This window comes from Streptomyces sp. H27-H5 (genome assembly GCF_026627505.1).
Taxonomy (GTDB): Bacteria; Actinomycetota; Actinomycetes; order Streptomycetales; family Streptomycetaceae; genus Streptomyces.
On record NZ_JAPNLK010000044.1, the window covers coordinates 1 to 53,387 of the forward strand.

Sequence of the window (53,387 nt, forward strand, 5' to 3'; positions counted from 1 at the left end):
GCACCCCCGAGGACGCACTCGACACCGCCTGCCACCTCCACCTCACCGGTCTCGACACCTGACACGGGCAAGCGCACGCCAAGCCCGACGTCAACCCCCGAAGGATTTACGACGCAGACCACTAAGCGGCCGCTGCTTCACAGTCAGCCAGCCAGTCATCCAGGTCCGTTCGGCGGACGCGGAGCTGTCCGTTGGGGAGCTTGTAGAGGCGCGGCCCCTGCTTGCGGGCGCGCATCCGGTAGAAGGCAGCTCGGCTCATGCCGAGTTCGGCGAGGACTTCGGCGAGCTTGAGCATCTGCGGGCGGGCCATCGGGCTCCTTCGGCTCGGTCCGGGGCGCGGAAACCCCGGAAAGTACTGACAGAACTGACAGAACCTCGCCATGTGGGCCTTGACCTGCTGGTTTGGCGGGTTCGGCCCGCGTGACAAAACCTCAAAAAACTCTGACAGAACCTCGAAAACCTCGGTTCTGCCAGACCGGACGGCTCACCCTGGGGCGAGGTTTTTTGAGTTCTGTCAGAGTTTTCGGAGGTTTTGTCAGAGCCCCGAAAGTGCTCGTTTCCGCATGTCAGATGCCTAGTCGGGAGGTTCTGTCAGTTCTGTCAGTGGGTTGGGGGGTTTTCAGGCGGCGGGGGTGATGCGGGGGTGGGTCTCGTAGCGGGGGGAGGGTGGCCGGCCGCCGCGCGTGGTGCGGGGCGGCGGGGGCTGCTGGCGGACCCAGCCGTGTTCCTCCAGGAGGTCCAGGGCGGGGTCGAGGTCACCCATGGCGGGGAACTCGCTGCGGGGCATCGCGCGAAAGAGGTCGCGTTTGGTGAAGGCCGCCGTGCGGTTCTCACTCAGGTGGGTCAGGACCGTGTGGGCGGCTTCCTGGGCAGGGTCGGCCTTCATGGCGTTGAAGACGTCGAGGGCATGGGCGGTGAAGTAGTCCCCGAGGCAGGTGGCGGCGGCCATGGTCTCGGCGGCGATCGGCCGGGTCCAGGCGTCCTCGGGGTGGGCGGCGAGGTGGAGAAGCCCAGAGATGCGGGCGACGGCGCCATCGCGCTTGCTGGCCCAGTTCACGATCGGCGCGAGGGTCCCGTCCTTGCGCAGGCGGGATTCCGTGACGCGCTGGTAGGCGAGGAGAACGGCGTCGGCCTCGGGGGTGAGGGTGAGGGTGGCGGTCTCGGTCCAGGCCGCGAGGGTCAGGGCCAGGCTGCCGAGCTTGCGGGCGTAGGTTTCGGCGGTGTCGGGGCTGAGGAGATCGGGCGTGAGGTTGCGGTAGCCGACGAGGGACTGGGGCTTGGAGTAGAGGAACCGGGCGAGCAGGCCGCGGCCGTCGGCACCCTTGATCTGCCCGATGGAATCCAGGACTTCCGGCTGGATGGCCAGGCCCATGGTGATGGCGGGGTTCTCGATGTACTGGGGGTCTCTGGCCTGGCGGTTGACGCGGGCCATGTCGCCTGCGTGGCCCTTGAGGAAGATCCCCATGTTCGGGACGCCGGAGTAGCGTCCGGCGATGATCTCGAAGATCTCGCCCTCGGGCGACAGGATCGAGATCCGCCCGTCCTGCTGGGCGAGCAGGGTCGTCAGGCTTTCGGCGGTGATGTCGTCGGCGACAAGCTGCGGCTCGACGGGAACGACGGCCTTCTCGGCGGCCTCGGAGAGGGAGACGGCCTGGGCGGTCAGGCCGGCCAGCTTGTCGGCTTCGGCGTTGGCGGCCAGCTTCTCGGCCCTTTCCGCGGCGGCCTTCGCGATTCGAGCCGAGGCCGCGGCCTCGGTCCGCTGGGGTGCGGTGAGTTCGATCAGGGCCTTCTCGGCGGCGAGCAGGGGCTTGGTCATGAGCCCGAACACGGCGCTCTTGCGGTTGCCGGGCGGAAGAGCGACGGCGGTGTAGAGGTTGACCGGTTCGCTCCACTGCCCGCGCACGTTCACGGTGAGGCGTCCGCCGGCGGCGGTGCCGATGACGGCCAGAGCGAGGCACCCGGCGAGGTCGACGGGTGTCTGCGTCTCCTCCGCGACACCGGCTGTCATGGCGGCGAGCCAGTCAGGCAGGGCGTCCCGGGGGAACGCGGGGAGCTGCCCGCGGGGGTTGAGAGGTACAGGTTCGTCCCACCCGGGACAACCGGTGATGTCCTCCGGGGTCATCTCGTCGAACCCGGCCCACAGCTCAGGGTCGTGCGGACTCATGCGGCTTCCTTTCCCTCAGCGAGCAGCGGGCACTGGGCGCGGTGCCGGTCGTGGTCCTTGATCAGGGCGAGCGCGCGTCGTTCTCCGGCGGCGAACAGGTCCCGTCCGCACGAGCACCAGGACCGGACGGTCGGGGTGGTGCCGCGGCCGGGGGCGACGGTGTGAATCCAGGCGATCGGCCGGCGCCCGTCGTCCCGGCTCGGGTCAGGGAGAACAGCAGTAGGGACGCCTTCGGCGACGACCTTCGCCGCACCACGTTCGTCCGGGGCGGGGGCCGGTTCGGCGGGGCTGATCCCGGCAGGAGTGGCGGTAGGGCTGTTAGCAGGGAGGTGCTGGCGGGCGCTCATGCCGTCTGCCGGGTGGTGGGGTTGTTGCGGATGGACCAGTTGAGGGCGCTGGTGATCGCGGAGCGGTACTCGTAAGGCTTGAGTCCGGCCGATTCAGCCCCCCTGCTAAGAGCCTCTTCCACCTCCGTCCGGTCGAGGTCGCCGGATGCGATCAGCCGTCCCAGGGCGCGGGCGGCCTTGACGAGCACCTGGTTCCGCTGCCCCTCCGGCGCGCCCGCCACTGCGCTCTCCTCGTTGCGCAGGGCCGCGTCCACGTATGCGGCCCGGCGGCCGGAGCCGGTGCGCGGGGCGGCGGAGAGGAGCGGTCGGGCGGTGATCCGGGGTGGTTCGGTGAGCTTGACCTGAAGCCAGCCCGGAAGCGCGGCCAACGGCCGGTCGTCGGTGACGGTGTAGGTGCCGGCGGGGGTGGTGCTGCCGGGGGCGACGACGTATCCGCCCCAGGCCCGGGTGTCGATGTGCCGGCCCAGGATGTCCTGCGTACAGCGCATCCTGGCCCCGGCCGGCGCGGCGAAGTACAGGTGCACCCCGCCGGAGGGTGTGGTCACGGTGTAGGTGGGCGGGAGTTCCTCGCCGGTGACGCGGCAAAGGCCGTCGAGGATTTGTGCACCGCTGAGGGTGCCGGGCGGGTCGGAGGGCTTGGGCGGGTCGAGGTCGATGACGACGAGCCCGGCCGGGCCGGTCGCCAGCCCCACGTTGTACCGCCCGTCGGCCCACGCGGTCCGGATGCGGTCGGGGTCGGTGGTGGCGCGTTGCTCGGGCTTGGCGTGCCCGCCGGCGCAGGCCCCGGTGCGGGGGCACTTCGTTTCCCCGTGCAGGGCGGAGACCTTCGAGGCGGGCCAAAGCGGGAACACCGGCCAGCCCCGCGCAGCCATCGCGAGGGCGGCGTTCAGCAGGTCGCTCATGCCGCCACCGCCCCCACCTGGTTGCGGGCGAGGAACGCACGCCCGAGCCACTCGGCATAGGCAGGCGGGATGGCTTCGGTGAGTTCCTCCCGGACGTCGGTCCACGTGATGCCCATCGCGGCCTGCATCTCCGGGACGGTGGCCTTGCCGCCACCCTTGCCGTAGGCGGCGACGTAGGGGCCGTCGCGCCAGATGCCGTGGCGGTGGCCGCGGACGTACCCGCGGTGCTTGACGTGCTTGCGCCGCTTGGCAGTCCAGGCGCCGAGTTCGAAGTTGCGGTGGCGGAGCACTCCGAGGCCGAACATTTCGCCGCACAGGGTGATGTCCTTGCGGATGTCGGCCTTTCCGTCGGGCTGCTCGATCACGTAAGGGAGCCCGGAGGCGTCGAGGAGTTCGCGGGTGGGGGCGACCAGGTCGAGGTGGGTGCCGCCCCAGCCGCGGGAGCGGTTGGTTCCGATGGTGAGGGCGCACCGCTTCTGGCACGGCGGGGAGGCGTGGACGGCGCTGAAGCGTCGGATCTCGCCGGATGCGATCAGGTCGGCGAGGACGGCCAGGGCGTTCCCCTGGATGAAGCTGAAGGGGTAGTTGGGGCGGGGGCGGATGTCGATGCCGGTGACGTCGAATCCGGCGCGGTGGTAGCCCATGGCCGCGCCGCCGGCGCAGCAGAACAGATCCAGTAAGGCCGGTCGGCCGTGGTCTCGCGCGATGACGGTGGGTTGCGTCATGCTGGATGTCTCCAGTTCTTGAGAGTGCTGGGAGACGAGAGCGGCCCGACTTTTGCCGAGACGGGGCCGCTCTCGTCATGTCAGTGGCGGTTGTTGGGGGTGCTGGTCTGCCTGCGGACGTCGTCGACGAGGCGGAGGATCTCGTGGGCCATGTCGGTGATCGCCTGGAGCTGCTCGTCCAGGTCCGCCGGGTGCGGCCTGGTGAAGGAGAACGGGCGTTCGTTGCGCGGCTGCTTGGTGAATGAGAACGACACGGGGCTCCTGTCGGGTCAGATGTTCAGGTGATGGGCGCGTTGGATGGCGGCCTCCCAGACGCCGCGTACCTCGCCGCCGCTGTGGGAGTCGTTCCAGGAGGGGATCGACTCCCACTGCTTGCCGTGCTGGCGGCGAGCCTCGTCCAGGAGCAGGTTCCCCGCGTCCCGGTAGGCGCCGTTGCGCGCTCCGGCCGCGGCTCGGAGCGCGCCGATCGAGCAGCGGGCGCCTTCGGGGTGGATGAGCCGATGCTTGGCCCACCCGTGGGTGTCGAGGAAGGCGAGAGCGTCGGTCAGGGTCTTCTCGACGGCCCCGGCCTGGTGCACGGCCGGCGCGGCGAGGATGACGGACACCGGTGCGGGAGCAACCGGTGCCGCGGACGTGACCGGTTCCGTTGCGGGGTCGAGGAGTTGGAACGCCTTCGCGTACAGGCCGCGGTCGACGGGGGTGAAGTGGGTGTCCGTGGTCGTGTTCATGCTGACCTCCACAGGTTGTTCTCGTTGATGACCTCGTCGCGCTTCTTCAGCTCGGACAGGCGCGGCCTGACGTTCCTCACGGGCGTGCCGAGCTTTCGGGCGATGGTTTCGGCGGTCATGGGCATGGATTCCTGTTGCAGGAGTTCGAGGATTCGCGGCTTGATCAGCTCCTGTCCGCCCGAGGAATCGGCCGGCGCGGCGGCGCCGGTCTGGGCCCGCTGCTGAGGCACAGGCGTTCCGTGCTGGGCTTTGGTGAGGAGGTCGGTGAGGCTGCCGACCAGGTTCTTTCCGCGCTGGTCGACCATCGGGGTCCGCGTGATCGCGTCCCGGTGGCGCCAGGCTTCGCAGTCCTCCACAGCGACGGGAGACAAACCCGCAGCGAGGGAGGCGGGCGGCACGTCCAGGTACAGGGAGCGGAACTGGACGGCCTGGGAGCCGGGGGTGAGGAGGTATCCGAGGCCGAACGTGCCGTCCTCGGGATTGGCGACGGCCGTAGTGTCGAGGCCGCTCATGTCCCGGTTGGCGACCTTTCGGGCCTGGCCGGGCCAGGAGTCGGGGATCATCGACAGGTCGATGCCCTCCGCGCCCTGGACCGCGTTCGCGCCGACCAGGGAGCCCTGGCCCCGGGCGCAGCGCAGGAACACCGCGCCGCCGCCGATCAGGAGCTGGGAGCGGATGATCGAGGAGTTCCCGACGTCTTCGGCGAGCGGGGTCTGGGTGGCCAGGACCACGCCGATACCCCGCTTGAGGGAGCGGCGGGTCATCTGCTCGACGATCGCCTTGGCCTCCAAGTGGTACGGGGAGGAGGCCGACAGCAGCATGTGTGCTTCGTCGATGACGATCAGGACCAGCGGATCCGTGAACGGGAAGGACGGGGAGCGGTAGCGGGCTTCGCGGTCGAGCATCATCGCGTAGGCCAGCCGCAGCGCGCCCATGGCCTCGTCCAGGCCGTCCCCGCAGTACGCGGCCAGGGGCGCTCCGGCGATGGTGCCGGCCTGCGGGGAAGCCAGGATCACCGCGATACCGGACTTGTGGGCGGAGAGCAGGATCTGTTCCAGGACCCCGGACTTCCCGGAGCGAGACCCGCCGACGAGGTAGAGGTGACGGGCCCCGGAACCAGGCTGGGCCAGGGGGACCAGGGCGGCGGTGGCGTCGATGTAGGTGCCCAGGCGGACGTAGCCGCGGGAGTCCATGGCCAGTTCGTCCGCCACCGTGGAGAGCATCGTGCCGTGCATGAGCGCGTGTTCCTTCATCACGCGCACCCCCACCTGCGAGGGCATGTCGGTGGGGCTCAGAGCGACCTGGATCGTCGATAGGTGGAGGTTGCCCGCGAGGTCCTGGATGTTGACGGCCCCGATCGCTTTCCGCTCTCGGGTGGCGACTCCTTCCCAGTCCAGGGGCCCGCTGTAGCGGGTCAGTGCCAGGGTGGTGCCGGGCATCGCGCCGTCCGCGATGGCGACGTGCGCGGCCCACACCTCCGCCGGAGTCGTCGGAGCACCCCCGACGATCTGCGGTGCTGCCGTCGGCTTCCTGAGGTGGACGGTGATCGGCAGCGCGTTCGGGGCGAAGTGCTTAGGGTCGCCCATCTCCACGTGGGAGACGGGGACCTTGTAGACGGAGGCGACATCGGCGGCCTTCACCCGGACTTGCTGGCCCTGGGGCAGCGTGATGATTCCGGTGAACGACGCGTGGTCGTCCCCGGCGTCGATGGCGAGCTGGGCGAGGACGGCGCCGGCCTGGATGAGCTTGCGGTCCTCGGTCTGGGTGGGGCCGGAGATGAACTCCGTCCACCAAGCGGTGATCAGTTGTGCCTGAGACGTCTGCCCCGCCGTGGTCGTGGCGGGGAGCGCGGGTACCTCGCCGGCGGTGTTGCGGTGGTGAGCCAGGGCGGCGGCGCCGGCGGGGACGGCGAGTCCGAGGGCGAACAGGGGGTCCATGCCGGAGGCGAGGATTTGGTGTGCGGCGATGCCGGACCCGGTGGCGGTGATCCCGCAGGCGATCAGGGAGCGCAGGGCGGGAGCGGAGGCGTGGATGGCCCATGCCCCCGCTCCGGCCGCTCCGGCGAGCAGGGCGGACCAGGGGCCGGCGGCGAGGGAGGTCACCGCGAGAGCGGCGGGCGCGTACTGGACGAACTGTGCTCGGGTCGGCCCCATGATCCGGACCCCCTTACTGCTGGGAGTAGAAGGAGGCTTCGGCCATCTCGACCGGTGAGGAGTCCACCGCGTCGGCGATACCCCCGTGCTCGGACTCGACGGTGCTCTTCGCGTCGTCAGCCGCGGCGGCCGCGCTGTCGGCGGCGGCGGTGTAAGCGCCTGCCGCGTCCTTGGCGCCGGTCATGGTCAGGGCCGCGTCCGCGAACTCGGCGGTGGTGGCGCCGTCTACGGCGAGCGCCTTCATGGTCTCGGCGGCGTCCTGCATCTGTTCGGCCGTGTCGTCGACGGTGGTGGCGAGGGTGGTGACGGTCTCGCCGTGCTCGTGGACCTTGTGACTGAGCCAGGCGAGCTTGACGCGCAACGCGGCGTAGTTCGCGGCGTCTTTGAAGGATTCGGTGACAGACATGCGGGGTCTCTCCTCGTCTATCGGGCGTTGTAGAAGTCGCGTTCGGCGGGCTTGGTCAGCGGGGAGTCGGCGACTGCGCGGAAGATGCCGCCGTGCCGGACCTCGGCGTTCGCTGAGGCGGTGCGGCAGGCTTCCTCGCCGCCCTGGATCTGGTCGTGGAGCTTCCTGGCGGCGGCGGCCTGGAGCTGAAGTTGCTCCTTGAGCAGCTCGCACTTGCCGATGAGGCCCTCTCCGACCCCCTTCTCCGTGATGTCGGCGATGAGGACGTCGCAGTCCGCGGCGAGCTGTGCGGACTCGTCCACGAGTTCCAGGCAGGTTTCCGTGCTGGACTGGCACAGGGTGGCCGCGCCTTCGGCGAGGTCGATGACCTGCGTGAGGGTCATTACCTCGCCGCCGCTGTAGGTGCGGGACTTCCCGGCGGCGGTGGTGACGTGGACGCCCTTGTCGTCGACAGTCGCGGTGTGCGGAACGGGCGGGTTGGGCTGCATCGCGGGGTCCTTCCTGATCTGAGCGGGAAGCGTGACGGCCGGAGGCGGGGGAATGGTGCCGGGCGGCGGGATCGTCGGCGCCGGCGGCGTGGGAGGCGCGGCGGGAGGCGGCGGAGTGGTGGGCGGCGGTGTGGTCGGCGGTGTCGGGGCCGCGGTGGGCTTCGGAGGCGCGGTCGGCATCGGCGGCACGGTCACCCCGGGGGCGGTCGCGGACGGCCCCGAAGGAGGCGTTGCGGCAGGGGAACCGGAAGGCTTGGCCTTCGGTTTCTTCAGGTAGGCGGAACGCCACCCGTCCCGCAATCCGCCGGCCATGTGTGCGCCCGCGAGGAGCCCGTAATGCGCTTTTGCCGCCGCGTTGTAGGAGGCGTTCCGGAAAGTGTCCGGCGCCTTGGTCGGCGACCATTTGGTTTTCGGTTTCGACGGGGGCTTCTTGATTCCCGCCTCCTCGTATTTGCCGTGTGTGTTGTCGACTCCGACGAGGTAGGTGATGGCGAGGAGAATGAGGAGTTCCACGAGCCTCCTTCCGTGACACTGTGTAGTTTCAGGGGGTTACCGGTTACCGGTTACAGGCCCTGTGAGCGCCGGTTCGGGGCTACCGAGGCGGGGTTCGGCCGCGTCTGGGCCTGTAACCGGTAACCTGTAACCGGCGCGAACGGTCGCTCAGCGTGACGAGCCGATGTCGGCGACTGTGTCGTTCGCGGTCTGGAAGACCGATTCGAGAGTGCCGCGAATCTCTTCGCTGAACGGCGTGTACGGGAGGAAGATCCCGGAGGCGATCAGCATCAGGCTGATTGCCATCTGCTTTCCCTTGGTCTTCTTGAACGTGAAATACAGGGCCCAGCAGAACAGAATGAGGGCGAAGAACTGGAGCGTCATTTCAGGCACCCTTCTCGAAGGTGAATCCCTTGTTGTTCACGGGGACGGCCGCACTGGAACCCGAAGACGCGGGCGCGGAGAGCTTCTTGTAGGCGATCAGTCCGCCGCCGCCGATGAGCGCCACCCACAGCCAGGGGCTGGACGCGATGTCGCCGCCGGCGCCGGCGGACTCCTTGGCCTTGGGGGCCGAGGTTCCGCCGAGGGTCGGGGCGTCGCAGGCGGGGATCCTCGCGACGTCGTAGGAGGCGGCCTTGGCGACGGCCGCCGCCCGGATCTTGCTGCACTCCAGGTAGACGGCCATCTCCCGCTCGTAGAGCGTCTTGGCCGCAGCTTCCATCGTCTGGGCCCGCTGCTTGTCGGCCTCGACCTCGACCAGAGCATGCGCGGCCTTCTCCTGGGCGCGGGCACGGTCCTGGGCGGCCTGTTCGCCCTGCATGCTGGTGACGGCCACGACCGTGCCGCACACCGCGAGGACCGCGATCGTGCCGGACACGGCGAGAGCGGCCGTGTTGCGGCGGACCCCGCCGAGCTTGCCGATCGTGGTCGAGAACTTGGACGACGTGCTGGGCTTGGCCGGGGCCTCGGGGTTCAGGCGAGTGAACTCCTCGTCCCAGTCGATTCCGGACATGGCGGTTCCCTCCTTCCAGTGCTGGGGCCGTACAAGGTCAGAGCCGGTTGGACTCCAGGGCGAAGAACAAGGTGGTCGCGCGCTCCATCTCCGGGTGATCGGCGATCACGTACCGGCGAAGCGCCTGGAAGGCGTCGTAGCGAGTCGTCCCGGGCGGCGGGGTGTAGGTGCCGCTCTGCGTCATCGACGCCCGGCCGGGCAGCTCCAAGGTCAGCGTCCAGAAGTGCGAACCCTGTGCGGCGGGGGTCGGGGTGGTGGTCTGTGCGTGGGGCGTGGTCACGTGAATCTCCTGATCGGGTCGGGGTGGTCAGGCGGCGGCGCGCTGTTCGGGGAGGTCGTGGCAGGCCACGCACATGCCGAGCGAGGCCGGGATGACGTAGGGGAGGTGGTCGCGGCATACGGGGCACCGGCGGCGGGCCGCGTTCGCCTTCTCCAGGGCCACCCAGCGATCGGGGGTCATGGGCCGGACTGGCTTCGCGAGGTCGATCCGGTAGAGGTAGGCGACCAGCGGGCCCCGCCGTCGGCGGGGCCGCTCGACCTGGGCGGCGACGTCCTGGCCGCCGGGTCGGAGCCCGGCGGCGCGGAGTTGGCGGCGGGTGGCCAGCCCGTCCGGCGCGAGGCGCCAGGAGTAGCGGGGGGTCATCGGGGGCTTTCTTCCTGGGCCATGAGGGTGGCCCAGGCGCCCCGGATTCGGGATTCGCCGCCGGTGAATCCGGACTCGCGAAACGCCGTGACGGTCTGCCGGTAGGACAGGGGCGGGTCGTCGGAGTAGCGCACGTGCCGCAGGACGACCACGATCTGTTCGTCGGTCAGGGGCTCGCCGATCAGCGGTGTGGGGACTCCGGCGATGGCGGCGACCTGGTGGAGCGTCACGGGTGTGACGGCGGGCGTGACGCCCTCCCCTTGCGGGAGGCTCGGCGGGTCGTTGACCTGCGTGTCTTCCCCGTCACGCCCACCCGTGACGGCCGCCTCCGCAGGGGCCCGTTCGGGCGCCGGCGGGAGGGCGGGAGTCACGGCCGCCGTGACGGCGTCACGGCCACCCGTGACGGGCTCGGCGGGGGGTGTGACGGTGATCGCGAACATGTCGCCGAGGGCGACGTCCGCGCCGGTGGTGATCCGTTCCCGCTGGACGTCCAGCAGCCGCGCGCCGAGGGTGACGTCCGCGGTGCCGACCTTGCGGGCCAGGCGCCACGACGTCCGGTCCGACCGCTTCCGAATCTTCTTGTCGGGGTGGTTGGCGGCGCGGGCCCGGTGGTAGGCCAGGGCCTGGACCACGGCCGCCGCCCGGGCTTCGGCCTCGGCATCGCGTCCGTCGATGTGGACCACGATCCGGCGGGCCAGGAAGGCCATGCCCTCGGCCGACACGGACATGCCGAGCGGGGTGATCGCGTAGATGATCGTGCGGGGCCCATCCGGGGCGGCGACGGCGGACATGACCGACGCGGCCGCCGGCAGTGCCCACAGCCCGGCGCGGACCACGGCCGGGGACGACTGCCCCAGCATCGTCAGCCCCAGCAGGACCAAGGCCAGAACGGCGGTCGCGCCTTCACCCGCGGCGACGGCGCCGAGGGCGGTGCCGGAGTTGTAGACGCCCCTGATGTTCGAGTAGGTGCCGTATCCGCCGGCCGCGCCCGTGGCGAGCATCGGGGCGAACGCGACGCCGAGGACGACCTTCTGGGCTCCCGTCAGCGGGCGGCCGGTCACCGGCCTTCCCCGTTCACGGGCAGGCGCTTGAACGGGGTGTAGGTGATCGGGTAGCCGGCGGAGCGCTCGCGGATCTGACTCGCGGCGAGCCACGGGTCACGACTGTGCTTGAGGTTGGCCTGCACGGTGCTCCGCACGATTCCGGCGCGGTGTTCGAGCAGCTGCCGGTAGGCGTCCTCGTCGGCCGCCGCGAGCGACGGCAACGGCACGTCCAGCGCGTCCGCGACCGCCGCGAGGAGATCCGCGTAACCGGCCCTCAAGGTGCTCTCTTTCATGCCGCGTCACCCGCGACCTGCGTACCGGAGGAGCGGTTGGCCGCGTCCCGGCGGGCGGTCATCACCCGGTGGTGAGCCCGGCGGATCCGGCGGCCGTCGAACGCCGACGCCGGGCGGTCCAGCAGGACGATCAACGCGTCCAGCAACTCGACCTCGGCCAGCACGATGGGCATCTCGGCTTCGATCGCGTTCAGCTCCGAATCCGACGGCTCAAGGCCGTCCGACCACGGGGTAACGACGCTCTGAAGTGCAACGATGGACTTCATGGGTCTTGCTCCTTCTGTGGAGGAACGGGACTCGGCAGCCCTCGGCGCGGGAACGCCGGGGGCTGCGCTGCGTTGGGGGTGGAGCGGGATGGATCTCGGCTCCCCGCAACCCAGCCCGTACGGCGCGGAAGCGCCGGACGGTCGGAGGAGGCAGCCGACCGGGGGCGCCATGGCGCCCCCGGAAGGGAAGGGCTGTGCGAGCGGGGTCGGGCGATGAAGCCCCGGGGTCGCTCACACGGCGGTCGATCGGTGACGCGAGGGGCGCGGCCGGCCATACCGGTCCAGTACGGCGGGCGCCCGCGGATGTCGGTGGAGCACAGCAGCCTCCACAGCGGAGGGGCAAGGCTTCTGCCGGCGTGCCGTTGCCACGGCGTCCAGCCCCGAGCCTGGGAAGTCGGGTGCGTCATCGTCACTGCTCTGACGCCAGCAGGGCGGCCGTGGTCAGGTGGCACCCGCACGGCTGACCCCCCGAAAAGGGAGGGATGATCCGTGCGGATGTTCTCCAGAGCTGCACACGAGCAAGGTGCCGCCAGGGCGGCCCTTACCCGGCCGCCGCAGGAGCGAGGACTCTCACCCCGCCAAATCGCACTCTGTTGAGTTCTCAAGGAAAAGCCAGTGGCTCTCCGACGGGTGCGGTAACCCCGAAGGGCTCCTCGTGAGAACGGGACACGCCGGACACCAAATGCGGTACTGCGGGCACATCGGATCTAGGCCCTCGCGGGCCATCTGGTGCGCACCAGAAGCATTGCATTTGGTGCGCACCAGATGCAAGCCCCTGAAACGTTCGGGGCTTGCCGGTGTCGTTCCGGTGTGACTTCAGGAAACGGCTCAGACGGGGGGTCTCGGTAGCCAACAGGGGTTAACCTCAAGGGTGTTAACCCGCTCCCACCTGCGGTGATTTGATTAAGCCCTCCGCAGGTGGCACGGCCGTCGGAGGCGATCCACGTGGGCAAGGGATTACGAGCAGTTCGTACCGCGCGGGGGTGGTCGCAAGAGCGGCTGATCTTCGAGATGGAGCGCTACGCGCGGCAGCACATGTTGAACGTCGCTTCGAGCGCGAGCCTGAAGACGTACGTGTCGGAGTGGGAGAACGGCCGGCGGGCAATCACGGAGCGGTACGCCGTGATTCTTCGACCGTTGCTCGGGGTAACGGACGCTGAACTGGGCGGCGAGCCTGCACGTTCAATCCCCCAGCAAGCAGATGGCTACGAAGACTTGTTGAGCCGGATTGACGCGGCGCGGAGCCTCAGTGACTCCATGGTGAGCACGTTCATGGACCAGACCGAGCTATTCCGGACCGTGGACCGGGAGATGGGCGCATCGGGCCTTGTAGACCAGATGGGCGACCACCTGACGAGGATGAAAGACGCGCTCACTTTCGCCGTCCTGCCAGGAGCACGCCGTCCCATCGCGACGGCATTGGCCGGGGCGGCGACGCTGGCGGCCTGGCAGGCGCTGGATGCTGGTTCCGTGGAGCGCGCCTGGCGGCACTACGAGCTGGCGAAGAGAGCCGCGCAGGACGCCGACGCGCCCCAGTACCTGGCACACGCTATGGGCGAGCAGGCATACGTCCTAGGTGATGCGGGCCGCCCCGAGATGGCTGTAGAGCTGATTCGTGACGCGCAGCGCACTCACGCAGAGCGGCAGTCGCCTCGCCTTAGGGCTTGGCTGAGCGCGGCTGAAGCCGAGCTGTGCGCTGCCGCTGGTATGCACGACGATTCAAGGCATGCGCTTGACCGGGCGGCTGCCTCGCTGCCGCAGGGTGCGGACGCCCGCGACTCCGACATGCTGAGCATCTTCCTGAACGCGGACCACTTGGCGCGCTGGCGGGGGAACGTACTGGCGCTCTTGGGGGACGGCTCGGCTATGGACGACCTATACGCGTCGCTCCAGGCGACGGACCCCACGTTCGTCCGCGCCAAGGCAGGTCTGCACAGCGACTTGACGCAGGCCCACCTTGCCCGCGGCGAATTCGACGAAGCCCGCTCGAACCTCCAGCAGGCGCGACTGCTGGCGAACCGCACGGGATCCGTGCGGCATCGCCGACGCGTGGAGTTGCTTACGGGGCGGCTGTAGCCCGCGATGCGAGGACGTGCAGCAGGGCGACCAGAGTTCCTGACCCCATGAGTTTCCCTTCGGCCATAAGGCCGGGGATGTCGGTCAGGGGCACCCAGGCAATCTGCCCAGCCTCCTCGATGTCCGTGGGTTCGCCCACCTTCACCGCGCCCCGCGCGACGAAGATCTCGTGAGGCGAATCAACCATGCCGATCATGGGCTGATAGGTCACGACGTGCTCGACCTCCGTCGGGCGCCAACCTGTCTCTTCCTCGGTCTCCCGCGCCGCCGTGGTTGCCGCATCCTCGCCGACATCCACGATCCCGCCGGGAAGTTCCCACCCCCACTGCTGCGGGACGAAGCGGTAGCGCCACAGCATCAGGACACGCTGCTGCTCATCGATCACAGCCGTGATCGCCACATGATGGAGACGCACCACGTGGTGCTCGAACCGCTCGACCCCGGGCGGCTCGACGTCGACCAGGTCGAGGTTCACCCACCGATTCTCGTAAACCGTCCTGCTGCCATGGATGGTCCAGGGCTCCAGCTCTGCCGGTGTGGCGACGGTCTCGCCACCCACAACGCGGTACGAACTGCGGTCGTACGCCTTGATGAGCCGCTCGCTCGCCAGCCGCGCGAGCACCTGGCGCAGGGCTGTGCGGCCGATCTCCAGCTCGGCGCTCATGGCTCGCTCGGAGGGAAGCTTCTCGCCGGGGCCGTACTTCCCCGAGTCGATCCACGACCGGATCGTCTGGTAGACCCTCGTCGACTTCGGTCCCATCCTCAGAGCACTCTCCCCGTTCGTCGCCTGGTGGTGACCAGCGTAGTCGGGGGGAATCACGGAGGGCTCAGCCATGCTCATCTCTCTCCTGATCTGACGTGAGGGCATCGCAAGGGCGGGCACCTCCGAGAATGCCCAGGGCTGATGATGGACATGCCGACTGGACGTGGCTGTAGCCAATCCCCTGGCCAGCAGGGCCCCCCGACTGTCGGGCCACGGGCCCAGAGAGTCAGATGAAGGCGCAGGCACGCGATCGGTCTGTTAGCCGCCGCACGTAATGCTGACCTTGTGCACAAATGCCGGAATCTTTGAAAGTGATGCAAAAAGGCAGTCGGGCCGGATATCGTCCCAGCTCAGAAAGCCTGCTCCCCGCACCCGCGGGGATGACCCCGTGGCAAGTACGACCCACCAGCAGGCATCCCCCTGCTCCCCGCACCCGCGGGGATGACCCCAAGAAGCCGGTTTCACTTAGTCAGTGGCGCGTCTGCTCCCCGCACCCGCGGGGATGACCCCGCGACCTGGGCAGACGTCCTCGCCAAGTACGCCTGCTCCCCGCACCCGCGGGGATGACCCCTGTGGGCTCGCCGCGCCGCGGTTGCGGTACTCCTGCTCCCCGCACCCGCGGGGATGACCCCGAAACTTGGAGATGTGTCAGTGCAGTGCCGACCTGCTCCCCGCACCCGCGGGGATGACCCCAGGACCACCGGGATGAGGGCGCGGTGGGGGATCTGCTCCCCGCACCCGCGGGGATGACCCACCGCACCACCCCGGGCGTCCCGGCAGTGGCCACTGCTCCCCGCACCCGCGGGGATGACCCCTCGTGTGGCTGACTGGCTTGGCTGGAGTGTGGCTGCTCCCCGCACCCGCGGGGATGACCCCCGGCAGTACGCCGGCATCCCGGACACCGGCCCCTGCTCCCCGCACCCGCGGGGATGACCCCGGGAAGTCGGCCTTTCTTGACGCGCTTATCCACTGCTCCCCGCACCCGCGGGGATGACCCCGGCCAAGGCCTACTGGACCCGCTGATCCCGGACTGCTCCCCGCACCCGCGGGGATGACCCCCCACCCCCTTCTACGGAGACGCCAACAGCCCCCTGCTCCCCGCACCTGCGGGGATGACCCCGCACAGGCCCTGCGCGAGGCGCTGGAGGTGGTCTGCTTCCCGCACCCGCGGGGATGACCCCTGCGCGTTCATAGCCACGATCGGAAGGCCGCCCTGCTCCCCGCACCCGCGGGGATGACCCCAGGTGCTCAAGCGTGGCGATCGTCAACACGGTCTGCTCCCCGCACCCGCGGGGATGACCCCTGGACCACGCCATCGCCGCGACGCCGGGCGGTCTGCTCCCCGCACCCGCGGGGATGACCCCGCCACCCTGAAGTGGGTCGCGGAGACCAACTGCTGCTCCCCGCACCCGCGGGGATGACCCCGTGTGGCCCGGGACACCGGACTACCCCTGACTCTGCTCCCCCCACCCGCGGGGATGGCCCCGGCTCCCAGCTTGTGGTGCTCGACTTCAAGCGCTGCTCCCCGCACCCGCGGGGATGCCCCCCAGCCGACCCGCCAACCGAAAGGCCGCCCGATCTGCTCCCCGCACCCGCGGGGATGAAGCCGAATACTCGTGGCTGTGGCCAACCTCCGGCCAGCATGACTGCCAAAGAGCAGGTGTGAGAGCCAAAGACCCAGGTGAGAGCAGGGAGCAGTTACGCCACGCGAACGGTCTTGAAAACCGTCGTGGCAGCGATGTCACCGTGGGTTCAAATCCCACACCCACCGCAGCAGGTCAGACAGCGTTCTGATCAGAAGGGGCGCCCCTTGTCAGGGGCGCCCCTTCGGCGTCCACCCGCTATCACGGAAGGCGGGAGCGCGCTCGACCACGGCCGGGTGGAAGCCGTCGAGGCGAGCGGCGCGGAGGCTGTCGCGCGCCGGCCAATTGACCTTTCTTCCGCCCGTCCTGCCCTTCCGGCGGTTGTGACGTGCCGTCGCTCCGGGGCCTCCACCAGTGCGTTTCGCGGGCCTGAAAGGGCGCTTTGGGCCTTCTGAGTGGTGTTTGTCGGAAGATCGGCGCGCGTGGTGGAGGTGTTCCGGTTGCGCCCACATCATGGCGAATGTATTCAGATCGGCCCGTCGGAACATCGCGAAATGAGGCAACCCGTCATGGCACACCGCAGCAGCGTCACATCCATCTGGACCGCCGTCCTCGCCGCACTCGTGGCACTCTTCGCCGCCCTCGGCCTCGGCGCCAAGGCGGCCCCGGCCGCCGCCGCCCCCTTCTCCGCTCCGGTGGTTCCGACCGCCACGGTGCGCCGGCCGGCCGTGATGGCCCGGCGGACGTGGCGGGCGATGATGCGGGGAGGCTCGCTCCCGCCCACCATCAAGCAGCGGATCCGGGCCGAGGCCCACGGCAAGACCCCGTCCGTCCGTCGCTCGACCACTGCCCTTGCCGCCGGGAACGCCGGGACCGCCGTCAGCCCGGTCGACGGTGCCACCCCGATCGCCCCTCTCGCCCCTGCCGCATCCGTCGCCACGGTCGCCGCGACCACCTCGGCCGGAACCGCCGCACGAGGCATGGCGCTCGCCGCGTAGCCATCGCCGTGCGCCACTTGTGCTCGCGCAATCGCCTGGCCCTGGTAGGGGCCGTGAACGTCGTGGGTACGGAACGGTGGGTACGGAGCAGCACCGCCCGGACGGGCAGGCGTACGCGCCTACGCCGGGCAGACGGATCAAGCGCAGCGGTACGGCGATACGGCAGCGCAGGAACGCAGCAGCGCAGCAACCCAGCAGCGCAATAACGCGGCAACCCAGAGCAGCAAAGCAACGCAGAGCAGAGCAACGCAGACGTAGAGCAGCAGAGCAGAGCAGCACGGCGTTACGGCAGTACGGCGATACGGAAGCGCGGCCAGTCGGCGAGACGTCGAGAGTCCGGGACAGCAGTCCGTGAAGCCGGCAGTACGGACAAGGGCCGCCAGGGCAGTACGGCGGCAGCGCGCCGACGTCGTAAGACAGCGGAGCGGTACGACGAGCAGGGCACCGGTTTCGTGCGGGCGGCAAGGCGGCGCGGCCACGTAGGTCGAGCGGCAGGACGCACCACACGGCGAACGGCAAGACGAACGGCAAGACGAACGGCAAGGCCAGCGACAAGGCGAGTGACAAGGCGAACGACAAGACGAACGACACGGTGAACGCCGGTACAACGGCGCGACGGAACGTCCACGCGGTGGCGCAAGGCGCCGCCCGCACGACAGCATCCGGCGCGGTGGTACGGCGGCAGTACATGGAGCGGTAGGCGCTGGAGCCCGGTCGCACGCGACCGTGGATCGCGCCACGACGTGCCCCGGAGCGTGGGCATGGACCGTTCACCCCGGCGGGCGCCGGGGGCGTGCAGGGGGCGCGAAGCGTGACGTCCCAAGGTGACGCAGGGTCGCAGGTCCCGGAGGGCGCGACCCTTTTTGGCATGTCCGGGGTGCGGTGATTTGGCGGAACGATTCCGCACTGGTGTCGCAGGGGTTTCGGAGCCTGGGGAGGCGCTGACCTGGGGCGCTCGGGGCACGAATGGGGTTTATCCGATGTTGCTCATGCTTGCGGTGGAATCAGCGGCTCCGGGGTGGTTCGCCGGGGATTCGGTGGGCAACTCTGATGTCGCGACGTCGTCACCACACGTAATGACCGGGTCGGTCGGCCAACTGCCCGGGTGTGAAGTCCACTTCGGTTTTCTGGAGGATAAAGACATGGCAAGCATCCGTACCGCCCGCGTCATCGCCGCCGTCGCCGCTCTTCCGCTCGCCGTCGCCTTGTTCGGCGGTGTGGCCACGGCCGACAACGGCTCGTTCGCGAACGACGGATCGAATGCGAGCGGCGCGAGCATCGTCGGCAGTGGCGTGGGTGGCAACAACAACGGCAACTCCTCCACGTCGCAGCAGGTCGCCACCGGCTCCGGTGCGTCCAACCAGAACAACACCGCGCAGGTCAACGGCTCGGCCTTCACCGCGATCCAGCAGCACAACCCGAACGTGGCGGTGAACTTCTTCCCCTTGTTCTGATCGTTCCGCATGCGGCCTGAGTCGCGATGAGTGTGGGGGGCGTCTGTGTGACCGGACCGGCTGGGGTCCGGTAGCGCAGGCGCCCTCCGGCGTTTCCCGGTCCGGACCGCCGGCCGTGCGCGTCCTGCCGCGACGGGCCGCGGTCGCCGTCCCACTGCGACGGCGCCTCGGTGGACCTTGACATCCACAGCCAATCTGACGGACAGTCAGGTCTCCGTTGATGTGATGCCGGGAGGCCCGCGCCGTGCACCTCGCCCCGACCGAAGGACAGTTGCGGCTCCGCGCCGAGCTGAGGGAGTACTTCGGGACCCTGATGCCGGACGGGCCTCCCGAGGAACCGACCGCACAACGTGCCCTGTTGCGCCGCATAGGCGCCGACGGGCTGCTCGGCCTCGGCTGGCCCGTCGAGTACGGAGGTCAAGGCAGGGGCTCCGACGAGCAGTTCGTCTTCTTCGACGAGGCCTACCGGGCCGGCGCGCCCGTCTCCATGGTCACGCTCAACACCGTCGGCCCGACCCTGATGAAGTACGGGACCCGGGAGCAGAAGGACTACTTCCTGCCCCGGATCCTCGCCGGGGAGATCGTCTTCGCCATCGGCTACTCGGAGCCCGAAGCCGGCACCGACCTGGCCTCGCTCCGCACCCGCGCCGTACGCGCCGTAGGCCACGAAGGCGCCGACCCGGGAGCCCCAGCAGCCCCAGCAGACTCAGGAGCCCCAGCAAAGCCGGCAGAAGCCGCCCGGGGCGATGACGCCGACTGGATCATCGACGGCCAGAAGATCTTCACGTCCAACGCCCAGAACGCCGACTGGATCTGGCTCGCCTGCCGCACCGACCCCGAGGCCCCCAAACACAAGGGCATCTCCATCATCCTGGTCCCCACCGACGCCCCCGGCTTCGCCTGGACCCCCATCGACACCGTCGGTGGCCTCACCACCACCGCCACCTACTACGACTCCATCCGCGTCCCCGCCGGCAACCTGGTCGGCCCCGAGCACGGCGGCTGGGGGCTGATCACGAACCAGCTCAACCACGAACGCGTGGCCCTCGCCGCCATCGGCATGCAGGCGGAGGACTTCTACGACCGCGCCCTCGCGCACGCCCGGACCCCCGACCCGGTCACCGGCGAACGGCCCGCCGACCGTCCCTGGGTACGGTCCCGGCTCGCCGAGGCACATGCCCGACTGGCTGCCGTACGCCTTCTCAACTGGCGCCTGGTCCAGGACGTGGGCAGCGGAGCCCTGGCCCCGGGCGACGCGAGCGGGGTGAAGTTCCTCGGTACCGAGTCCACCGTGGAGGTGTACCGAATGTGCCAGGAGGTCGTCGGCGAGGAGGCGCTGATCCGGGGCCCTTCGGCCTCCGCCGGAGGCGAGCTGGAGCGCCTGAACCGGGCCGCCCAGATCAACACCTTCGGCGGCGGGGTCAGCGAGGTCCAGCGGGAGATCGTCGCCATGATGCGGCTCGGCATGAAGGGGAGGAAGCGATGACGGCCGACGGAGCCGAAGGCGCGGCGGTGGGCACGCCCCCGCACGCCTCCACACGGGCAGCGGCGGGTACGCCCCCGCACGCATCGACAGAGGCAGCGCCGGATGCCGCGGCAGCGGAGGCCCGGTTCCACGCCCGGCTGACGGCCTTCGAGGGGAAGCCCGCCGCCACCGGGGGGCGGGCCAAGGACGCGGTCAACGCGCCGATGATCCGCCACTGGTGCGAGGCGATGGGGGACACCAACCCCGCCTACGCCGGCCCGGACGCCATCGCCCCGCCCACCATGCTCCAGGCCTGGACGATGGGCGGGCTCTCCGGGCACACCGACCGTTCCTCCGCCTACGACGAACTCCTCCTGCTCCTCGACGGCGCGGGCTGTACCTCCGTGGTGGCGACCGACTGCGAGCAGGAGTACCTCCGTCCGCTGCGCCCCGGCGACCGCGTCACCTTCGACGCCGTCATCGAGTCGGTGTCGGCGCGCAAGACGACCAAGCTGGGTGCCGGGTACTTCGTGACGACCCGGATGGACGTCCACGCGAACGGCGAACTCGCCGGCACCCACCGCTTCCGCATCCTCAAGTACGCGCCCGCCCCGAACCGGACCCGGCAGCCGAAGCAACCCGCCCGGCCGCGCCAGGAAGGCCACTCCCCCCGACCCGCCCGCCCCCGTCCCGTGATCAACCGCGACAACCAGGGTTTCTGGGACGGCGTCCGCGACCACACTCTGCTGATCCAGCGCTGCACGGCCTGCTCGACGCTCCGCTTCCCCTGGCTCCCCGGCTGCAACGCCTGCGCCTCCCCCGACTGGGACACGGTCCCGGCGAGCGGCGCCGGCACGGTCTTCTCGTACGTGGTCATGCACCACCCGCCGTTCCCGGCCTTCGACCCCCCGTACGCGGTCGCGCTCGTCGAACTCGCCGAGGGGGTCCGGATGATCAGCAACATCACCGGCGTCCCGTACGACAAGGTCCGCATCGGTCTGCCGGTCCAGTTGGAGTTCCTGCGCGTCGACGACACGCTCGAACTCCCCGTCTTTCGGGCGGAGGCGGGCTGACATGGACTTCCACCCCACCGAGGAGCAGGCCGCCGCGGTCGGTCTCGCCGCGCGGATCTTCCGGGACCTCGCCACCCACGAACGCCTCGCCGCCGCCGGCACCGGCAGTGACGCCGAGCTCTGGAAGGCCCTGACCGCTGCCGGGCTGATCGCCGCCGTGGAGGAGGTCGGGCTGCTCGGCCTGGTGCTGCTGCTGGAGGAGCAGGGCCGCACCACCGCGCAGGTTCCGTACGCGGCCACCTGCGCGTACGGAGTCCTCCCCGTGGCCCGCCACGGCAGTCCCGCGCAACGTGCCCGTCTGCTGCCCGCCCTGGGCACCGGCGAGGTGGTGGCCACCGGCGCTTTTCCGGCGCGCGGCCGGATCACCGCCGACCCCGACGGCCGGCTCACCGGTACCGCGCCGGCCGTGCCCTGGCTGCGCGACGCCACGCACGTCCTGGTGCCGGACGCGGCCGGGGCGCTGTGGTTCGTGGCGACGGACGCGCCCGGTGTGCGGATCTCGGCGGTGGAGACGACCGCGCCGTGGGCGGCCGGCGCGCTGTCCCTGGCCGGGGCGCGGGGCGAACGGCTCGGCGGTCCGCGGGCCCACGACGAGGTGCTGTCCGCCGCCCGCACCGCCTTCGCGGGCCTCCAGGCGGGCGTCTGCGCCGGGTCGTTGGCCCGCGCCGTGGAGTACACCTCCACCCGCGAACAGTTCGGCCGGCCGCTCTCCACCAACCAGGGGGTGATGCTGCGCGCCGCCGACGCGTACATGGACACCGAGGCGATCCGCGTCACCGCGTACGAGGCGGCATGGCGGATCGACACGGGCCTGCCGGCGCGCGAGCACGCGCTCACGGCGGCCTGGTGGGCCTCGGAGGCGGGCAAGCGGGTCGTTCACGCGGGCCAGCACCTGCACGGCGGCATGGGCGCCGACCTGGACCATCCCGTACACCGGCACTTCCTGTGGGGACGCCAACTGGACGCGTACCTGGGCTGCGGCAGTGAACTGCTCGCCGAGCTGGGCGCGCTCGTTTCGGACCCGGTGCCCGCCGGCGCCGCGACACCCGAGGAGGACGACGCATGAACGTCGGCGACACGCTGCCGCCGCTGGAGATCCCGGTCACCCGCACGCTGATCGTCGCCGGTGCGATCGCCTCCCGCGACTACCAGGACGTGCACCACGACGCGGAGCTCGCGCGGGAGAAGGGCTCCCCGGACATCTTCATGAACATCCTGACGACCAACGGTCTGGTCGGCCGGTACGTCACCGACCACCTCGGACCGTCCGCGGTGCTGCGCAAGGTGGCCATCCGCCTCGGCGCCCCCAACCACCCCGGCGACACCATGACCCTCACCGCGACCGTCGTCGCCCGCGACGGGGACACCGCGGAGATCCGTGTCGTCGGCGCCAACGGCGTCGGCCTGCACGTCACGGGAACCGTCACCGTCACCCTGGGGGACACGGCATGAGCGTCCGCACCCGCGACGGTCTCGGCGGCCGCGCCGCCATCGTCGGCATCGGCGCGACCGAGTTCTCCAAGGACTCCGGCCGCAGCGAACTGAAGCTGGCCGTGGAGGCCGTCCACGCCGCCTTGGACGACGCCGGACTGAGCCCCGCCGACGTCGACGGCATGGTCACCTTCACCATGGACACCAGCCCCGAGATCACCGTCGCGCAGGCGGCCGGCATCGGGGACCTCTCCTTCTTCTCGCGTATCCACTACGGGGGCGGAGCGGCCTGCGCCACCGTCCAGCAGGCCGCCCTCGCCGTCGCCACCGGCGTCGCCGAGGTGGTGGTCTGCTACCGCGCCTTCAACGAGCGCTCCGGCCGCCGCTTCGGCTCCGGCGTCCAGCAGCGCGAGCCCTCGGCGGAGGGGGCGGCACTGGGCTGGTCCCTGCCGTGGGGACTGCTGACCCCGGCCTCCTGGGTGGCGATGGCCGCCCAGCGCTACCTGCACAGCTACAACCTGACCCCCGAGGCCTTCGGCCATGTCGCGGTCACCGACCGGCGGCACGCCGCCAGCAATCCCGCCGCGTACTTCCACGGCAAGCCCATCACCCTCGCCGATCACGCGGCCTCGCGGTGGATCGTCGAACCGCTGCGGCTGCTGGACTGCTGTCAGGAGACGGACGGCGGACAGGCGATCGTCGTCACCACCACCGAGCGGGCCCGTCACCTGCGCCGGAAACCCGCCGTGATCACCGCCGCCGCCCAGGGCGCCGGTCGTCGCCAGGAGGCCATGACCTCCTTCCACCGCGACGACCTCACCGGTCTCCCCGAGATGAACGTGGTCGCCCGCCAACTGTGGCGGACCAGCGGGTTGCGCGCCTCGGACATCGACGTCGGCATCCTCTACGACCACTTCACCCCGTTCGTGCTCATGCAACTGGAGGAGTTCGGCTTCTGCGCACCCGGCGAGGCCGCCGATTTCGTCGCCGCCGACGCCCTGCCGTTGAACACCCACGGTGGCCAGCTCGGCGAGGCGTACCTGCACGGCATGAACGGCATCGCGGAGGCCGTCCGCCAGCTGCGGGGCACCTCCGTCAACCAGGTTCCGGGCGCCGCGCACACCCTGGTCACCGCCGGCACCGGGGTCCCGACCTCGGCCCTGATCCTCGGCGCCGACGACTGACGGGGCGGCTGACGGACGGCCGACGGCGGCCGAGCGGCCATCGAGCGACGGTCGGGGCGGGGAGTCGACCAAGGCCCGGGAACGGGCGGGCGCGGGCCGCCTCCTCCACCTTCAGGAGGTGGGGCACGGCCCGGCCCTACAACCTGAGACGGACCCCGCTTCGGCACCTGCGGCCGATCCGGTGGGCCCGCTCCGCTCCTAGCGTGGAGCCATGACCACGCCTGTGTGCACACTCGCCTCGAATCCGACGACGTACCCGTCGTTCTCGGCGTACGTCCGGACCCGCGGCTCGGTCCTGATGCGCACCGCGCGCTCCCTCACCGCCAACCCCTGCGACGCCGAGGACCTGCTGCAGACGGCCCTGGCCAAGACGTACGTGGCCTGGGACCGCATCGAGGACCACCGGGCCCTCGACGGCTACGTGCGGCGGGCGCTGGTCAACACCCGCACTTCGCAGTGGCGCAAGCGCAAGGTGGACGAGTTCGTCTGCGACGAGCTTCCGGAGAGCGAGGAGCCGCCGGCCACCGACCCCGCGGAGGCGCAGGCGCTGCGCGACGCCATGTGGCGCGCGGTGACCCGGCTGCCCGACCGGCAACGGGCGATGGTGGTGCTCCGCTACTACGAGGACCTGAGCGAGGCGCAGACCGCCGAGCTGCTCGGGGTATCGGTGGGCACGGTCAAGAGCGCGGTCTCCCGCGCCCTGGTCAAGCTGCGCGAGGACCCGGAACTCACCGTCGTCCGATGAGGACGCGTGTCACCGTGTTTCACGTGAAACAACAGGACGCCCGTCACCGTGCGCCGTTTCACGTGAAACATCGCCAGGGTTTCCACCCGTGAGGTAGTGACATGCCGACCGGTACGTGCGCAGAATCGGCAGCATCCGTAGCCGCCGCAGCGCCGCAGCGCTCACCGGGAGGACGCTTTGCTGAGCACGATGCAGGACGTACCGCTCCTCGTCACCCGCATACTCCAGCACGGGATGACGATCCACGGGAAGTCCCAGGTCACGACCTGGACCGGGGAGGCCGAGCCGCATCGTCGCAGCTTCGCCGAGATCGGTACCCGCGCCACCCGCCTCGCCAACGCCCTGCGCGACGAACTCGGCGTCCGGCAGGACGACCGGGTCGCGACCCTCATGTGGAACAACGCCGAACACGTGGAGGCGTACTTCGCGATTCCCTCCATGGGCGCCGTTCTGCACACGCTGAACCTGCGACTGCCTCCCGAGCAGCTGGTCTTCATCGTCAACCACGCGGCCGACCGGGTCGTGCTGGTCAACGGCACCCTGCTCCCGCTCCTGGTCCCGCTGCTGCCGCACCTGCCCACCATCGAGCACGTGGTCGTCGCGGGCGTCGGGGACCGCTCCGGGCTCGAAGGCCTCGACGTGCGCGTGCACGAGTACGAGGAACTCCTGGCGGGGCGCCCGGACACCTATGCCTGGCCCGAGCTGGACGAGCGCCAGGCCGCGGCCATGTGCTACACCTCCGGCACCACCGGCGACCCCAAGGGCGTCATCTACTCGCACCGCTCCGTCTACCTGCACTCGATGCAGGTGAACATGGCCGAGTCGATGGGTCTGACGGACCGGGACACCACGCTCGTCGTCGTTCCGCAGTTCCACGTCTGTGGGCCTAAAGGGGCATCAGGGCGGCGAGGCCGGTTGACCTGCTCACCGCATAGGCCACGGGGGAAAGTGACGCACCGCGCGGCCTGTGGCAACAGCGGTGCCGGTCGCGTGCTCGCGGGAGGCCGCCATGTTTAGCACCATGCAGGACGCCCCGTTGACTGTGAGCCGCATCCTGCGGCACGGCGTACGGGTCCACGGTTCGTCGTCGGTCATCACCTGGACGGGGTCGGGCGCGGCGCGACGGCGCAGCTTCGCCGAGGTGGGCGCGCGTGCCGCGCAGCTGGCTCACGCGCTCCGTGAGCTGGGTGTCGGCGAGGGTGACGTTACGGGAACCTTGATGTGGAACAACTCTGAGCATGTGGAGGCGTACTTTGCTGTGCCGTCCATGGGCGCAGTGCTCCATACCCTGAATCTGCGGCTTCCGGCGGACCAGCTGAGTTACATCGCGCGCCACGCGGGCGACAAGGTGATCTTGGTCAATGGCTCGTTGGTCGGGTTGCTGCTCCCGATCCTTCCGAACTTGCCACGGCTTGAGCACGTGGTCGTGTCCGGCGCGGTGGCGGACGATGCCCGTGCGGCGTTGGCCGCGGCTACCGGCGTGCACGTGCACGAGTACGAGGAACTGCTCGCGGGGCACCCCACGGCCTATGACTGGCCAGAGCTGGACGAGCGGCGGGCGGCCTCGCTCTGCTACACGTCCGGGACGACCGGCGAGCCGAAGGGGGTCGCGTACTCGCATCGGTCCATCTATCTGCACTCCATGCAAGTCAACATGGCCGAGTCGATGGGGCTCACTGACGCGGATCTTTCGCTTGTGATCGTCCCGCAATTTCACTGCAATTCGTGGGGTTTGCCTCACGCGGCGTTCATGACCGGCGTGAACATGCTGATGCCCGATCGGTTCTTGCAGCCCGGCCCGATCGCCGAAATGATCGAGCGCGAGCGACCGACGCACGCCGCGGCTGTGCCCACCATTTGGCAAGGATTGCTTGCTGAGTTGACCGCGAAACCGCGTGATGTCAGCACCCTGACTCAGGTTACGATCGGCGGCTCGGCCTGCCCCCCTGCCCTGATGAAGGCATTCGACGATATCGGAATGCGGGTCTTCCACGCCTGGGGCATGACCGAGACATCGCCGCTGGGCACGGTAGCGAGGCCGCCGGCCAAGGTGGCGCCCGGCTCCGAGGAAGAGTTCGCCTATCGGCTCACTCAGGGCCGTTTTCCGGCGGGCGTCGAGGGGCGCCTCATTGGTCCGGGCGGCGAAGAACTTCCGTGGGATGGCGCGTCGGCCGGTGAGTTGGAAGTGCGCGGGCCGTGGATCGCCGGCGCGTACTTCGGCGGGATCGAGGGCGAGGCCACGCGTCCGGCTGACAAGTTCAGCGAGGACGGATGGTTGAAGACCGGCGATGTCGGGACGATCAGCGCAGACGGATACCTGACCCTCACTGACCGGGCAAAGGACGTGATCAAGTCGGGCGGCGAGTGGATTTCGTCGGTCGAACTTGAGAACGTCCTCATGTCCCACCCCGACGTTGCCGAGGCCGCCGTCGTGGCCGTCCCGGATGAGAAGTGGGGAGAGCGGCCGTTGGCAACCGTGGTGCTCCGGGAGGGTGCCGCGGCTGACTGGTCCGCCCTGCGGGAACACCTTGCCTCCAACGGGATCGCACGGTGGCAGCTGCCGGAACGGTGGGCCCTGGTGGCTGAGGTGCCCAAGACGAGCGTTGGGAAGTTCGACAAGAAGGTGTTGCGCGGACGCTACGCGGACGGCGAGTTGCAGGTCGCGCGGGTCTGACAGCCAACGGCCCCATGCCGAGCAGGACGCGGCCCCGGTACCTCACCAGGTACCGGGGCCGTTCCGTCCGGCCCGCCGCGCCGCGCGGGGGAAACAGCGACGGCGGGCCTCCCCGCTACCGTCTCACTGGGGTGGGTAGCGGGGGGCGTCGGACGCGCGCCACGGGACGCGCGCCGCAGGTGGCTGAACCCCTGTGGGGGGCCGGGTGCTGCCTTGTACGCTCGGCGCGTGGGTCGGCCCGGGGTATGCATCACTCCGGGGCGGCCCCATTTGCGAGCCGGTCACACGTGGTACGTCGTGCCCCACCGCATCGTGCTGCGTTCGAAGGACCCGCGTGCGTGCGCGCCGATCTCCTCTTGACTGGCCCCGGCGTCGAGCGGGTCGAGCAGGACGCAGATGCGCAGTGGCTTGCCGGTGGCGACCAGGCGTGCCCATGACGGAGCCGCGGGCACGCAGAGCCGGTACGTGTCGTCGCCGTAGTCGAGCCACGGTTTACCGCGCCGTATGCGGATGCGGTGCCCGATGTGCGGCGGGTGTGCGTCGCTCGGGCCGAGGCGCAGCGCGTCGGCGAACGACCGCATTCCCTCGGCGATGCGCTCGGCGCTCTCGTGCGCGAGACGGGGCGGCACGTGGTAGGCAATCAGCTGGGCGAGGGTGAACGCCCCGGTTCTGTGGATGCCGGTCGCGAGGTGGATACCGGAGACGAACCCGGGGCCGGGTGGGGCCATGGTCTCGGGCGTGGTCATGATCCCTTCACCTCCGCCCACACCGACTTGCCCATCGGGATGTCGTCGACTCCCCATGAGCCGGGGCATAGGGCGTTGAGGATGATCAACCCTCGCCCGCGGTCGCGGTGCTCGGACTCGGGGCGGGGCCGGGGCTGTCGGCGCACGGGGTCGTGTACCTCGATGCGTGTCCGGCTGTCGTCGGCGTCGAGCACGACGCGTACGGAGTCCTCGGGTTCGGTGCCGTAGCGAATCGAGTTGGTGACCAGCTCGCACGTGACCAGTACCGCCGTGTCGAGGTAGTCCTCGGACGCGCCCGGAACGTGGTACGTGACGAACTCGCGTACGAACTCGCGCGCCGCTTTGGCGGATTGGGGTTCGCCAGGCAGTAAGAGAATCGGCGGCGGGCCGACAGGTGGTGTGCAGCAGGCGGGCAGACCGGCCCGCTGTAGTTCGATCATGCTTGTCCCCTCACGGGTGAGCGCCAGAGCGCGCAGGTATTTCGTAGCACGCTCCGGGCAGCTTTGACCTTTCGTCACAACAGATTGCTCCCTCAACTCTCCGTAGTGCAAGCCCTATCGTGACATCGTAGAAATCTGCATATGCCGGTAGGAGGGGAGCGCAGTGTGTTAAGTACGCAGGTGACAGCCGATGACGGGTGCGGGCAGACTGTCGAGCAAGTCACCGAAGGGGAGGGGAAGAACGTGAGTGCGCCTACAGTGCGCCGTCGGCGCCTCGGTGCGAAGCTGCGAGCGCTGCGCGCCGAACTCACCCTCGAAGAGGTCGCCGAGCGTTCCGATGGCCTGTTCGTGTACTCCAAGCTGTCGAGGATCGAGACGGCGAAGAGTCCGGCCAAGGCAAAGGACATCGACGCCCTGCTCGACCTGTACGTCACGTTGGGCCGGGAGGTAAGCGACGAACTGCGCGCCGCGCTGCTCACGCTCACCAAGGAAGGCGCGCAGCGCGGTTGGTGGCACTCGTACCGGGGCGTCCTCACGCCCGTGTATGAGGATCTGATCAGCCTTGAGGCCGAGGCCGAATCGGTGTCGTCGTGGCAGCTGGGTGTGATCCCCGGCCTGCTCCAAACCGGCGAGTACGCCCGTGAGATCATCCGGGCAACGGCCATGTCTGAGGCAGTCGAGGCGCGTGTCGATGCCTTGGTCGAGGTGCGCCTCGCGCGGCAAGCTGTGCTGACCCGCGAGGACCCGCTCGCCCTGTGGGCGATCGTCGCCGAGCAGGCCCTACGCTCAACGTCCGAGGGCGACGGCGTGATGCATGAGCAGCTTGGCCGGTTGCTGGCCATGGGGAAGCGGCCGAACGTGAACGTACAGGTGTTGCCTGCCAACGCGCCGTTGCATGTCGGGCAGCTGGGCAGCTTCACCGTTCTGGGCTTCGGCCCCCATGCTGACCTCGACGTGGTTCACACGGAGGGGTTGACCTCGGCTCTGTACGTCGAGGAACGCGAGCAGGTCGCCGCTCACCGGGATGCCTGGCAACGGCTTACCTCCGCCGCGCTCTCGGTCGAGGCTTCGGCGGAACTGATTACCGAGATAAGGAAGAACGCATGACACATGTTGACGACGCCTCCACCCTGCCCGTGACGTGGTGGAAGTCCACGTACAGCGACAGCGGGGCACAGTGCGTCGAGTGCGGGATCGTAAGTGCCGAGACGGTGGCCGTTCGGGACAGCAAGGACCCGCACGGGCCCGCGCTGCTGTTCGGCCGCGCCGCGCTGTCGTCCTTCGCCGCGGCGGCGGCGGCCGGAGAGTTCAGCCAGAGGTAAGGGAGCCACGTACGCAACGACGGCCCGCCCCCGCGGCATTCGGGGGCGGGCCGTCCGTCGTGCGGGCCCTGGGCGCGAGCCTACGGCGAGCAGGCCGCCGGGGGAACAAGACAACGCCCCCCGTACGGCCACAGACGGCCGTACGGGGGGCGTTGCTCATGTACGGGTGGCGAGCTGCCACAGGGTGAGTGCGAGGCCGACCAGGCCGACCAGGGCGGCAATGCTCGGCAGGGGCCACCGGGCGCGTTCGAGGGCGTCGAGCCGGGCTATGTCCCGCTTCTGGCGCTCGGTCTCGCCGCGCTCGACGATGTCGAGGCGTACGTCGTGGTCGTCGAGTCGCCGGGTGTGGTCCTTGATCTGCTCGTCGGTGTGGTCGTGGCGCTGCATGAGCAGTGCGAGGGCGCCGTCGGTGCGGGTGAACCCGACCTCGATCGTGCGCCTGATCCTCTCCAACTCAACGGCGACCGCTGCGGGGTCGGACGGTGAGGGGCTGGTCACTTCGGGGTGCCCCCGGCGTCCGGCGCGGTGTCGACCAGGCCGAGGCCGAACCGGTCGAGCAGGGCCTCGATGCTCGGCAGGGCCATGATGCGGGCGAGGCCGCCGGCTGCGGCGAGACCGGCGGCGACCCACGGCAGGGACTCGGGCACGCCGGACGCGTCCACGATGGCGGGCAGGGCGACGGCGAACCCGACGATGCCCTGTATGACGGTCCGTACGGTGCGCTTGTTGGCGTCGGTCATGCGGTGGTGCTCCTGTTCTGGGTGGGCCCGCCCCGGCGAACCTCGCGGGGCGGGCGGGTAGGGGGAAGGCGTGGTCACGCGGTGACGGTGAACCCGCGCTTCCGCGCGAGGGCGTCGAGGGAGGCGCGGCCGGGGATGCCGTCGGCGGCGGCGCCGCTGTACCCGCATCGCTGCTGCCACTTGCGGTATGCGGCGACGGTCGTCGAGCCGAAATGCCCATCGACGTACTTCCGGGCGAGCAGTCCCTCGGCGGCGAGGGCGTCCTCGACGATCCGGGCGCCCGCGTACGCCACGGGAGTACCGGACTTGGCCGGGTCGCGCCGGGCGGCGGTGATCAGCTGCGAGAGGTCGACGACCTTCGCGGCCGGCTTGCTCGGCTGCGAGGGGGTGCTCGGCTTGCTCGGCGCGGTGTCGTCGTCGAGCAGATGGGCGACGCGCGCCCGGATCTTGTCCATGGTGAGGGCGGGCCCGCCCTTCTTGCCGATCGGGCCGCGCGGGTCGATCTTGCCCGGCTGCCACTCCGAGTGTCCGATCACGGACTCGGCGCCCCACCCGTGCGCGCGGCAGATACCGGCGGCGGCGCGGGCGATGCCCTCGACCTGGTCCTCGGGCCACGGGTCGACGTTGTCGCCGAGGTTGATCGCCTCGAACCCGTAGAACGCGCTGTTCCCGTCGGTGTTCGCCTCGTTGTCGGCGGGGAGCGGCGACCGCTCGGCGATCACGGCGTCGAGTACGTCGTCGTCGCCGCTGCCCGCGTGGTTGGCGCGGCCGTAGCCGACCAGGTGCACAGTGCCGGTCTTGTCGATGACGCCATGGCACAGGGGGCCGGGCAGGGTGCTGTGTCCGTCGCGGCACAGGGCGACGCTGTGCGCGGTGCCTGTGGTCACGGTGTGGTGGATCATCACGCCGCGCAGCGGGCCCCACGCGCCCTTGTGGTTGCGGTTGTGGGTGCGCCACGAACCGACCTTGACGACGCTCACGCCCTCGCGCTTGATGGCGTCGCGGAACGCGGTCGCGGACAGGGGGGATGCCATAGGGGGTGTCTCCAGACATGAAAAAACGCCCTCGGCGCGGTGCCGGGGCGTACGGGTCGAGCGGGGTGCGATCAGGCGGCGAGGGCCACGATCGGGATGTCGTGGTCAGAGAGCGCGGTCGCGGCCGTCGGGCTCACCGTGGTGGGGAGCGTGCTTTGTGCCGCGACGTACCACGCGCGCGGGAACGGGGTCGTGGTCATGAAGAAGTTGGCGGCGGCGACGGGCGCCTCGTTCTGCACGTGGAAGAACGCGAAATCGGCCGTGCCGCCCACGGTCATGAGCCACGCCACCCAGTACCGGCCGGGGGCGAGCGTGGTCGAGGTGAACGACAGGGGCACGGCGCCGATGTGGTTCGCGTCCATGGCGGGGAGCGTGCCGGTTTCCTGACCGGCCATGGTGAGCGCGACGGCGCTCGACGCGACGACGCGCGTCCCGTCCTCGCGGTAGATGCCGGCCATGTAGCGGTTGGTCGTCACGCCCCCGTACCCGCGGGCGAACATCACGGCCTTGGTGACCGTGGTCGGCTCCGTGATGTTTACGCCGGTCAGGTAGAGGCGCTGCGGGGCGAGGTACTTCGCGGCGGGGTTGGCCACGCCGTACGGGTCGCACGCCCACGCCTGAAAACCGAGGGCCTGCGGGGTCCATACGTTCTTGGGGACGGCGGTCGGTACCTGTGCGATCGGGAGCCGGGTCGAGGCGTCGAGGGAAGCGACGCCGTTCGCCGCGGCGCGCGCGGTCGTGGCGAGGGCTCCCACGGCGGCGGCCGTGTGCGTGTGCCCGGCGGTCGCCGCTCCCACGTCGGCGGCGGCGAGGACTACGTCGCCGGTCTGGGTGTTGACCGAGGACACAGCACCCCCGCCGCTGCTGGTCGGCAGCTGGGCGGCGGGTACCTTCCCGTCCGTGCCCAGCTGCGCGACGCCGTTCGCGGCACCGGCGGCGGTCGCTGGGATGGCGCCCACGTCGGCGGCGGTGAGGACGACCGCGGCGACGGACTGCCCGTTGACGGACTGCACGACGCCCGGCGCTCCCGGCGTGCCGGCCGCTCCGGGCGTACCGGTCGCACCCGTGTTGCCCGTGCTTCCCTTGGCGCCGACCAGGGACGCGAGCCACTGGGCGCGGGTGCCGCTGTAGCCGGCGGCGACGGCGACCGCGTACGCGTCGGCGCCCGCCGGTCCGGTGCTGCCGATGTTGCCCTTGACGCCCTGAGCGCCGACCAGGGACGCGAGCCACTGGGCGACGGTCCCAGCGAACCCCTGCTCGACGGCGACCTCGTACGCGCTGTCGCCGCGTACGGCGACGTAGGACGGTGTCGAGGGGTCGGTCGGCGCGATGTCGGCGAGGTCGACCGCGGGCGACTCGGCGGGCAAGAGGATCTGATAGACGCGGTTCACGGCGACGCCCGCGAGCTGTTCGGCGACCTGGTACGACCAGTCGCTCGGGTTCATGCCGGGTGCGTCGGTCGCCGGTAGGACGACCTCGAACGCCCCTGTGGAGTCGAGCGGCGCGGTAACGGGCCCGCCGAGGATCACGTCGTATGCGCCGAACGTGACCAGGGACGGGGCCCGCAACACGACCTGTCCCGTGAGTGGGCGGCCGTCAGGGGTGAGGAACCGGCCCGTCAACTGGACTGTCGGTATCCCCTCGGGGAGCGGCATCGGGGGTTTCCTCCATGGTCGGCGGTGCGTAGGTGTGGGGGTCGTTGCCTGGTTCGGGCATCGCGCCGCTGCTTGCGGCGTCCGGGGCGGGATCGGGCGCGGGCGTGGTCACGGGGCCTCCGCTGCGGTGAACGCGTTCCGGGTGTAGACGCCGAGGCAGTTCGTCTGTATCGGGCCGTTGCCGGTCCGTACGGAGTGCTTCAACCGGTAGTTGACGTGGTCCATGAAGGTCTGTCGGACCGGCTTGGTGATCTGCCGGAAGGTCCAGCCGTTCGAGGTGTTCGCGACCCACGACTCGATCACGCCGTCGCTGTCCTCGAACTGCACGTCGGCCGTGGTCCCGGCGGGTGTGTAGGTCTCGAACGCTGCGTACAGAACGGAGTTCATGAGCCTGCTCGCGCCGGTCCATGCGGTTGTGGTGTTGGTGTTGGCGGTCTGCTGCCCAGCCGTCGACTGCATCGGGATGGGCATCGACGGGCGGCCGAGGAATCCGTCGGCGTACGCGTCATCCATGACGATGACCTCGCCGTCGCGCGACCACATGCGGATCATCTGCGCGTCGGCGCTGTTCACGTCGTCGCCGACGGTCAGGGCGGCGGTGCCGCTTTCGCGGCCGAGGCCGACACCCCAATCGCCCTGCGGGGTCTGACCGACGATGAACGTCCGCTGTCCGCCGGGGGTCTGGGCGATCAGCTGCCCGCCCTCGCCGATCACTACGTCGCCGGCCATTACCTGATTGAGGGCGGGGCGCATCTGTGCGCGTCCGCGCAGCTGCCGTACCTCGCGTTCGAGGGCAGCGATCCGGTCGAGTACGTCCTGTGGGACGAACGGCATTACGGGGCCTCCAAGTAGAGCTGCGCGGTTTCGGAGCGCCCGCGCTCGGGCGGACTCACGCTGATGCCGATCACGCGGTACCGGGCGTCGAGCGCGGTCGGGTGCCACAGGTCGCGGATGCGGAGACGGATGGTCGAGCCGACCAGGCCGGGCGTGATCGCGCCGCCGAGCCGGACCGTGATTTCCGGGATGGTCACGGGGTTGCGGGCGGCGGTCCAGTCGGCGCGGGCGTAGGCGTCGAGGGTGCTTTGTCGCTCGACGGTCGTGTAATCGCTCGATCCGTCGAGGCGCGGCCACCCGGCGGCGAGGTCGTCGTCGGCGAGCAGGACCGGCGAGGTAAGCGGGTAGCTGTCGGCGGCCTGGTTGTCGTTGATGCTGGCGCCGCGCGTCTGCCACGCGTTCGCCTTGCGGGTGGCGTCGACTGGCCACGTGTAGGACAGGACCGGCCCCGGATGGTCGAGGACGACCTCGGACGCGCCCGTACGGATCGTCGGGTGTCCCAGCTGCAACCGCTTGATCCGGCGGCCGTCGCTGTCGCGGAAGCTCGCGATGCGCCACTCGAACCCGTTCTCGACGGCGGCGAGGTCGTCGAGCAGGTCGCCGATGCTGGGCAGGTCGTACCGTAGGTACGTGCGGTCGCGCGCGACGCCGGACGGGTCCGTGTCGTACGTGATGCCGATGTCGCCGCCGGTCGCGTTCTGCGCGTAGTCCACCAGGCCGCGAGCGATGTCGAATTGATCGACGGCCTCGGCGATCTGCGTGTCGTACAGCAACCGCCGGTAGAGGTAGCTTTCCCACCCGCCGGCCTGGATCTGGGCGCCGAGGTAACCGCGGCTGTCCGAGGCGAGGGAGAGTGTCCACAGGACGCCGCCCCACCACAGGTCGCGCCCGCGCTCGACCCATATCCCGGTTCGGCCGGGCAGGATCGCGCGGCGGGCCCGCTCGGCCATGGCGCGGTTCGGGATCGGCACGGTGCCGGTGAACCGGCCGGTCTTACCTATGTAGTCGTCCAGGGCGACGCCCTGTACGGGCAGGGCGTCGAGCAGCTGGTCGGTTCGCAGGTCGCAGAACAGGACCCGGTACGGGGGCGCGGCGCGCACGACACCCCCCGTCACGGCAGCAGGTAGGTGCTCGACACCCTGATACTCCGGTCGTTGCGCAGTGCGCCGTTTCCGGTCCAGGTGCGCAGCGTGATGACTCCGCCGGTTGACAGGCGCGCGGTGCCCTCGCCGTATCCGTCGGACACGGATATGTCGGCGTCGATGATCGGGCGCCACCCGCTCGGCAGGGTGCCCATCGTCTCGTCGTTGATGTTGCCGGCGGCCGGTACGTCCAGCTGCGCGCCCTTGCGGCTGATCTCGGCCACGAACGAGCAGACGCCCGCGTCCGGGTTGCGGCGGGCGGCGAAGCTGCTCAGCGTGTACGTGGACGCGATGACGAATCCGGTCGTGGTCGACTCGGTCCGGCGCGGTGCGCGGTAGACCTGCCACTCAGCGGCCGTCGCGTTCCAGCGTTCCAGCACGCTGCCGTTGTCCCGGTACTGGCCGTCGTACGAGCCGTTGAATCCGAGTCCCCACCCGCGCGGGATGATGCCCCCGGCGGCCGTGGTGTAGCGGCGGCGGTCGCCGAGGGCGGAACCCCAGTTGATGCCGCCCACGCCCGCCGAGGCGCCCGCGGGTACGGCCACGTCCCACAGGCGCAGACTCGCCGGTTCCAGGGTGGGCGGGACCGGCGTCGCGGACGGTGCGCCGACCACGACCTCGATTCGGGCGAGGTTCTGCCCTTCCTGGTCGAACAGGGCGTCGAGCACGCGCACGGCGACGGTGTCGATACGGCCGAACTGCGCGTCGCCGTCGGTGAATGTGAGGGTGACCGGTCCGTCGTTGGCGATCGGGTACGCGCCCTGGGCGTCGGTGCCCTGCACGTACGCGCGCCCGGCGCCGATCTGGAGTTGCATTGCGGCGACGCCGGTCGCGGCGAACGGGTCGCCGCCCGGTAGGACGCCGTCGCGGACCCTGATCGGCGACTCGTGGGCGACCGGCGATACGGGGGCGAGGCGGGTGTCTTCACGGGTCTGCGCCTTGGGCAGCAGCCATGCGGAACGCACGGTCACAGGGGGTGTCTCCTTACCAGAATGCCGGGCGGTAGCGCACGGTCGCGGTCGCGGTGGGGGCGCCGGATGCGGCGCGGAAGTGCAGCTGTGAGGGGCCGGGCGGAAGCGTCCATGTCTGCTCTGGCACCGAGCGCGAGGTCGCGGTGTAGATGCGCGAGGCGGTCGCGTTGAGCGTGACCGTGCCCGCCGCGGTGTCGACGGTGAGCACGTCCTCGGCGGCGAGGGGGATGTCGTACTCGATCACGTCGCCTGTATCCACATTGGTGAGCGAGGGGCGTTCCACCGGGCCCCGGAACTCGATCACGGGATGGGTGGCGGCGTCGCCGTCGTTGACGACCGACAACGTGCCGGTACTGCCGGGCGTGCCGAAGTCGAGCGGCCACGACAGGCCGCCGGACGGCGAGCCGATCAGCAGCGACGACGTGCCGACCGGGACGGGCGCGGCGAGGGCGGCCGGGAGCAGTACGACCGGCTGCACCCATGCGGCCCCGGCGGGCGTAGGCGCGGTGAACGAACCGTCGCCCGCGTCGCCGGTCGAGTCGGCGAAGTACGCGCCGGCCGCAGTCCACCACCGGAGGATGATCGTCGCGCCCTGGGCGGCGGCGAGTGCCGATGTGAACGCGACCTCGGCGCCCACGGACACCGGCCACCCGTAGTTGCCGTGGGGCGAGGTCCACACCAGTTCGCCGCCGGGGGTGAGCGGTTGCACGCTCACCGTGCCGACGTTGTCGCCGGCGAGGACGGGGTCGCCGTTCGTCCACCAGCGCCAGACCCCGCCGACGCCGGCGGCCTGCTCGGCTTCGAGGACCTGCTCGGGGTCGGTGTCCCAGACCAGGCCGCTTTCCGGGGTGGGCAGGGTCGCGGGTGCGACCTGCTCGACCAGGCCGTACCGGCGCGGGTCGGTCGCGACGAATTCCAGCGCGCCGCCCGTGATCGTGCCGAGCCGGTAACCGAGGCTCGCCGGTATCGCCCGGCGGGTCGCCCGCGCGTACGCGAGCAGGGGCCCGCGCTCGTCGAGCCACGCGACGAGCGGTAGTTCGTCCTCGACCGGCACCGTGCCCCGGTTGAGGGCGGCGACGACCGCGCCGACGGACGCCCGCGGGGCCCGGATGACCAGCCCTTCAAGGCCGATCGTCCGGGCCTGTGCGAGCAGGCCGCCGGGGAACGCGCCGTGCGCGTCGCTGCGCGGCACGGTCCCGGAATCCAGCGGGGGAAGTTCCTCCCACCCTGTGATGCCGCGCCACCGGTACGCGGTGCCCGCGCCGAGCAGCAGGTCGCCGTACTGCACCTGTCCGGGCCGGGTGACCTGGTCGCCGACAGCCATCGTCACCCCCTTGCCTTTGCGAGCCATGCGAGGGCTTTCGCGTTGTCGTCGGGGGTGCCGTTCTCGGCGGCGTGCCAGTGCTCGACGTGAACGGTCGCGCCGGACGCCGAGGCGGCGAACGGGTTCCCGAACGCGCCCGCGCCCGCCATGGCGGGCGAGAACGACGGGACCGCGGGCGGGGTCACCAGGTTGCGCATGGTGCGATCGAGCGCGCCCGCGCCGCCCTCAATCCCCTTCACCAGACCGGCAGGAATCCACCGGCCGACCTGCCGGGCCATCACCTTGGACGGCGACGCGATTCCGAGCGCTTTCGCGATCGGGCCGGGGATCATGTTTTTCGCGAAGCTGATCAGCTGGGATTTCAGCCAACTGCCCATGCTTTTAACGCCGTTGAGCAGACCGCGAACGATGTCCTTGCCCTTGTCGACCAGCAGGCTTCCGAGGTTTCCGATCGCCGAGCCGATGCGGCCGGGCAGTCCTCGGGCCCACGCGATGGCCTCACCGGCCTTTGTGATGATCGTTTCTTTGAACCGGGACAGGGCCGACCGTGCGCGCTCCGCGAGCTGTAGCGCGAGGGGGCCGAGGGCCGAGGCCGCGCGGCCGGGCAGTCCCTTGATCCAGTCGACGGCGGCGGATATGCCCTTGCCGACCCATTCGCCGATCTTGGTCGCGGCCTGCCCGATCAGCTTCCCGGCGTTGGATACGGCCGTCTTGGCCAACTCCCACGCCTTGCCGAAGTCGCCGGACAGCAGCGCCACGATGGCGGTGATGATCGGTACGACCACCTGTTCGATCACGGCGGCGAGGCCGTTCGCGAAGATGGATGCGAGCTGTCCCACCAGGCCGATCAACGGCTCGATGATCGGCATCAAGGCGTTGAGGGCGCCGATCAGCAGCTCGCCGACGGCGGGCAGCAGCGGGGCGAGGGCGACCAGGATTTGCCCGAACGCCTCGCCGATCGTGGCGAGGGCCGGGGACAGGGCGACGATCAGCCGAGCGAGGATCGGCAGGACCGTTTCCGCAAGATCGCCGAGGACGGTCGCGAACGGGGCGACCAGGCCCGGCAGCTGCGCCAGGATCGGCCGCAGCGCGCCCGCGAGGGCGTTCGCCAGTAGCAGGACTACCGGCGCGGCCTGGGCGATTACATCCCCGACCGCCGTCAGCAGCGGCGTAAGGGCGGGGAGCAGGGACGCGATCAGCTGCCCGACGATGGGCAGGACCGGCGACAGGGCGTCGATCAGGACGCCGAACGCGTCCGCCGCGGCGGCGAGAACGGGGCCGAGCGCGTCGACGATCGGCTGTAGGCCCTCGCCCAGTGCCGTGACCAGCCGCGCGAGCGGCGGGCCGAGCGACGCGAGCGCGGGGCCGAGGGCGTCCGCGAGGGACGACACCAGGGGGCCGAGCGCGCCCGCGAGAGCGGACAGGACCGGCCCGCCCGCCTCGGCGAGGGCACCGATCAGGCCGCCGAGCGCGGGCAGGATCTCGCCCACCGCGCCGAGCAGGCCGCCCAGTCCCTCGGCCGCGCCGCCCGCGCCCGCGGCGACGCCCTCGAAGAACCCGCCGATGCCCTCGCCGACCGCGCCGAGGCCGGTCGACAGCGCGTCGATGACGGGCCCGGCGGCCTCGACGGCGGCGACCAGACCGGGCATCGCGCCCTTGGCCAGTGCGCCGATGCCCTCGACCAGCGGCCCGACCAGCGGGGCGACGCCCTCGAACAGGGCGCCGATCTGCGGGGCGAGAGCGTCGAAGATGCCGCCCAGCTGGTCCGCAGCGGCAACGAAGGGTTTGACCAGGGGCTCGGCAAGCTCCTGCATCTTGCCCTTGACGTGCTCGGACAGGTCGGTAAAAGCGCCCTTGACCTGCTCGTTCTCGGCGAGGACTTTCGCGCCGAGGCCGATCACTGCGAGCGGGACGGCGGCGAGCGCGCCCGCCGCGACCAGGGCGCCGCCGGCGAGCAGTTTCGTGCTGGTCGCCGCGACGCCGAGCAGGGGGCCGATACCGGCGAGGCCGCGCCCCGCTGCCTCGGCGCCCCCGCCGATGCCGTCGCCGAGGGCGCCGCCCATCTCCGCACCGGCCGCGATGAACCGGCCGCGCATGTCGCGCAACCGGCCGTCCGCGTCCCGCTGGAGACCGGCGAGAGCGGCCTCGGTCCGGTCGACTCCCTGCTGTGCCCCGGAGTCGTCGAGGTCGATGTATCCGACCAGTTCGCCGATGGTGAGGGACAAGGTTCACCCCCCACCGCGCGCGCGGCGCGCTATTCAGTTGTTGTGCCGGTCACCGCCCTGTGAGCCGGGCGATTTCGTCGGGGTCCGACACCACGCGGGGCGTGCTGCGCCACGCGTGAGCGAACCGGGATTCGGAGGGAAGGCCCGACAGGCGGACCAGGAACGCGCGCGTGGACAGGCGCGCGATGTCCTCGGCCGACAGGCCGTAGGTCTGGGCGAGGTCGGACTCGACCGCGCCCCAGTTGGTCAGGACTGCTTGCCAGAACTCCGCGGCTTGGCCTTGCCCTTGGGCTTGGGCTTGGTCTTGGGCCGGGGCTTGGCCGGGGCCCGCCGCGGTGCCGCTTTTCCCTTGGTGGCCTCGCGCTCGTCGTACAGCTGCGCGGCGCGTTCCATGGAGACGACGCCAGCCTCGGCGACGTTGGCGGTCGCCCACAGCAGGACGATGCCGAGGTGACGGTCGGACATGCCCGCCTCGGTCCAGTGGTCGACCGCGTCCGGGCCGAACATCGAGCCGAGCAGCCGGCGGATGTCCTCGGGCCGGGCGGAGTGCTGCACGCGGTGCAGCTGGAGAGTGAACAGGGCGGGCAGGGTCGGGGGCAGGGTGTACGTGCGCCCGTACAGCCTGAGCGGTACGCCCTTGGGCTCGGGCTCGGACTGCTCGGCGAAGAACGCGTCAAAGTCGGCGACCTCGACGCCGTCCTCGGTCGGCTCGATCGGCTGCTCGGTCACGGGTTCGTCACCACCGCGGCGGTAGTCGGTGCGCCGCACCGGGTGAACGTCGCACCCCATGAGGTCTTGGCGTTGGTCTCGCCGCCCTGCTCGCCGGGCGTGACCGTGCATTCCCACACGGTCCATGCGGTCTGCGACACGTGCCGGTACCGCAGCGTCCCGCGCGACTCCTCGCCGAACCGGAACGCCCACGTCTTGTCGATGTAGTCCTGTCCGGCGTCGGGGGTGCCGGACAGGGCCGCGTACAGGCCGCTGACCTCGATCGTCGCGCCCCGCTGCATCACGTCTTGCTCGTAAAATCCCTCGCTGTCGAAAGTCGTCGTGTCGGCTGTCTCTTCGTTCTCGCCCGGGTTGTGGGTCCAGGAAGTCAGCTTGCCGAGGCGTACGAAGGTGTCCGCCGTCGCGGTCTCGACCTCGAATTCCCAGCCTCGGGCGTCGATGGGCCTGCCCATACGGGGGCCTCCTATTCGGTGCGGTGGTCGGTGGGGGCCGACACGTCGAGGTCGAAATTCACGACGTGCTCGTGTCGGCCGGAGGAATCGGGGCCCATCGGGGCCGGGGTGGCTCGCGCGGCGGCGAGCACAAGCCATGTGCCGTCGGGCAGTTCCACGCCCGCGAGGCCGTGCAACGCGCTGTAGATCCGCCAGCAGCGACGGCGCGATATGCGCGGGTCCGGCCCGCCGCGTACGCGCACCTGCAACCGGGGCCGGTCATAGGCGTTGAGGGTGTCGGGGGCCTCGCCGTCGTACAGCCACAGGGCGACCGCGGCATCGGGGGCGGGCGGCATCGTCTCGACGAACAGATCGCCGGTCGTGCCGTCCGGGTCGTAGGTGACCAGGCCGCGCGCGGCGAGCAGGCGCGCGACGCCGTCGAGCGGGTCGAGGTCAGCCACGGAGCGACCTCCGCAGCTGCGCCGCGATGATCTCGGCGACCGTGTCGACCTGCTCTGTGAGGGGGCGTTCGAGGTACTTCGCCGTCCGGCCCGCGTCGTGCCGGTAGTTCATCTCTTCGTGCTGCCTGATCGCGTACGGGGTGTCGTAGGAAACGGCGGCCGTGAGGCGGCTCTCGTCGACCGTGGCGACCCCGGAGCGTTCGAGGGTGGCCTCTTCGATCGGGACGACCTTCCGCGACTCGGTAAGGACGTGCTCGGCGGCGATCCGCAGACCTCGCACGGCCCCGGCGCGGGTGCCGCGCATAGCGGCGGCCCCGTTCCATCTGAGGCGGGAGCGTTGCGTCACTCGGCGCTCACCTCCGTGCACTGCGGCACCGGCAGGCCCGGCGCGGTGTGGTGGGCGACACTGATCGCCTTGGTGATCCGGCCGTCGGGAAGGGTGATCCGCGACTCGGCCGGGCAGTCGAGGCCGGGCTCGGCGATGATCTGCGCGGTGCTCGTGACCTGTCGGCCCTCGCGGTCGCGGACAAGCCGGATGGTTTCTCCGACCAGGGCGGGCACGTCCTCGACCGGCGGCCCGTACTTCTGCCCGTACGCACTGTCGCCGAGGTACGGCTCGACCGTGATCCGGTGGCGCAGCAGGTACCGGGGGACGATCACCAGATCACCCCCGGCAGCAGTCCCGCGCGCGTGAGGGCGCGGTGTGCGCGCGGCGCGAGGTCCACGTCGCCCGCTGCCTGTGCGCTGTCGCGCCGGTCGCCGAGCGACACGGGGCCGATGGAGACGCTTCCCCACCGGCCCGCCGCGCCCGTGCCGTCGTCGCCCGTGGCGAGCTGGTACTCAACCTGGGCGCACGTGGCGTCGGCGAGGACGCCCACGACGCCCGGATCGGTCGGCAGGCCGATGCCGTCGACCGCGTACACGCTGCTGAGTAGGGCGTCGTCGATGTCCTCCGACGCCCGCGCGAGCAGCCGCTCGGCGGCCGGTGGGGCCGGGGTGCCGGTCCACGCGGCCAACTGCTCGGGGGTGGCGTAGACGCGGCCCACCGGTCACCCCCCGTCGCTCGTGCCCTGCTCGGCCTTGCGGCGCGGCGCGGGGCGCGGCTTGCGCTTGGGTGCCTCGACCGGCTCGGCCGCGATGCCCGGGGCGACGGACTCGGGCCCGTGCGGGTTGACCTCGCCGGCCCCGGACGGTGCGCTCTGGTCGCTCGGCAGTGGGTCGACCGCTGCATCGCGCAGCGCGGTACCGACCTGCTCGACCTCGACCTCGCGCGGGTCGACCGGCTCGACCGGCTCGGACCGGTCCGGCGCGGACTGGCCGACGCCGTACCCCCGGCGGCGCGCGTACGCGATGACCGCCGGATCGTCCGTGGTGGCCTTGCCGTTGCGGAACTTGAGCCCGGCGGGGCCGTCGCCTGTGAACCCCTCCACGGGGCTGTGAAGGGTCGTCATCACGCCACCTTCACGCCGCGCAGAACCGCGGCGGCCTTGGTCGCCTTGAGGGCGACGCCCACCGGTCCCATCTCGACCTCACCAGTCTTGACGGCGCCCGCGCTGGAGAAGTCGGGGAGCCACTGACGGACCAGGGCGCCGCCCGTGGTGCTGATGCCGTGGAAACCGTCGAGGCCGATCCGCACCGCGTAGATGTCGGTCGTACCGGCGGTGCCGTCGGTCGGGATCACGGGGTCGTTGCTGCCCGCCTTGGCGCCGAGGTCGACCAGCGGCACGCCGCGCCACGTGGTGATGGTGCGGCCGAACGCGTCGAGGGTGCCCAGCTGCGACACGAAGTCGCCGATGGTCTCCAGCGCCGCGAGGGCGTCGGCGTTCATCAGGAGTGCGGTCGGGGCGCCGTCCAGCTTGGCGTACAGCCGGCGAAGGTGCTTGAGCGCGGAAATGCCGGTCACCTGGGAGTTGACGGCCGACCAGTCGTAGCCGGTCGCAGTGCCGAGGGTGAGTTCGGTCGTGCTGCCGGTGAGGGCCTTGTCGAGGCCGTCGAACGAATCGGCGTCGACCGCCGAATCGCCGTTGACCACGGCGTCGCTGAAAGTCGCGTTCGCCGCCTTGATCTTCTGCGACATCTGAAGGCTGACTTCACCGGACGCGGCCGGGCCCATGTTGGCGAGCACGCGGTCGATCTGGAACGCGCCGCCCAGAACCTTGAGATCCGTGGTGTACCGCTGGCGCGTAACCTCGGTCTTCTCGTACTCGCTGTTGATCGCGCGGAAACCGGCGGTCGGCTGAGTGATCAGCCGGGTGTACCCGTAGGTGAGCGTCGCGCCGCCCCCCGCCGGGTTGACCACGTCGTCGAACGGAAGGGCGTCGAGCAGCCACGACGACTTGCGAAATTCGTCGATGACCATCAGGTCGACGTCATCCTGTGTGTTGAGCTTCGCCTGAGCGAGGGTCACGGCCATGTGCGGTTACTCCTGGGGTCTCAGCCGCCCAGACGGGCGGCGATAGCGTCGGTGAGGGTGGCGGGCTTGCGGTCGCCTGCCGGTGCGCCCTGGAACTCGGCGCCGCCGCGCGACGGCCCGGCGGGCGCGGCGCGGTACAGGTCGGGGTCGGTGGCGACCTCGTCCGTGATCGCCTTCTTCAGCTGCTCGGCGAACCCCTCGGCCGTCGGGTCGAGGGCGGCGAGCTTGTCGACGAACGACCGGCTGTTCAGCAGGCGCGAGGCGTTGGCGCCCTCGGTCCCGGCGCTGCGGTACGCGGCGAGTTCCGAGCGGGCGGCGCGCAGCTGTCCGGAGAGGTCGGCGACCTGCTCGGTCAGCTTCGCGGGGTCCGGCGGGCCGTCGTCCTGGACGATGCCGAGGGCCTTCCCGATCTGCTGGGCGATCTCGGCGCGGGCGTCGTCGGCGGCCTTCTGCTTCGCCGTGATGCGGCCCTTACCGGCCTCGGCGCGGGCGTCCGTGAGTGCCTTCTGTGCCCACGGGGGGAGGGTCGTTTCGTCGCCCTCGGCGGGCTGCTGCTGCGGCGGCGCGGCGGGCTTCTGCTGGGGCGGGACCTGCCCGCCCTGCTGGCCGTTCGGGTCGCCCTGCTGGCCGGTGCCGCCGTCGCCCTGTCCGCCGTCGCCGCCCCCGCCGTCGCCCTGTCCGCCGTCGGCGTACAGGACCGGAGAGAACGGGTTCAGCGGGTACGGGTGGGCCCATCCGGCGCCGTCAAGGCGTCGGCGGGCGAGGGTGCGCGTGTTCAAGGGGTGCACTCCTGGTGCGTCGGGCCCGCTCCTGGCGGGCGCGTTCGGACATGCGAAAGGGGCCCGCACCTGGCGGGCCCCTCGGTCGTGCTGTCGGTGGTGTGTGCTAGTCGGCGGCGCTGCTCTCGCGCGCGCGGCGGGCGGGCGCGTAGCCCTTGACCCACGCCGTACGGAGGATCGAGTCACGCGGGTACGGGCAGGCTGTCGGCTCCTGGCCGGTCTCGCCTGCTGTCCGCCCCTTGAGGATCGCCTCGGCGATCTCTTCGCGCGTGCCCACGCTGCCCCCTACCGTCGTTGCTGCTCCTTGGACTCATTGAACCGGGCGGCGGTGGCCCAGCGCTGCGGTTTGCCGGTCGCCTGCTCGACGAACTCGGCTTGCGTCATGCGCCCGTTGGCGGCCCACCACTCCTTGAGTTCGTCCGAGGCGTGCGCGTGCGCGATGCGTGCGGGCCCCTGGAACAGGGCGGCGGGATCGCGTTTCTCGGCGGTGGCCTTCTTGTTGAGCAGGTAACCGCGGCAGTCCTCTTCTGCCTTGAGGTACTGGAGATACACGTAATCGTCGTACAGCTCCCGTGCCTGTCGGCGGGTGATCCGCGGCTCGTCGTCGTGCTCCTGATCCGGCGCGGTGCCGCCCTGGTCGTCGCCCACGGCGGCGGCCCATACGGCGTCGTCGGCGAGGGCTCCCCACCCGTCGGGGTTCGGGGCGGGGGCGAGGGCGTCGGCGAGGGCGTTCCGGTCGGCGAGCAGGTCCTCGACCGCGTCGCCGGTCGCCGCCGGCTGCGGCATGTCGACGGCGTCGCGCCGGTCCATCTCGGCCGCGATCCTGAGTAGTTCCTCGTTGGTCGCGTACGACATGCACCAGGCGAGTTCGTCGTCGCCCACGCCGGACAGGTCGCCGAGCAGCTGCCCGCCGGGGAACAGACGGCCGAGCAGGTCGCGGCGGGCGGCCTCGGCGGCGATCAGGGCGAGCGTGTCCGGATCGGCCCCCCGCGCGCGGGCGGCGAGGTCGTGGTCGGACAGGCCGACCAGGCCGGGAGACACCCCCGGCAGACGGCCCGCGAGGTCGCGCCGGTCCATCTCGGCCATGACGCGCAGTGCGTCGCCGTCGTCGAGGTGGGGGAAGGCGCGGGCGAGTTCCTGGTCGCCGAACCCGGTCAGGTCGTCGGCGAGGGTGCCGCCCGGCGCGATGCGGCCGAGCAGGTCGTCGAGGTCGCGGCGGTCTGCCTCGGCCTCGATCCTGGCGCGGGCGCGGTCGTCGAGCAGGTTCGAGCGCATGGCGGCGGCGAGCTGATCGTCGCTCATCTCGCGCGGGGTCTGCTCGTCGCCCGACCACACGCGCGCGGCGTCGACCTGCTCGGGCGTCGCCTCGGTCCTCTTCTTGGGCAGGTTCGAGGCGCCCGGCTGCTCGCGGGCGCGGTTGCGCCGTAGGTCGGGGTGGGCGGCGAGGTGCGTCCTCATGGCGCCCTGCCACTGCCTGACCTTGAGCCGGGCGGCGCGCTGCGCCTCGGGCGTGACGGCGGCGGCCTCGCGCTTGCGGTGCTTCCTGATGTTCCGCTCGATCGCGCGCTGTCGCTGCCCGGCCTCGTATCCGTCGGGGTCGCTCTTGGCCTGCTCGATCGTTGTCAGACCTGGGGTGTAGGCGGATACGGAGTGCCTACAGTTCGGGTGCTGGAATCCCGCGAGGCGTGCCTCGTTGAGCGTTCCGGCGACCCGTACGGGGATCATGTGCCCGTCCTCGATCGCGTGCTCGACCTCGACCGTGCGCTCGCCGGTCGGGCCGTCGATGGCCAGTACGCGGCCCTCCCACGGGCGGCAGAGCGGGCACTCGCGCGGCGCGTCGGACACGTACACCAGGTCGATACCGGCGTCGGACAGGGTGCGCATGTGCGCTTCCGTCGCGGCGCGGGCAACGCTGGTGCGCACGGCCATTTCCGCGTAGCTGGTGAGCTGCCATCGGCGACCGGCGCGGTCGACGAACGACCGTATGCCCTCGTCGGCGAACCGGCGCATGGCGTCCTGTGTGGCCTGTCGGCGGGTGCCGGTGCCCAGTAGGGGCGTTGCGGTGACCTCGGCGACGATCGCCCGGAAGCGGTCGACCACGGCGCGCAGAATCGAGCGGTGCGTCGAGGTGACCAGGTCGACGGTTTCCTGTGCGAGCCGGTCGACCGACTGCGCGTTCGGGGTCACGTCGTCGACCAGGGCCCGCGCGTCGTCGGACAGTGCGCCGATCTCGGCAACCGCGGCGCGGTGTCCCTCGTTGTACGCCTCGGCGACCGCGTCGAAAACCTCAAGGGTCACGGCCTTGCCCAGCTCATCGACGACGCCCTGTGAGGCGCGGCGTAGCTGCTGGACGGCGGCGAGTTTCCGCTCGGCCCACCCTGGGGCGTCGAGGCCGGCGGCGAGCTGCCGGGCGACGATGCCGAGTAGGCGTTCCTCGGCCCCCGCGTACAGGTCGCGGGTGCGCTCGGCGAGGGGTTCGACCATGCCCGGGTGGATGGGCACCGGCTCACCCCCCGTCGGTCACGCGGCCATGGGGAAGCTGCCGACGGGGTCCGGTGCGGCTGCTCCGGTCTCGGCGAGGATCGCCGTTACCTCGGCCTTTACCGCGGTGTCGTCCCACGTCGGGTTGAGGATCTTCACCTTCGTTGCGGTCGACACTGCGCCCGCGCGGGCGAGCAGGTCGAGCGTGGTCGCGGTCGCCTGCTCGCTCTCGGCGACGCCGTCGCCGAACTCCACCCGCGGGCGGGCGGGCGTGATGCGGCTCCCGAACAGCTTCGCGTCGAGCTGCAACATGACGTGGCTCATGTCGGCGACGCCGTGTCGCCAGTACCCGGCCTTTTTCCGCCGGGTGACCATGCTTCGGGCGTCGCGGCTGTCGACCTCGGTCGCGGTGACCGGCTGTCCCTCGCCGTCGAGGCCGAACGACTGGGGCGAGTAACCGGCGGCCTGGGCGGCCTGTCGCATGATCGCTTCCGCGCTGCCTCGGTGCTCCTCGACCCTGATATCGAACTGAGCGAGGGTGATCCCGGCACCCTCGTTGGGCGGCATCTTGAGGCTGTGCCAGACCTCGCGGTCGTCGTCGAACGACGCACCCCGGCCCGGTCCCTCGTTGCGCATGTACCCGTCCGGGATGATCAGCCGCGCGCGGGCGAGGCGGATGTCGCGCATCCACGATGTCCACACTTCGTCGAGGCTGTCGAACATGTCGTAGATCGGCGCGGCGTAGTCCGAGCGTCCGATCGGGGAACCGCGGTGCAGCCGGTTGGGCAGCATGTTGGGCACGTACGCGGCGGTCAGGTCGCGGATGCCGGTCGCGATGCTGTCGCCCTCGCCGTCGAGGTCGAGGGAGTCGACCAGGTCGGCCGTGTCGGGGTGCTCGGTGAGCGGCACCCGGCGGCCGACGCGGTCGCCGCTCCCCTCGTACAGGGCGTGGACGATGCGGCCGGGTTCGTGGCGCTCGAAGTGCCGCCACACGGTCGACTCGGTCGAGCCGTCCAGCTCGCGCCAGAAGTTCACGGCGCGCAGCATCCCGAACCGGAACTAGGGTACGGCGCCGTCGGGCTGCATGACGGTGAGCAGGGGGCGCGATGCTAGGTCGCGGTCCCACGTCACCCGGAGGAACACCCCGGACAGGGCGGCGGCCTGCTCGGCGGCGCCGAGGAACGCCTGTTGCGCGCGGCCCTCGTCGAGCAGTACGTCGAGGCGGTCCTGTGTGGTCGTGTCCTCGACCTTGATCGTCGGCATGTCGGCGAACAGCAGGTCGGCCGAGGTCGACGCGATGTCGCCGGCGAGGGGAACGTGTAGGCGGTTGTCGCGCCGGTCGGGCCGGTTCTCGAACGGCTTTCGCCCCCACAGGCGGCGGCGCTCGGTCGGTCGCTTGTGGTTGCCGTAGACGCGCGCGAGACGCTGCCGGTCGCCGCTGTACCACGCGTCGTCGAGGCGCATCGCGTCGTACAGCGGGGCCCACGCCGGAGGCGGCCACGCTGCGCCCTGGTCAGGGAGTGCCATCGTCGCCCCCTTCCTCGCCGGTCTCGATCGCGTCGGCGGCCTCGCGGAACAGTGCGGCGAGGGCGGGGCGCAGCTGCTCGCCGGGGGCGAGGGTGAGGTCGCCTACCTCGACGGTGTGCTCGCCAACGCTGAAACGTACGGGCAGGGTGAACGATCCGATCATGGGGCGGCGGTCTCCTTCGGCGCGGTGAGCAGGTGCCGCCACTCGTGCGCCGTCGAGTGGACGGCGTAGCGCAGTGCGTCGGCTGAGTGGTCGTCCACCTTCAACGGGGCGTCCTCGCCGCGCTCGGTGGCCTTGGGGTCCCAGCTGTAGCCGGGCAGTTCGCCGAGCAGTCCCTCGCACGACTCGTGTACGAGCAGCCGGTCGGCGGCGAGCAGGCTCGACACGCTGCGGATTCCGTCGGCGACCTCGTTCGAGGCGCGGGCGAGGCCGGGGTGTCCGTCCTGCCACATCTGGGTTGAGAAAGAGGCGGCGCTCGGGTCTATGAACGTCCACTCGGGCGTGATGTCGAGGCCGTCGAGCCACTTCCGCACGGCGGCGCTGTACTGCGCGTCGGTCATGCTGCGGTGCGCGGCGCGGGAGTCGTGGCGCCACTCGGCGGCGGCGTACAGCCGGCCGTCGACACCCTCGCCGAGCAGGATCGCCGAGAACGGGTTCGTGGTGCCGTAGTCGACGCCACACCAGTACCGGCGCATGTCCGGCAGCTGGGTGACGACGTGGCGACCCTCGTCCCACATATCGAAGATCGCACCCTCGGCGACGACCCATGCGCCGTCGATCATCCGGCGGCGCCAGAGTCCGACGTACTCGGCTGCGAGGCTCGCGACGTACTCGGCACTCAATGACGGGTTGTCGGACAGCTTGAAATGCCACGACGCGAGGTTCAGGTCGGCGGCGCGGTCGAGATAGCCGGTCTTGAGCCAATGGCGCGGGCTGTCGGGGTTCGTGGTCAGGTACAGGCGCGCGCCCGGCACGGACAGGCGGGCGAGCAGCTGCACGAAAAAACCCTCGGGCAAGAGGGTGCCCTCGTCCACGTACGCGAGCTGGGCGGTAAGGCCACGTAGGCGGCCCTCGGCCCGTGCGTCGGCGGCGCCGATCAGGTGGACGGTGCGGCCGAGGATCGTCGCCGTGGTCGCCCCGCGGGTGTGCACGATGTGCCGGGCGAGGGGCCCGAACAGCGCAGCGTCTTGCAGGGGTTCGAGGCAGTTCCGTTCGATGGTCTGGAGCGACCGGCCACAGATGATGATCAGGCCGGACGGGCCCGCCCCGGCGACGGCGATCACGAACGCGAGCAGGCTCGCGATCGTCTTTCCGGACCGAACCGACCCGTGCCAAATGTTGATACGGCGGGTGGCCTGTCCGATGCTGCGCAGCTGCTTACGGGAGAGGGGCAGACGGTCGAGGTCGAGCACCGGCTCACCCCCCGTCGGCGCCCCCGTCGGCGCCCCCGTCGTCGTCGTCGTCGTCGTCGCCGGCTGCGCGCGTCAGAGCGTCGCCGAGGGCTCCCAACATGCTCTTGACCTGCTCGACGCCCTCGCCGCCCTCGACCGGCGCGAGCTTGAGCGACTTCTCGATCGCCGTTCCGGTCGCGGCGAGGATGGCGCGTTGGTCCTGGAAGGTGGGCCGGTCGAGCCGGGTGTCGTTCCAGACGTTGTCTTTCCCGCCGAACGCCCCGATGGTGCACGGCTCCCACAGCTGCGCCCGCAGCTGCTCGGCGTCGGATTGCAGGGTGAGGGCGAGGTCGGTCCGCCGTGACGCGAGGTCGGCCCGGCGTACCTCGGTGGCGACGGCGACCTCGGCGGCGCGGTCGAACACGAGTGGGGGCTCGAACGCTGCGGCGATCTTGGAAACGGTCGAGGGCGACCGGCGGATCGCTTTCGCGATGTGGTTCCGGCTCTTGCCCTGGGCGTGAAGGGTGCGCACCTGCTCGCGGTCGTTGTCGTCGATGGGTCGAGCCACGCGCGGTCACCCCCCTCGCCGAGGACATGCGAACGCCCCGCCGCTGGTGTGCGTTGCGGCGGGGCGTTCGGTGGGGCGTCCGTTTCCGGGCACGCCGAGGTCGGTCCCGACTTTAGGTCACGAACCGATAACGGCGCAACCCGGAACGATCACGCGCGCGCGGGGCGCTCCGCGTCCGGACGCGCGGGCGACTCGGCGAGCAGCGCCTCGGCGTACGCCGGTCGCAGCTGCCGACCGGACGGCGGGCCGGGGAGTCGGACACCGACCGGCCGCGTCGGACGCAGCTTCGCCGGGTCCTCCAGCTGGTAGGCGAGCAGGACCGGCGCGGCGTCTGGCGGGCACACCTGGTGCGCCCACGCGGTCCGGTAGGTGGTGGCGAGCTGTCCGACGGCCTGTCGGACAGCGTCGGCGAACGTCGGATGCACGCGCATGATCGTTGCGAGGTCGGCGGCGAGGTCGTCGTCGATGCGCAGCGACGGCCGGTCGCCGGCTGCGGGCGGGCCCGACTTCTTGGGCTTCGGCCGGTCGGTAGGGTTGTTGGTAGCCATCGGTTGGGGTCGCTCCAATTCGGTGGTCAGGGCCCGCCCATACGGTTTGTGAGGAACCGGGCGGGCCCGCTGTATGTGCGGGTCTACTCCTCGCCGGCGGCGCGCTGCTTGCGCAGGATCGCGTACACCCGGGACTCGGTGAGGCCGATCTCGTCCGCGATCTGCGGAACCTCCTTACCGCGGGCGGTCTCGGCCATGATGACCAACGGCGTCGCGGCCTTGGCGGCCTCCCCGGCGAGGCGCAGCGCGCGCACGTCGTCGAGGGTGAGTTCGTCGGCGAGGCGGGCGAGGTAGTCGGGACGCTGCTCGCGCTGGGCGTAGTGCTCGGCGATCTCGTAGACGTATTCGAGGGGGTCGGTGTCGGTCGGGTTGGGGTCGCCCGCGAGGGCGCGCTCGGCGACGACCTGTCGCTCGTGCTCGGCGAGCAGGCCGAGCAGCTGCTCGCGGAACTTCTCGGTGGCGGGCCGGTCGCTCGCCTCACGGTGGCGCCGGACGCGTCGGCTGATCTCGACCGACGAAACCGGCTGTGCGCCTGGCTCGCTCTCGTCGGGGCCGGGCTGCTGGTCGCTGGTGCTCATGTGGTGGTGCTCCTGTCGGTGGTCGGGCCCGCCCTCGGGCGAGGGCGGGCGGGGCTGTCAGGCGGCGAACAGGGCGACCTGTTCGGGCAGGTGTGGCACGCCGTCGAGGGCGAGCTGTACGGGGCGGAGATGGGCCGTCACGGGCGCGGTGCCGCGCGGGGCACGCGTTACCTCGGTGCGCCACTGGGTGGCGACGGCGGCGGCCTCGGCGCGGTCGCGGGCCTCGGCCCGTACGCACCGCTTGCACAGGTGCCACCCGCGCACGGCGGCGAAGATCGCGTTGCGCCCGCCCGCGAGGCGCCCGCAGAACAGCTCTCGGGTTCCGGGGCGGCGGTAGTGGCCGGTCGTCTTGAGGGCGGCGCCGCGCACTGCGTAGGTCTCCACAGGGGTTCTCTCCCTTGGCGGGGCCCGCCCTCGGTGGGCGGGCCCCTGGGCGGTGTCAGGTGGCGGGGACGATCAGGACCAGGTCGGCGGCGGGCCACGGGTCGCACACGGCCCACGGGTTGTTGTCGCCGAGGTTGACGACCGGTCCCTCGTGGTCGGCCATGGTGGCGCACGACCCACACCCGCACGTCGGGTCGTAGGGCATCGGGTAGGCGGCGTACTGGTCGTTGAAGTAGTCGGCGGTCGGCATCCGCTTGCCCACGGCCGCGAACGACGCGAGGACGGTGTCGCCCTCGACGACCTGCTCGGCGCGCACGATGCGGGCGGCGGCGGGGTCGACCAGCAGGGGGGCGTGATCCTCGTCGGCGGGGAGCGCCGTCACGACCACGGGGAAGAACTCGACGAACATCGTGTGTCCCTTCGGGGTTGGGGGCGCCCGCGCGGGGCGCCCCCTCGGTGGTCGGTCAGGCGCGGTTGTCGATGACGTGCGCGCGGACGGCGGCGACGGCCTGCTCGTAGAACTTCCACTCGCCGTCGAGGTCGTGCTGTCGGCCGTCGGTGCCCGCGACGCTCGCCTCGATCGGGTTTCCGGGCCAGACGATGCCGCGCTCGACGCCGTCCTCGAACACGACGGTGTATCCAGCGGTCGACCACGCGCAGACCCACCCGTCGCGCGTCACGCTCGGGTACTCCTCGCGGTCCTGGTCGTCCTGGTCCATGGTGATCGTGCGGTACCGCTGCGGCAGGAAGGTGATCACGCCGTACGGGCGCAGCTTCTCGACGGCGCGGGCGAACGCGCCCTCGCGGGTCTTCTGGGCGCCGAACACGTACTCGCGCATCGGGAGCGACGATCCGTCGGCGGCGACGCGCTCGACGGTCCAGTACCCGTCAAGGGGCTTGCTGGCCGTGTTGAAGACTCGGTACTCGGTGCCGTGCATCTTGAAGGCGGAACGGCCCTGCTCGTCGGGCTCGGCGAGCTTGGGCTCAGGCGCGGCCTCGCGGTTGTGCTTGCCGTCGCACTCGTCGGCGTGGCCAGTCTCGGCGCAGTCGCACGGGCAGGCGCAGTCTTCGACGGCGCGCACCCAGAACGTGTACGCGTCGCACATCCACTCGCCGACGATCTCGGCGTCGGGCATCTCGGCGAGCTTGCAGAGCAGTGCGTCGAACTCGGTGTCGTCCTCGGCGTCCTCGGCCGTGTTCTCGATGTCGGCGGTGAGCCATGCGCGGGCGCCGTCGAGGTCGCCGAGGCATTCGATCCGGTACTCGGGGTCGAGGCCGATCTCGTTCATGCCGACGTGGTACCGAGTGCGGTGGTTGGCGTTCATTGGGGGTCGCTCCCTTGGTTGGTGGTGGCGGGTGAGGTCCGCCGTGTTGTTGTTGTGGGAGCACTGTAACCACTTCTGAAGTGACTTCACAAGTCGATTCAGAAGTCGGATCACAAAGGGGGTGCCGAGCAACTGCTCGACACCCCCGATTAGTTGGGACCGGCCCCTACGCGGCAGGCTGCTGCCGGGCGTCGGCGAGGGCGACCCACAGGGCGACCAGGTCGGCCCCC

63 protein-coding genes, 1 tRNA gene, 1 pseudogene and 1 CRISPR repeat array (1 of these 66 running past the window's edge) are annotated in these 53,387 nt (G+C 70.8%); of the genes and pseudogenes, 14 read left to right on the top strand and 51 right to left on the bottom strand.

Going from position 1 to position 53,387, the window contains the following annotated elements; all coding sequences use genetic code 11:
- Positions 1 to 121 precede the first annotated feature (121 nt).
- The 17 genes from OTB19_RS21875 to OTB19_RS21955 form a co-directional block, all read right to left on the bottom strand.
- Positions 122 to 310, bottom strand: coding sequence for a helix-turn-helix transcriptional regulator (locus tag OTB19_RS21875; RefSeq protein WP_267800054.1), 189 nt, complete (start codon positions 308 to 310; stop codon positions 122 to 124).
- A gap of 309 nt (positions 311 to 619) precedes the next feature.
- Positions 620 to 2,164 carry a YfjI family protein gene (locus tag OTB19_RS21880; protein WP_267800055.1) on the bottom strand — a complete coding sequence of 515 codons (1,545 nt, stop codon included), beginning with the start codon at positions 2,162 to 2,164 and terminating at the stop codon, positions 620 to 622.
- On the bottom strand, positions 2,161 to 2,511 hold the full coding sequence (locus tag OTB19_RS21885; protein WP_267800056.1) for a hypothetical protein: 351 nt from the start codon (positions 2,509 to 2,511) through the stop codon (positions 2,161 to 2,163). The genes OTB19_RS21880 and OTB19_RS21885 overlap by 4 nt, the downstream gene beginning before the upstream one ends.
- Entirely contained in the window at positions 2,508 to 3,413 is a 906-nt protein-coding gene (locus tag OTB19_RS21890; RefSeq protein WP_267800057.1) for a bifunctional DNA primase/polymerase, read from the bottom strand. The genes OTB19_RS21885 and OTB19_RS21890 overlap by 4 nt, the downstream gene beginning before the upstream one ends.
- Positions 3,410 to 4,138, bottom strand: coding sequence for a DNA methylase (locus tag OTB19_RS21895; RefSeq protein ID WP_267800058.1), 729 nt, complete (start codon positions 4,136 to 4,138; stop codon positions 3,410 to 3,412). Before OTB19_RS21895 ends, OTB19_RS21890 begins: the two co-directional genes overlap by 4 nt.
- 80 nt (positions 4,139 to 4,218) lie before the next feature.
- Complete coding sequence (locus OTB19_RS21900) at positions 4,219 to 4,392, bottom strand: hypothetical protein (protein ID WP_267800059.1); 174 nt, start codon at positions 4,390 to 4,392, stop codon at positions 4,219 to 4,221.
- Positions 4,393 to 4,407: 15 nt separating this feature from the next.
- Positions 4,408 to 4,866, bottom strand: a complete 459-nt coding sequence (locus OTB19_RS21905; RefSeq protein ID WP_267800060.1) for a DUF6197 family protein — start codon at positions 4,864 to 4,866, stop codon at positions 4,408 to 4,410.
- Entirely contained in the window at positions 4,863 to 7,019 is a 2,157-nt protein-coding gene (locus OTB19_RS21910; RefSeq protein ID WP_267800061.1) for a type IV secretory system conjugative DNA transfer family protein, read from the bottom strand. The genes OTB19_RS21905 and OTB19_RS21910 overlap by 4 nt, the downstream gene beginning before the upstream one ends.
- A 13-nt stretch (positions 7,020 to 7,032) precedes the next feature.
- On the bottom strand, positions 7,033 to 7,425 hold the full coding sequence (locus OTB19_RS21915) for a hypothetical protein (RefSeq protein ID WP_267800062.1): 393 nt from the start codon (positions 7,423 to 7,425) through the stop codon (positions 7,033 to 7,035).
- 17 nt (positions 7,426 to 7,442) lie between these two features.
- On the bottom strand, positions 7,443 to 8,426 hold the full coding sequence (locus OTB19_RS21920; protein WP_267800063.1) for a hypothetical protein: 984 nt from the start codon (positions 8,424 to 8,426) through the stop codon (positions 7,443 to 7,445).
- A 147-nt stretch (positions 8,427 to 8,573) separates the two neighbouring features.
- On the bottom strand, positions 8,574 to 8,789 hold the full coding sequence (locus OTB19_RS21925; protein WP_267800064.1) for a hypothetical protein: 216 nt from the start codon (positions 8,787 to 8,789) through the stop codon (positions 8,574 to 8,576).
- 1 nt (position 8,790) lies between these two features.
- Entirely contained in the window at positions 8,791 to 9,417 is a 627-nt protein-coding gene (locus OTB19_RS21930) for a hypothetical protein (protein ID WP_267800065.1), read from the bottom strand.
- Between the two features lie 37 nt (positions 9,418 to 9,454).
- Positions 9,455 to 9,697 carry a hypothetical protein gene (locus tag OTB19_RS21935; protein ID WP_267800066.1) on the bottom strand — a complete coding sequence of 81 codons (243 nt, stop codon included), beginning with the start codon at positions 9,695 to 9,697 and terminating at the stop codon, positions 9,455 to 9,457.
- A 27-nt stretch (positions 9,698 to 9,724) separates the two neighbouring features.
- Positions 9,725 to 10,060 (bottom strand): RRQRL motif-containing zinc-binding protein, encoded by a 336-nt coding sequence (locus OTB19_RS21940; protein WP_267800067.1) that lies wholly within the window; start codon positions 10,058 to 10,060, stop codon positions 9,725 to 9,727.
- Entirely contained in the window at positions 10,057 to 11,061 is a 1,005-nt protein-coding gene (locus OTB19_RS21945; protein WP_267800142.1) for a hypothetical protein, read from the bottom strand. Before OTB19_RS21945 ends, OTB19_RS21940 begins: the two co-directional genes overlap by 4 nt.
- Before the next feature lie 56 nt (positions 11,062 to 11,117).
- Entirely contained in the window at positions 11,118 to 11,396 is a 279-nt protein-coding gene (locus OTB19_RS21950) for a hypothetical protein (RefSeq protein WP_267800068.1), read from the bottom strand.
- Complete coding sequence (locus OTB19_RS21955) at positions 11,393 to 11,662, bottom strand: DUF6284 family protein (RefSeq protein ID WP_267800069.1); 270 nt, start codon at positions 11,660 to 11,662, stop codon at positions 11,393 to 11,395. The genes OTB19_RS21950 and OTB19_RS21955 overlap by 4 nt, the downstream gene beginning before the upstream one ends.
- Positions 11,663 to 12,607: 945 nt before the next feature.
- Between OTB19_RS21955 and OTB19_RS21960 the strand changes: the two genes are divergently transcribed.
- Positions 12,608 to 13,738, top strand: a complete 1,131-nt coding sequence (locus tag OTB19_RS21960; RefSeq protein WP_267800070.1) for a helix-turn-helix domain-containing protein — start codon at positions 12,608 to 12,610, stop codon at positions 13,736 to 13,738.
- On the opposite strand, the gene OTB19_RS21965 is transcribed toward OTB19_RS21960, so the two are convergent.
- On the bottom strand, positions 13,722 to 14,498 hold the full coding sequence (locus OTB19_RS21965; RefSeq protein WP_267800143.1) for an NUDIX domain-containing protein: 777 nt from the start codon (positions 14,496 to 14,498) through the stop codon (positions 13,722 to 13,724). The genes OTB19_RS21960 and OTB19_RS21965 overlap by 17 nt on opposite strands.
- Before the next feature lie 362 nt (positions 14,499 to 14,860).
- A CRISPR array of direct repeats spans positions 14,861 to 16,109; the repeat unit is 29 nt; unit sequence CTGCTCCCCGCACCCGCGGGGATGACCCC.
- Between the two features lie 72 nt (positions 16,110 to 16,181).
- On the opposite strand from OTB19_RS21965, the gene OTB19_RS21970 reads away from it, so the two are divergent.
- The 11 genes and pseudogenes from OTB19_RS21970 (at position 16,182) to OTB19_RS22020 (ending at position 27,108) form a co-directional block, all read left to right on the top strand.
- Positions 16,182 to 16,269 (top strand) — tRNA-OTHER (locus OTB19_RS21970).
- 384 nt (positions 16,270 to 16,653) lie between these two features.
- Positions 16,654 to 17,082, top strand: coding sequence for a DUF6344 domain-containing protein (locus OTB19_RS21975; protein ID WP_267800071.1), 429 nt, complete (start codon positions 16,654 to 16,656; stop codon positions 17,080 to 17,082).
- Between the two features lie 1,142 nt (positions 17,083 to 18,224).
- Positions 18,225 to 18,536, top strand: coding sequence for a hypothetical protein (locus tag OTB19_RS21980; RefSeq protein WP_267800072.1), 312 nt, complete (start codon positions 18,225 to 18,227; stop codon positions 18,534 to 18,536).
- A 244-nt stretch (positions 18,537 to 18,780) separates the two neighbouring features.
- A complete protein-coding gene (locus tag OTB19_RS21985) occupies positions 18,781 to 20,022 on the top strand; it encodes an acyl-CoA dehydrogenase family protein (protein WP_267800073.1) in 1,242 nt (413 codons plus the stop codon).
- On the top strand, positions 20,019 to 21,074 hold the full coding sequence (locus OTB19_RS21990; RefSeq protein ID WP_267800074.1) for a bifunctional MaoC family dehydratase N-terminal/OB-fold nucleic acid binding domain-containing protein: 1,056 nt from the start codon (positions 20,019 to 20,021) through the stop codon (positions 21,072 to 21,074). Before OTB19_RS21985 ends, OTB19_RS21990 begins: the two co-directional genes overlap by 4 nt.
- Before the next feature lies 1 nt (position 21,075).
- On the top strand, positions 21,076 to 22,140 hold the full coding sequence (locus tag OTB19_RS21995; protein ID WP_267800075.1) for an acyl-CoA dehydrogenase family protein: 1,065 nt from the start codon (positions 21,076 to 21,078) through the stop codon (positions 22,138 to 22,140).
- Complete coding sequence (locus OTB19_RS22000) at positions 22,137 to 22,526, top strand: MaoC family dehydratase (RefSeq protein ID WP_267800076.1); 390 nt, start codon at positions 22,137 to 22,139, stop codon at positions 22,524 to 22,526. Before OTB19_RS21995 ends, OTB19_RS22000 begins: the two co-directional genes overlap by 4 nt.
- On the top strand, positions 22,523 to 23,689 hold the full coding sequence (locus OTB19_RS22005) for a lipid-transfer protein (RefSeq protein WP_267800077.1): 1,167 nt from the start codon (positions 22,523 to 22,525) through the stop codon (positions 23,687 to 23,689). The genes OTB19_RS22000 and OTB19_RS22005 overlap by 4 nt, the downstream gene beginning before the upstream one ends.
- A 211-nt stretch (positions 23,690 to 23,900) precedes the next feature.
- Complete coding sequence (locus OTB19_RS22010) at positions 23,901 to 24,434, top strand: SigE family RNA polymerase sigma factor (RefSeq protein WP_267800078.1); 534 nt, start codon at positions 23,901 to 23,903, stop codon at positions 24,432 to 24,434.
- Between the two features lie 177 nt (positions 24,435 to 24,611).
- A pseudogene (locus OTB19_RS22015) lies at positions 24,612 to 25,313 on the top strand (AMP-binding protein); the annotation flags it as partial.
- Positions 25,314 to 25,443: 130 nt separating this feature from the next.
- On the top strand, positions 25,444 to 27,108 hold the full coding sequence (locus OTB19_RS22020; protein ID WP_267800079.1) for a long-chain fatty acid--CoA ligase: 1,665 nt from the start codon (positions 25,444 to 25,446) through the stop codon (positions 27,106 to 27,108).
- Between the two features lie 281 nt (positions 27,109 to 27,389).
- Here the strand turns inward: OTB19_RS22020 and OTB19_RS22025 are convergent, their stop codons facing one another.
- Together OTB19_RS22025 and OTB19_RS22030 are read right to left on the bottom strand one after the other, a co-directional pair.
- The gene (locus OTB19_RS22025) at positions 27,390 to 27,854 is read right to left on the bottom strand and encodes a hypothetical protein (RefSeq protein WP_267800080.1); all 465 of its coding nucleotides are present in this window, start codon (positions 27,852 to 27,854) and stop codon (positions 27,390 to 27,392) included.
- Positions 27,851 to 28,294, bottom strand: coding sequence for an ATP-binding protein (locus tag OTB19_RS22030; RefSeq protein ID WP_267800081.1), 444 nt, complete (start codon positions 28,292 to 28,294; stop codon positions 27,851 to 27,853). The genes OTB19_RS22025 and OTB19_RS22030 overlap by 4 nt, the downstream gene beginning before the upstream one ends.
- 243 nt (positions 28,295 to 28,537) lie before the next feature.
- Between OTB19_RS22030 and OTB19_RS22035 the strand changes: the two genes are divergently transcribed.
- Together OTB19_RS22035 and OTB19_RS22040 are read left to right on the top strand one after the other, a co-directional pair.
- Positions 28,538 to 29,401 (top strand): helix-turn-helix transcriptional regulator, encoded by an 864-nt coding sequence (locus OTB19_RS22035; protein ID WP_324290535.1) that lies wholly within the window; start codon positions 28,538 to 28,540, stop codon positions 29,399 to 29,401.
- Positions 29,398 to 29,616, top strand: coding sequence for a DUF397 domain-containing protein (locus OTB19_RS22040; protein ID WP_267800083.1), 219 nt, complete (start codon positions 29,398 to 29,400; stop codon positions 29,614 to 29,616). Before OTB19_RS22035 ends, OTB19_RS22040 begins: the two co-directional genes overlap by 4 nt.
- Positions 29,617 to 29,772: 156 nt before the next feature.
- Here OTB19_RS22040 and OTB19_RS22045 read toward each other — a convergent pair whose 3' ends face one another.
- The 31 genes from OTB19_RS22045 to OTB19_RS22195 form a co-directional block, all read right to left on the bottom strand.
- Positions 29,773 to 30,114: a hypothetical protein gene (locus OTB19_RS22045; RefSeq protein ID WP_267800084.1), complete on the bottom strand. Its 342-nt coding sequence runs from the start codon at positions 30,112 to 30,114 to the stop codon at positions 29,773 to 29,775.
- Complete coding sequence (locus OTB19_RS22050) at positions 30,111 to 30,356, bottom strand: hypothetical protein (RefSeq protein WP_267800085.1); 246 nt, start codon at positions 30,354 to 30,356, stop codon at positions 30,111 to 30,113. Before OTB19_RS22050 ends, OTB19_RS22045 begins: the two co-directional genes overlap by 4 nt.
- Before the next feature lie 74 nt (positions 30,357 to 30,430).
- Positions 30,431 to 31,390, bottom strand: coding sequence for an N-acetylmuramoyl-L-alanine amidase (locus tag OTB19_RS22055; RefSeq protein ID WP_267800086.1), 960 nt, complete (start codon positions 31,388 to 31,390; stop codon positions 30,431 to 30,433).
- A 71-nt stretch (positions 31,391 to 31,461) separates the two neighbouring features.
- Entirely contained in the window at positions 31,462 to 33,045 is a 1,584-nt protein-coding gene (locus OTB19_RS22060) for a hypothetical protein (protein ID WP_267800087.1), read from the bottom strand.
- 108 nt (positions 33,046 to 33,153) lie between these two features.
- Positions 33,154 to 33,879, bottom strand: a complete 726-nt coding sequence (locus OTB19_RS22065; RefSeq protein ID WP_267800088.1) for a hypothetical protein — start codon at positions 33,877 to 33,879, stop codon at positions 33,154 to 33,156.
- Positions 33,879 to 34,994, bottom strand: coding sequence for a hypothetical protein (locus OTB19_RS22070; protein WP_267800089.1), 1,116 nt, complete (start codon positions 34,992 to 34,994; stop codon positions 33,879 to 33,881). The genes OTB19_RS22065 and OTB19_RS22070 overlap by 1 nt, the downstream gene beginning before the upstream one ends.
- Positions 34,991 to 35,992: a hypothetical protein gene (locus tag OTB19_RS22075; RefSeq protein WP_267800090.1), complete on the bottom strand. Its 1,002-nt coding sequence runs from the start codon at positions 35,990 to 35,992 to the stop codon at positions 34,991 to 34,993. The genes OTB19_RS22070 and OTB19_RS22075 overlap by 4 nt, the downstream gene beginning before the upstream one ends.
- 13 nt (positions 35,993 to 36,005) lie before the next feature.
- On the bottom strand, positions 36,006 to 37,316 hold the full coding sequence (locus OTB19_RS22080; RefSeq protein WP_267800091.1) for a phage distal tail protein: 1,311 nt from the start codon (positions 37,314 to 37,316) through the stop codon (positions 36,006 to 36,008).
- Positions 37,317 to 37,318: 2 nt separating this feature from the next.
- Positions 37,319 to 39,541 (bottom strand): phage tail protein, encoded by a 2,223-nt coding sequence (locus OTB19_RS22085; RefSeq protein ID WP_267800092.1) that lies wholly within the window; start codon positions 39,539 to 39,541, stop codon positions 37,319 to 37,321.
- A 246-nt stretch (positions 39,542 to 39,787) separates the two neighbouring features.
- Positions 39,788 to 40,270 carry a hypothetical protein gene (locus tag OTB19_RS22090; protein ID WP_267800093.1) on the bottom strand — a complete coding sequence of 161 codons (483 nt, stop codon included), beginning with the start codon at positions 40,268 to 40,270 and terminating at the stop codon, positions 39,788 to 39,790.
- Positions 40,267 to 40,722, bottom strand: a complete 456-nt coding sequence (locus OTB19_RS22095; protein ID WP_267800094.1) for a phage tail tube protein — start codon at positions 40,720 to 40,722, stop codon at positions 40,267 to 40,269. The genes OTB19_RS22090 and OTB19_RS22095 overlap by 4 nt, the downstream gene beginning before the upstream one ends.
- Positions 40,723 to 40,733: 11 nt before the next feature.
- Positions 40,734 to 41,162, bottom strand: coding sequence for a minor capsid protein (locus OTB19_RS22100; RefSeq protein WP_267800095.1), 429 nt, complete (start codon positions 41,160 to 41,162; stop codon positions 40,734 to 40,736).
- The gene (locus tag OTB19_RS22105; RefSeq protein ID WP_267800096.1) at positions 41,155 to 41,508 is read right to left on the bottom strand and encodes a minor capsid protein; all 354 of its coding nucleotides are present in this window, start codon (positions 41,506 to 41,508) and stop codon (positions 41,155 to 41,157) included. The genes OTB19_RS22100 and OTB19_RS22105 overlap by 8 nt, the downstream gene beginning before the upstream one ends.
- The gene (locus tag OTB19_RS22110; protein WP_267800097.1) at positions 41,505 to 41,822 is read right to left on the bottom strand and encodes a hypothetical protein; all 318 of its coding nucleotides are present in this window, start codon (positions 41,820 to 41,822) and stop codon (positions 41,505 to 41,507) included. Before OTB19_RS22110 ends, OTB19_RS22105 begins: the two co-directional genes overlap by 4 nt.
- Positions 41,819 to 42,208: a hypothetical protein gene (locus tag OTB19_RS22115; protein ID WP_267800098.1), complete on the bottom strand. Its 390-nt coding sequence runs from the start codon at positions 42,206 to 42,208 to the stop codon at positions 41,819 to 41,821. Before OTB19_RS22115 ends, OTB19_RS22110 begins: the two co-directional genes overlap by 4 nt.
- Before the next feature lie 3 nt (positions 42,209 to 42,211).
- Positions 42,212 to 42,613 (bottom strand): hypothetical protein, encoded by a 402-nt coding sequence (locus tag OTB19_RS22120; protein WP_267800099.1) that lies wholly within the window; start codon positions 42,611 to 42,613, stop codon positions 42,212 to 42,214.
- Positions 42,613 to 43,575, bottom strand: coding sequence for a major capsid protein (locus OTB19_RS22125; protein ID WP_267800100.1), 963 nt, complete (start codon positions 43,573 to 43,575; stop codon positions 42,613 to 42,615). The genes OTB19_RS22120 and OTB19_RS22125 overlap by 1 nt, the downstream gene beginning before the upstream one ends.
- Positions 43,576 to 43,595: 20 nt before the next feature.
- A complete protein-coding gene (locus OTB19_RS22130) occupies positions 43,596 to 44,354 on the bottom strand; it encodes a hypothetical protein (RefSeq protein WP_267800101.1) in 759 nt (252 codons plus the stop codon).
- A gap of 106 nt (positions 44,355 to 44,460) precedes the next feature.
- Positions 44,461 to 44,631: an Rmf/CrpP fold protein gene (locus tag OTB19_RS22135; RefSeq protein WP_267800102.1), complete on the bottom strand. Its 171-nt coding sequence runs from the start codon at positions 44,629 to 44,631 to the stop codon at positions 44,461 to 44,463.
- A gap of 8 nt (positions 44,632 to 44,639) precedes the next feature.
- A complete protein-coding gene (locus OTB19_RS22140) occupies positions 44,640 to 46,856 on the bottom strand; it encodes a phage minor capsid protein (protein WP_324290534.1) in 2,217 nt (738 codons plus the stop codon).
- 18 nt (positions 46,857 to 46,874) lie between these two features.
- Entirely contained in the window at positions 46,875 to 47,870 is a 996-nt protein-coding gene (locus OTB19_RS22145) for a hypothetical protein (protein WP_267800103.1), read from the bottom strand.
- Positions 47,871 to 47,894: 24 nt separating this feature from the next.
- A complete protein-coding gene (locus OTB19_RS22150; protein ID WP_267800104.1) occupies positions 47,895 to 48,362 on the bottom strand; it encodes a phage portal protein in 468 nt (155 codons plus the stop codon).
- Positions 48,349 to 48,525, bottom strand: a complete 177-nt coding sequence (locus tag OTB19_RS22155; RefSeq protein WP_267800105.1) for a hypothetical protein — start codon at positions 48,523 to 48,525, stop codon at positions 48,349 to 48,351. Before OTB19_RS22155 ends, OTB19_RS22150 begins: the two co-directional genes overlap by 14 nt.
- Complete coding sequence (locus tag OTB19_RS22160; RefSeq protein WP_267800106.1) at positions 48,522 to 49,775, bottom strand: PBSX family phage terminase large subunit; 1,254 nt, start codon at positions 49,773 to 49,775, stop codon at positions 48,522 to 48,524. The genes OTB19_RS22155 and OTB19_RS22160 overlap by 4 nt, the downstream gene beginning before the upstream one ends.
- Positions 49,776 to 49,779: 4 nt before the next feature.
- Positions 49,780 to 50,322, bottom strand: coding sequence for a helix-turn-helix domain-containing protein (locus tag OTB19_RS22165; protein ID WP_267800107.1), 543 nt, complete (start codon positions 50,320 to 50,322; stop codon positions 49,780 to 49,782).
- A 149-nt stretch (positions 50,323 to 50,471) separates the two neighbouring features.
- Positions 50,472 to 50,870 (bottom strand): hypothetical protein, encoded by a 399-nt coding sequence (locus OTB19_RS22170; RefSeq protein WP_267800108.1) that lies wholly within the window; start codon positions 50,868 to 50,870, stop codon positions 50,472 to 50,474.
- 83 nt (positions 50,871 to 50,953) lie between these two features.
- Positions 50,954 to 51,448: a hypothetical protein gene (locus OTB19_RS22175; protein ID WP_267800109.1), complete on the bottom strand. Its 495-nt coding sequence runs from the start codon at positions 51,446 to 51,448 to the stop codon at positions 50,954 to 50,956.
- A gap of 57 nt (positions 51,449 to 51,505) precedes the next feature.
- Entirely contained in the window at positions 51,506 to 51,832 is a 327-nt protein-coding gene (locus OTB19_RS22180) for a hypothetical protein (RefSeq protein WP_267800110.1), read from the bottom strand.
- Positions 51,833 to 51,887: 55 nt separating this feature from the next.
- A complete protein-coding gene (locus OTB19_RS22185; protein WP_267800111.1) occupies positions 51,888 to 52,241 on the bottom strand; it encodes a hypothetical protein in 354 nt (117 codons plus the stop codon).
- Between the two features lie 55 nt (positions 52,242 to 52,296).
- Positions 52,297 to 53,157 carry a hypothetical protein gene (locus OTB19_RS22190; protein WP_267800112.1) on the bottom strand — a complete coding sequence of 287 codons (861 nt, stop codon included), beginning with the start codon at positions 53,155 to 53,157 and terminating at the stop codon, positions 52,297 to 52,299.
- A 166-nt stretch (positions 53,158 to 53,323) separates the two neighbouring features.
- Positions 53,324 to 53,387, bottom strand: partial view of a hypothetical protein gene (locus OTB19_RS22195; protein ID WP_267800113.1) — the end only. Its footprint extends 779 nt past the window's final position; only the last 64 of its 843 coding nucleotides appear in the window; the start codon falls outside the window, past its right edge; it ends in the stop codon at positions 53,324 to 53,326.

Excerpts from the sequence above, each read along its gene's own strand:
- OTB19_RS21895 (WP_267800058.1), bottom strand. The coding sequence starts at position 4,138 with ATGACGCAACCCACCGTCATCGCGCGAGACCACGGCCGACCGGCCTTA.
- OTB19_RS22060 (WP_267800087.1), bottom strand. The coding sequence starts at position 33,045 with ATGCCGCTCCCCGAGGGGATACCGACAGTCCAGTTGACGGGCCGGTTC.
- OTB19_RS21875 (WP_267800054.1), bottom strand. The coding sequence starts at position 310 with ATGGCCCGCCCGCAGATGCTCAAGCTCGCCGAAGTCCTCGCCGAACTC.
- OTB19_RS22065 (WP_267800088.1), bottom strand. The coding sequence starts at position 33,879 with ATGCCGTTCGTCCCACAGGACGTACTCGACCGGATCGCTGCCCTCGAA.
- OTB19_RS22020 (WP_267800079.1), top strand. The coding sequence starts at position 25,444 with ATGTTTAGCACCATGCAGGACGCCCCGTTGACTGTGAGCCGCATCCTG.
- OTB19_RS21905 (WP_267800060.1), bottom strand. The coding sequence starts at position 4,866 with ATGAACACGACCACGGACACCCACTTCACCCCCGTCGACCGCGGCCTG.
- OTB19_RS22120 (WP_267800099.1), bottom strand. The coding sequence starts at position 42,613 with ATGACGACCCTTCACAGCCCCGTGGAGGGGTTCACAGGCGACGGCCCC.
- OTB19_RS21995 (WP_267800075.1), top strand. The coding sequence starts at position 21,076 with ATGGACTTCCACCCCACCGAGGAGCAGGCCGCCGCGGTCGGTCTCGCC.
- OTB19_RS22170 (WP_267800108.1), bottom strand. The coding sequence starts at position 50,870 with ATGGCTACCAACAACCCTACCGACCGGCCGAAGCCCAAGAAGTCGGGC.
- OTB19_RS21945 (WP_267800142.1), bottom strand. The coding sequence starts at position 11,061 with ATGCTCGCCACGGGCGCGGCCGGCGGATACGGCACCTACTCGAACATC.
- OTB19_RS22155 (WP_267800105.1), bottom strand. The coding sequence starts at position 48,525 with ATGATCGGATCGTTCACCCTGCCCGTACGTTTCAGCGTTGGCGAGCAC.
- OTB19_RS21910 (WP_267800061.1), bottom strand. The coding sequence starts at position 7,019 with ATGGGGCCGACCCGAGCACAGTTCGTCCAGTACGCGCCCGCCGCTCTC.
- OTB19_RS22040 (WP_267800083.1), top strand. The coding sequence starts at position 29,398 with ATGACACATGTTGACGACGCCTCCACCCTGCCCGTGACGTGGTGGAAG.
- OTB19_RS22125 (WP_267800100.1), bottom strand. The coding sequence starts at position 43,575 with ATGGCCGTGACCCTCGCTCAGGCGAAGCTCAACACACAGGATGACGTC.
- OTB19_RS22010 (WP_267800078.1), top strand. The coding sequence starts at position 23,901 with ATGACCACGCCTGTGTGCACACTCGCCTCGAATCCGACGACGTACCCG.
- OTB19_RS21940 (WP_267800067.1), bottom strand. The coding sequence starts at position 10,060 with ATGACCCCCCGCTACTCCTGGCGCCTCGCGCCGGACGGGCTGGCCACC.
- OTB19_RS22050 (WP_267800085.1), bottom strand. The coding sequence starts at position 30,356 with ATGACCGACGCCAACAAGCGCACCGTACGGACCGTCATACAGGGCATC.
- OTB19_RS22080 (WP_267800091.1), bottom strand. The coding sequence starts at position 37,316 with ATGGCTGTCGGCGACCAGGTCACCCGGCCCGGACAGGTGCAGTACGGC.
- OTB19_RS21965 (WP_267800143.1), bottom strand. The coding sequence starts at position 14,498 with ATGGGACCGAAGTCGACGAGGGTCTACCAGACGATCCGGTCGTGGATC.
- OTB19_RS22005 (WP_267800077.1), top strand. The coding sequence starts at position 22,523 with ATGAGCGTCCGCACCCGCGACGGTCTCGGCGGCCGCGCCGCCATCGTC.
- OTB19_RS21925 (WP_267800064.1), bottom strand. The coding sequence starts at position 8,789 with ATGACGCTCCAGTTCTTCGCCCTCATTCTGTTCTGCTGGGCCCTGTAT.
- OTB19_RS21980 (WP_267800072.1), top strand. The coding sequence starts at position 18,225 with ATGGCAAGCATCCGTACCGCCCGCGTCATCGCCGCCGTCGCCGCTCTT.
- OTB19_RS22025 (WP_267800080.1), bottom strand. The coding sequence starts at position 27,854 with ATGACCACGCCCGAGACCATGGCCCCACCCGGCCCCGGGTTCGTCTCC.
- OTB19_RS22095 (WP_267800094.1), bottom strand. The coding sequence starts at position 40,722 with ATGGGCAGGCCCATCGACGCCCGAGGCTGGGAATTCGAGGTCGAGACC.
- OTB19_RS22055 (WP_267800086.1), bottom strand. The coding sequence starts at position 31,390 with ATGGCATCCCCCCTGTCCGCGACCGCGTTCCGCGACGCCATCAAGCGC.
- OTB19_RS22185 (WP_267800111.1), bottom strand. The coding sequence starts at position 52,241 with ATGTTCGTCGAGTTCTTCCCCGTGGTCGTGACGGCGCTCCCCGCCGAC.
- OTB19_RS21990 (WP_267800074.1), top strand. The coding sequence starts at position 20,019 with ATGACGGCCGACGGAGCCGAAGGCGCGGCGGTGGGCACGCCCCCGCAC.
- OTB19_RS21885 (WP_267800056.1), bottom strand. The coding sequence starts at position 2,511 with ATGAGCGCCCGCCAGCACCTCCCTGCTAACAGCCCTACCGCCACTCCT.
- OTB19_RS21930 (WP_267800065.1), bottom strand. The coding sequence starts at position 9,417 with ATGTCCGGAATCGACTGGGACGAGGAGTTCACTCGCCTGAACCCCGAG.
- OTB19_RS22190 (WP_267800112.1), bottom strand. The coding sequence starts at position 53,157 with ATGAACGCCAACCACCGCACTCGGTACCACGTCGGCATGAACGAGATC.
- OTB19_RS21975 (WP_267800071.1), top strand. The coding sequence starts at position 16,654 with ATGGCACACCGCAGCAGCGTCACATCCATCTGGACCGCCGTCCTCGCC.
- OTB19_RS21955 (WP_267800069.1), bottom strand. The coding sequence starts at position 11,662 with ATGAAGTCCATCGTTGCACTTCAGAGCGTCGTTACCCCGTGGTCGGAC.
- OTB19_RS21950 (WP_267800068.1), bottom strand. The coding sequence starts at position 11,396 with ATGAAAGAGAGCACCTTGAGGGCCGGTTACGCGGATCTCCTCGCGGCG.
- OTB19_RS22175 (WP_267800109.1), bottom strand. The coding sequence starts at position 51,448 with ATGAGCACCAGCGACCAGCAGCCCGGCCCCGACGAGAGCGAGCCAGGC.
- OTB19_RS21880 (WP_267800055.1), bottom strand. The coding sequence starts at position 2,164 with ATGAGTCCGCACGACCCTGAGCTGTGGGCCGGGTTCGACGAGATGACC.
- OTB19_RS22030 (WP_267800081.1), bottom strand. The coding sequence starts at position 28,294 with ATGATCGAACTACAGCGGGCCGGTCTGCCCGCCTGCTGCACACCACCT.
- OTB19_RS21915 (WP_267800062.1), bottom strand. The coding sequence starts at position 7,425 with ATGTCTGTCACCGAATCCTTCAAAGACGCCGCGAACTACGCCGCGTTG.
- OTB19_RS22000 (WP_267800076.1), top strand. The coding sequence starts at position 22,137 with ATGAACGTCGGCGACACGCTGCCGCCGCTGGAGATCCCGGTCACCCGC.
- OTB19_RS22150 (WP_267800104.1), bottom strand. The coding sequence starts at position 48,362 with ATGGCACTCCCTGACCAGGGCGCAGCGTGGCCGCCTCCGGCGTGGGCC.
- OTB19_RS21890 (WP_267800057.1), bottom strand. The coding sequence starts at position 3,413 with ATGAGCGACCTGCTGAACGCCGCCCTCGCGATGGCTGCGCGGGGCTGG.